The following is a 57,671-nucleotide window of genomic DNA, read 5'->3' on the forward strand; positions in this document are numbered from 1 at the left end:
CGCGCCGCCGCGGAGCGCGCCGGTGAACCCGTCGCCATGCTGCATTTCGACGCCCACCTGGACACCTGGGACACCTACTTCGGCGCCGAATACACCCACGGCACCCCGTTCCGACGCGCGGTCGAGGAAGGCATCCTGGACACCGAGGCAATCAGCCACGTCGGCACCCGCGGCCCCCTGTACGGCAAGAAGGACCTCGACGACGACCACCGCTTCGGCTTCGGCATTGTCACCTCCGCCGACGTCTACTATCAGGGCGTCCTGGAAACCGTGGAGAAGATCCGCGACCGCATCGGCAACCGCCCGCTCTACATCTCCGTCGACATCGACGTGCTGGACCCCGCCCACGCCCCGGGCACCGGCACCCCGGAAGCCGGCGGGATCACCAGCCGCGAACTGCTGGAAATCATCCGCGGCTTCCGCGGCATGAACCTCGTGGGCGCCGATGTCGTGGAAGTTTCCCCGGCCTACGACCACGCCGAAATCACCGGCGTCGCCGCGAGCCACGTGGCCTACGAACTCGTCACCCTCCTGGCTGACAACGCCGTCGAAGGCAACCGCCACGGTGCCGCAACCGGCTACGCGCAGCAGGCGCTCGGCCAGACGGTCCGCCGCCCGGCCGGCTTCGCAGCCGCCGTCAAGGAGTAGCAGGAAATGATCGATTTCGATCCCGGAACCGCGGCCCCTACCAAGGGCACTGACCAGCGCAACGGCGGGGACCTCGTCGTCGAGACCCTTGAGGCGCTCGGCGCGAAGACGGTCTTCGGCATCCCTGGCCAGCACGCACTGGGCCTGTTCGACGCCATGGGCCGCGGCAACCTGCAGTTCGTCTCCTCCCGCGTGGAGAACAACTCGGCCTTCGCGGCGGACGGCTACTCCCGCGCCACCGGAGAAGTGGGCGTGCTGTTCCTGTCCACCGGCCCCGGCGCCTTGACCTCCCTGGCCGGCCTGCAGGAGGCCTACGCTACGGGCGTGCCGATGGTGGTCGTGGCCAGCCAGATCCCGCTGGAAGGCCTCGGCGCCCGGCGCAAGGGGATGCTGCACCAGCTCGATGACCAGAAGGCCTCCGCGGCCAACGTCACCAAGAGCCAGCGCCTCATCCAGCACGCCTCCGGGATTCCGTCGGCCATCCAGGACGCCTGGACCGAGGCCATTTCCTCGCCCCAGGGCCCGGTGTGGATCGAGATCCCGCAGAACGTGCTGCTGGACCCGATCATGGTGCCGCCGGTGGAGGACGCCCTCGCCGAGGCGGCGGACAACCCGCCCCGCGTTGAGCTGGTCCGGGAAGCCGTGAAATGGCTCTCGACGGCGGAACGCCCCGCGATCATCGCGGGTGGCGGCACCCGGCGCGGCCGGGCGGAGAAGTCCCTGCTCTCGATCGCCGAACAGTTGCGTGCCCCGGTGATCTGCACCCCGGGCGGCAACGGCGCGTTCCCGTGGAACCACGAGCTGTCGCTGCAGTCCTGGATCGAGGACCGGTACATGACGGACCTGCTTGAGGACGCCGATGTGCTGGTCGTCATCGGTTCTTCGCTGGGTGAGGTCACGTCCAACTACTTCACCTTCGAACCGCGCGGCAGGATCATCCAGATCGACGCCGAGCCACGGGTGCTCGAATCCAACCGTCCCGGCCTGGGCATCCGGGCCGACGCCGGCCAGGCCCTCGCCGCCCTGGATGAAGCCCTGTCTGAGGCCGGTGCTGCCGGGGCGACCGTCCGTTCCTGGCACGGCGCCAGCCCTGAAGAAACCGTCAAGGAAGCCCTGGCGAAGGTCAAGGCCCGGCTCGAATCGCAGGACCTGGCCAAGGAACTGAAGTTCATGGCCGACATCCGCGAAGCCGTTCCGGACGGCATGCAGACCTTCTGGGACATGACCATCTCGGCCTACTGGGGCTGGAGCTGTTGGGATTCCCGGCAAGGCCAGTTCCACTCGGCCCAGGGCGCCGGCGGCCTCGGCTACGGCTTCCCGGCCGCGATCGGCGGTGCCGTGGGCCTGGAAACCACCGGCAAGCCGGCCCGCGTGCTGGCAGTCTCCGGCGACGGCTCCTCCATGTACTCCATCTCCGAGCTCGCCACGGCCAAGCAGCACAACATCCCGGTCACCTGGCTGATCGTGGACGACGGCGGCTACGGCATCCTGCGCGAATACATGGTGGGCGCCTTCGGCAAGGCCACGGCCACCGAGCTGGCGCGTCCGGACTTCGTCAAGCTCGCCGAGTCCTTCGGCGTCCCGGCCCGCCGGGTCTCCCCGGACGAAGTGGGGGAGGCGCTCAAGGAGGGCTTCGCCGCGGACGGCCCGAACGTCGTCGTGGTTGAAACGCTGCTGAAGATGTTCGCCCCCACCCACCTGGACTAAAGAACCTCCCGTTCCCACAGCGCGAACGTACACTTGGGGCCCCATTTCTGCCGGATTTGGGGCCCCAAGTGTACGTTCGCGCTTGGCGTTTAAGTGACCCTGCTCGCAGTTAGTTTCCCAAAGCAACCTTTTAGGTTTATGGTTGCTTTAGGCAAATAATTGAGGTGATTCCACATGTCCGTCGCTTCCGGCACCGCCACAGAGCTCGTCCACCGGATCTTCGACCTCCAACGCGTGCTGCGGTGCATTGTCAGCACCAGCGTGGCGCGCGATGCCAGGGTCGGTTTCGCCCTCCAGGGCGTGCTGCGCTTCATCGGGGAAGGGGAATCCCGGGCCACGCACCTTGCGTCCCGGATCGGCGTCAGCCCGCCGGTCCTCAGCCGGCACATCGCCGAACTCGAGGAACTCGGCCTGGTGGTCCGGCGTCCGGATCCCGCGGACGGCCGTGCGCAGCTGGTGGCCCTCTCCGGCGACGGCATCGCCCAGCTCCGTGAACTCGAAGAAGAACGCAGTGCCAGGCTCCGCGATTATCTCGCCGAATGGAGCGAGGACGACGCGCTCGAGGCGGGCCGCGTCATCGAAAAGCTGACGGACTCACTCACCCGGTCCATCCGGGACCAACATTCCCTCCGGGCAAAGGCGGCCGGTTCTCCCATACTGATCGACACCACAGAGGAGGCAACGAGCCTTGGCAAAGCAAACGCTTGAACGCCCGACGCCGGCCCGCACCGCCGGGGGCACGGCACCGGCGAACGCGGCACCTTCACATACCGCACCGATGACCCACCGCCAGATCATGGAGGCTCTGACCGGCCTGCTGGCCGCATTCTTCACGGCCATCCTGAGCAGCACCATCGTGGCAAATGCCCTGCCCACCATCATGTCCGAACTGCACGGCACGCAGACGGACTTCGCCTGGGTGATCACCGCGGCCCTCCTGGCCAACGCCGCCACCACGCCCATCTGGGGCAAGCTCGCCGACCTCTTCGACAAGAAGCTCCTGGTCCAGCTGAGCATCATCATCTTCGTGGCCGGCTCCGTGTTGGCCGGGTTCTCCGACACCATCGGGCTGCTGCTGGCCGCCCGCGTGGTCCAGGGTGTGGCGCTGGGCGGGCTGACCGCCCTGGCGCAGGCCATCATCGGCACCATGATCCCGCCGCGGGACCGCGGCAAGTACTCCGGCTACATGGGCGCCGTCATGGCGGTCGGTACCGCGGGCGGCCCGCTGCTCGGCGGATTCATCGTGGACAGCCCGCTGGGCTGGCGCTGGACGTTCTTCGTCTGCGTGCCGCTCGCCGTCGTCGCGCTCACCCTGCTTCAGGCGACCCTCAAGATCGAGCACATCAAGCGCCCGGCGAAGATCGACTGGCTCGGTTCCATCCTGCTGACCGCCGGTGTCAGCCTGCTGCTGATCTGGGTTTCCTTCGCCGGCAACCCGGACTACTACGACTGGATTTCCTGGCAGTCTGCGGCCATGGTGGGCGGCGGGGTGCTGCTCCTGGCCCTGCTGGTGGTCGTGGAATCCAAGGTGGAGCAGCCGATCATCCCGCTGAAGATCATCCGCGAACGCACCACCGCGTTGGCCATCCTCGCCTCGGTGGCCGTGGGTGTGGCCATGTTCAGCTCTTCCACGTTCCTTGGCCAGTACTTCCAAGTGGCCCGGGGCGCCACGCCCACCGAGGCCGGCCTCCTGACCCTGCCGATGATCGCCGGAAACCTGGCGGGCTCCGTGGTGTCCGGGCAGCTGATCAGCCGCTTCGGCAAGTGGAAGGGCTTCCTGCTGGGCGGCTCCGTGCTGCTGATCGGCGGCCTGGCCCTTGCCGGCACCATCGACCACACCACCGAATTCTGGGTCATGTCCATTTACACCGCAGTGTTCGGCCTGGGCCTTGGCCTGATGATGCAGAACCTGGTGCTCGCGGTCCAGAACACGGTCCGCGCCAGGGACATCGGCTCGGCCAGCGCATCCGTGGCGTTCTTCCGGTCCGTGGGCGGTGCGATCGGTGTGTCGGTTCTCGGCGCCGTCATGAGCAACCACGTGAAGGATCTCGCCGCCGAAGGCCTCGCGGCCGCCCACATCCCGGTATCCGGCGGATCGGACGGTGCCAGCATGGACCTGGTGGACCTGCCCGGGCCCATCCGGGAAATCATGCGCGCAGCCTATGGCGACGCCACCGCCCTGATTTTCCTGATTGCCGCGGGAATTTCGGTGCTCGCTTTCCTTGCCGTGCTGTTTATCAAGGAAGTCCCGCTGCGCCGGACAGTTGACGCGGCACCGGAAAAGGAATTGTTGGCCAACGCCAGCGCCGAAGCGCGAACGCCACGAGAAACCGCTGAATTGGGAACCCCGGAAACGGAAATCTCTGACCTGGAAACCGCTGGGGTGCCGGGTGACGGCCGGGCGGGAACGCCCGACGGCGGACGTCCGGTGCGGGGGACAGTCCAGTCCGAGGACTTGGACCTTGAGTTCGCCCGGATCCTCACGGCGGAACGGCCGGAGCACGGTTTCCGGGAAGAAGGCGAACTGCAGGTGCAGGAGCAATTGGCCCGCACGCAGCAGCTGCTCGCCGAACAGCTGGCGGACTTCAGCCAGGCGCAGCGCGAGCTGCAGAAGGGCTTGGCCGAGCAACGGGCCACTGCGGCGGAACAGGCCAGGACGGCCGCCGATCTGGCGGCGCTGCGCAAGGAACTGAAGCGGGAACGCCGCCGCCTGGAAGGCGCCGCACTGCTCCTGGTCTCAGGCGACGGCGCGGCTCCCGCCCGCTCAGCCAGAGACCGTTCCGTCAAAGAACACGGGCGGCACGCGGGCTGATTCTGCCCGGGCATTTCCGCCCGGGGCCGCCCGGGGCGGCCCGAAAATTGAACCCTGAGGAGCATCCCTGCGGCGTCCGGTACGCCGCAGGGATGATCTTTGCCCGGAGTTGTTTCGCCAAGGCAACGGATTTCGTAGAGTTGGAAGGCTAATACCGTCAGCCCCTGCTGCTACTAATCTCCTTACTCATTCGCGCACCTCTATTTAAGGACCCGTGGGCATGCTTCTCACCCTGATACGGCGCTACTCCAAGCCGTATTTGCCGCAAATCCTCGCCGTCATTGTCTTCCAGCTGGCATCAACCATCGCCACCCTGTACCTCCCCAGCCTCAACGCCAAAATCATTGACGAGGGAGTTTCCGTCGGAGACACCGACTACATCTGGCGCACCGGTGCCCTGATGCTCGCCGTCGCGTTCGGCCAAGTCATCACGGCGGTCGCCGGCGTGTACTTCGGATCGCGCGTGGCCATGTCCATGGGGCGGGACCTGCGCCGCGACGTGTTCCGCAAGGTCAGCAGCTTCTCCGCCAAGGACGTCAACTCCTTCGGTGCGCCCACCCTGATCACCCGCGGCACCAACGACGTCCAGCAGGTCCAGATGCTCATGCTCATGGGCCTGAACTTCATGGTCTCCACGCCCATCATGTGCGTGGGCGGCATCATCATGGCCCTGCAGGAAGACCTCAGCCTGTCCTGGCTGGTCTGGGTGTCCGTGCCGGTCCTGGTTGCCGTGGTGGGTTACCTCGTGGTGCGCCTGATGCCGCTCTTCCGCTCCATGCAGAAGAAGATCGACGCCATCAACGGCGTGCTGCGCGAACAGATCATCGGCATCCGCGTGGTCCGGGCCTTCGTCCGCGAACCTTACGAAGTGAAGCGCTTCGGCGCCGCCAACAAGGAACTCACCGACGTCTCGGTGAAGATCGGCAACCTCTTCGTCCTGATGTTCCCGGCCATCGGCATGATCCTGCACCTGTCCACGGCCGCCGTGCTGTGGTTCGGCGGGGAGCGGGTGGACTCCGGCGACATGGAGGTCGGGGCGCTCACGGCCTTCCTGCAGTACCTGCTGCAGATCCTGATCGCCGTCATGATGGGCACCTTCATGGCCATGATGATCCCGCGCGCTTCCGTGTGCGCGGACCGCATCGGCGAGGTCCTCGACGTCGAACCGTCCATCCACGACCCCCAGGCTCCGGTGACCCCGGTGGAGAAGAAGGGCCGCGTGGAATTCCGCGACGTCACCTTCAAGTACCCAGGCGCTGAGGAACCCGTGCTGAGCAACATCTCCTTCTCGGCCGAACCCGGACAGACCCTGGCGATCATCGGCTCCACGGGCTCGGGCAAGACCACCCTGGTGTCGCTGCTGCCGCGGCTTTACGATGTCGCCTCCGGTGATGTCCTGCTCGACGGCGTGCCCGTCACGGAACTGGACCGCGACGAAATCACCAGCCGCGTGGCCACCGTCCCGCAGAAGCCCTACCTGTTCTCCGGCACCATCGAGCACAACCTGCGGTTCGGCAAGACCCACGCCACCGACGAAGAACTCTGGGACGCACTGGAAACCGCGCAGGCCAGGGACTTCGTGGAGGAGAAGAGCGCCGGGCTCGACCGGCGGATCGCCCAGGGCGGCACCAACGTCTCCGGCGGGCAGCGGCAGCGCCTCTGCATTGCCCGGGCCCTGGTTTCCCAGCCCAAGGTGTACCTCTTCGACGACTCCTTCTCCGCCCTTGATGTGGCAACCGACGCCCGGCTCAGGCGCGCACTGAAGGACAAGACCAAGGATGCCACGGTGATCATCGTCGCCCAGCGCGTCTCCACGATCGCCGACGCGGACCAGATCCTGGTCCTGGACAACGGCCGGATCGTTGACCGCGGCACCCACGAGGAACTTCTGGAAACATCACCCACCTACCAGGAAATCGTCGAATCCCAGCTGAGCGCGGAGGAAGTGGCATGAGCGGGCAGGACAAGCAAAAGCGCGGCTGGGCCGCGAAAGCGGAAGCCGCCAAGGCCGCCCGGGCGGCGGCCGAAGCAGAGAACGAATCCGCAGCCGCCACCGCCGTGGACGACGACTTCGTGGAAGAGGAGTACACGCCCGGCGAGGCCGACGGCGGCATGTTCGGCAACCTGCCCGCCAAGAAAGCCAAGGCCTTCTGGCCCTCGGCAAAGCGCCTCATGGGCCTGCTCAAGCCGGAAGCCGCCGGCGTGATCTTCGTGATCGGCCTCGTGGTGGTCTCCGTGGTGCTCAACGTCATCGCCCCGAAGGTCCTCGGCGGCGCCATGGACGTCATCTTCGGCGGCTACATGGGCAAACGCCTGCCCGAGGGCGTGAGCCAGGAACAATTCACCGACATGCTCCGCCAGCAGGGTGAAGACAACTACGCAGACATGCTGTCCAAGCTCCAGCTGACGGACGGCATCGACTTCTCCCGGCTGACGTTCCTGATTTCGATCGTCCTCCTGATGTACTTCGTGGCCAACATCTTCCTGTGGGCCCAGGGCTACGTCCTGAACAAGATCGTCATGAAGGTCATCAACCGCCTCCGCGACGACGTCCAGGCCAAGCTCAACCGCCTGCCGCTGAACTACTTCGACACCCGGCAGCGCGGCGACATCCTCTCCCGCGTGACCAACGACGTCGACAACGTCCAGCAAGGCCTGCAACAGGCCTTCGCGCAGCTGGTCAGCTCGGTGCTGACGGTGCTCGGCATCGTGGTCATGATGTTCATCGTCTCCTGGGAGCTGGCGCTGATCGCGCTCATCGCGCTGCCGCTTTCGGGCATCCTGGCCGGCGTGATCGGTTCCCGCAGCCAGAAGCTTTTCGCCGCGCAGTGGAAGAACACCGGCGCGCTGAACGGCCAGATCGAGGAGTCATTCTCCGGCCACGAACTGGTGAAGGTCTTCGGCCGCGACGCGGACATGCTGGTGCGCTTCGATGAGCGGAATGAAGCCCTCTACAAGGCGTCCTTCGGTGCGCAGTTCGTGTCCGGCATCATCTTCCCGGCCATGAACTTCGTCTCCTACCTCGCCTACGTGGGCATCGCCGTCGTGGGCGGCCTGCGGGTGGCCTCCGGTTCCATGAGCCTGGGCGACGCGACGGCGTTCATCCAGTACTCGCGCGAATTCACCCAGCCGCTGGGCCAGATCGCCGGCATGGCCAACATGCTGCAGTCGGGTGTGGCCTCGGCCGAGCGCGTGTTCGAGTTCCTGGACGCGGACGAGCAGGTTCCGGAGGACGCCGCCAAGCACCTGCCGGCGCGCACGGACGGCCACGTCGAGTTCGAGAACGTGTCCTTCAGCTACGTGGCGGACAAGCCGCTCATCGAGGACCTGTCCTTCAGCGCCGAGCCGGGCCATACCGTGGCGATCGTCGGTCCCACGGGTGCGGGCAAAACCACGCTGGTGAACCTGGTGATGCGCTTCTACGAGCTCGACGGCGGCCGGATCACCCTGGACGGGGTGGACATCAAGGAGCTGAGCCGCTCCGAGCTGCGCTCCAAGGTGGGCATGGTGCTGCAGGACGCCTGGCTGTTCGGCGGGACCATCTACGACAACATCAAGTACGGAAAGCTGGACGCCACCGAAGAACAGGTCATGGAGGCGGCCAAGGCCACCTACGTGGACCGTTTCGTGCGGGCCCTGCCGGACGGCTACCAAACCATCATCGACGAGGAAGGCACCAACGTCAGCGCCGGCGAGAAGCAGCTCATCACCATCGCGCGGGCATTCGTGTCCGACCCGTCGCTGCTGATCCTGGACGAGGCCACCAGCTCCGTGGACACCCGCACCGAGCTGTTGCTGCAAAAGGCCATGGCCGCCCTGCGCACAGACCGCACCAGCTTCGTGATCGCGCACCGGCTCTCCACCATCCGCGACGCGGACACCATCCTGGTGGTGGAGAACGGCAGCATCGTGGAACAGGGACGGCACAGCGAACTGCTCGCGCTGCAGGGCGCCTACTACCGCCTGTACATGTCGCAGTTCGCCGGTGAGGACGCCGGTGAAGTTCCGGCCGATGACACGACGGCGGTGCACAGCTGAGTACCGCAGTCACCCCGCAGGCAGCCTCCACGGGTGGAGATTCCGCACAGCCCCGGCGCATTTCGGTCACCGTGCCAATGCGTTGGGGCGACATGGACGCCTACGGGCACATCAACAACGTACAGATCGTCCGCATGCTCGAAGAAGCCCGTATCGCCGCGTTCGGTCCGCCGCGCGGCGCCGGGCTGCCCGGCGTCGAACCGCCCGTGGCGATCTTCAACGACGTCGAGGACGGCATCATGACCCTCGTGGTGGAGCACAAGGTCCGCTACGTCCGCACCCTCGATTACCGAAATATCCCCGCGGATGTCGAGATCTGGGTGGGCGCCGTCAAGGGGGCCAGCTTCGACCTGCACTACCTCATCAAAGACCCGGTGACGGGGGAGGAGTGCGTGAAGGCCAGCACCCACCTGGCGTTCGTCGACGAAGCAACGGGCCGGGTCCGGCGACTGACGCCGGAGCAGAAGGAACGCCTGGAGCCCTACCGGGCGTAGGGTGCCCCAAGGTAGGCCCCAGCCTCCGCCCGCCTCCGGCAGCGCCCTGTCCGCCCGCCTGGTCGTAGAGTTTTCACCATGAAGCTTGAGATCGCCGCGGTAGGTGTACAGGGCGCTGTTGTCGCTGCCGAAGAAGGCGCCGACCGGATTGAGCTGTGCAGCGCCCTCGAGCTCGGTGGCCTGACTCCCAGCCAGGGCCTGATGGAATCCTGCCTCGAGGCCACGAAGCAGGGCCTGGACATCCATCCGCTGATCCGTTGCCGGCCCGGCGACTTCCGGTACCACGAGGATGAGCTGGCCACGATGGTCAAGGAGATCCGTGCCCTGTTGGCGCAGGGCGCCCGCGGTGTGGTGCTTGGCGCGCTGGACTCCAGGAACGAGGTGGACGTGGACGCCGTCCGCCGCCTCGCGGACGCAGCCCGGGACGTGAATCCCGACGCCGAACTTGTGTTCCACCGGGCCGTGGACGAAACGCCGGACCCGGCCGCCGCCGTCGGGCAGCTCGTGGAACTCGGTTTCACGCGCGTCCTCAGCTCCGGGGGCGCGCCGACCGCGGGCGAGGGCCTGCCGGTGCTGTCCCGCATGGTGCAAAGCGCGGAGGGGCGGCTGCAGGTGATGGCCGGCGGCGGTTTGGCCATCACGGATATCCCGGAGATGCGGCGGGCCGGCCTCGACGCCGTCCACCTCTCGGCGAAGCGGATCGTGTCCCCCAACAGCACGGGCAGCGCAGGGGGCGGACCGTCGTCGTACCTGGTCACCGACCGGGAGACCGTCCGGGCGGCCCGGCGCGCACTCGACGCCGGGTAGCAGCGGCGTCCGGAGCCCCGCGCGCAACGCCGGCCGGCGGGTAGCGCCGCTTACGGGACGCGGGCTGGCGCCAGCTCCAGGCTCATGAACACGCTGTTGGGGTCCGGGACGTAGTCCGCGAACGGCGCGCACTCCGTGAAGCCGTGGCGCAGGTAGAGACGGCGCGCGGCCGCGAAGTAGTCCTCGGTGCCGGTTTCCAGGCAGAGCCGGGACAGGCCCCGGCGGCGCGCCTCGTCCACGATTGCAGCCAGCAGCAGGCCCGCCACGCCGCGGCCCCGCGCGGCGGCGGTGGTGCGCATCGACTTGAGCTCGCCCTCCGTAGCGCCGTCCGCCGCGGCGGGAAGGTCCTTCAATGCGCCGCAGGCCAGCAGCTGATCGGCCTCGCGCGCGGTCCAAAAAGTGATCTCCGGCCGCGAGAGGGCTGAGTGGTCCAGGGCGTGCACGCTCTCGGCGGGGGAGGTGGCGTACATATCCGCCAGGTGCTCGTCCAGCAGTAGCCGGACGTCCGCCCGCGCGGGATCGTCGAAGGCGATGTCGATCATGGCGGACAATCTACCCGGCGCGTGTGTCCGGCACGTAAACGGGCACGGCCTGAAGACAGGGGCACACGGCGGGAATCCCCCCGAGTACGGACGCAAATCCTGCTTTACAGGGCCCCCGGTGACGTCAAGGATTGAAGGATTCACCACGGTCGGTGATGCCCGGGCCGCGGACTCCTGCCCACGATCGGAGACAGCCATGACTGAGAACGCACCCGCCGGCAATATCACCGCCGGGACCATCACCCTGGAGGTGGCCGCCTTCGGCCCGGATAGTCCGCTGCCGCCCGTGGCGGCCGGAATCCAGGCACCCTACCGCGTAGGCATGGGGGTCCCGGACGAACTCGCCGCCAGGGCCGCCTACGGGTACCCGCCGAACATCTACCCCTACACGATCCAGGACGGCTACTCGCGGCAGCGGCAGGATCGCGAGCTGCCCGCCGTCGTGCTCGAAAACCGGCACCTGAGGGCGACAGTGCTGCCCGGCTTGGGCGGCCGGATCTGGGAACTGTTCGACAAGGCCAGCGGCAAGCAGCTACTGCACAGCCCCCGCACCATCCAGTTCGCCAACTTCGCACTGCGCAACGCCTGGTTCGCGGGCGGGCTTGAGTGGAACATCGGCACCCGCGGCCACACCCCCACCTCCTGCATTCCCTGGCACACCGCCGTGCTGACCGTCCCGGGCGGGGACCAGGTCCTGCGGATGTGGGAGTTCGAGCGGCTCCGCGGCGTGGTGGTCCAGGTGGACCTCTGGCTCCCGGCGGACTCCCGCGTGCTGTTCTCCGCTGTCAGGCTCCGCAACCCGGCTCCGGACGAGGTCCCCATGTACTGGTGGAGCAATGCCGCCGTCCCGGAAACGGAGGACACCCGGGTGATCGCACCAGCTACGACGGCTTTTGGCAGCGACTACGAGACCGACATCCAGCGAGTCACGCCCACGGAGCACGAAGGCCGGGACGCCACCTGGCCCGTCCGGAACGATCACGCCGCGGACTACTTCTTCGACATCCCCGAAGGCCGCCGCCATTGGATCACGGCCGTGGACGCCGACGGCGACGGGCTGGCGATGCTGTCCACCTCCCGGCTGCGCGGCAAGAAGCTGTTCGTCTGGGGCCAGGGCGACGGCGGCCGCAACTGGCAGGAATGGCTCAGCCCAGGAGGCGGACGGTATGCGGAGATCCAGGCCGGCCTGGCGCAGACCCAGTTCGAACACCTGCCCATGCCCGGCCGGGCCGAATGGAGCTGGGTGGAGGCCTACGGGAACGCGCGCCTTGATCCCGCAACCGCCCACGGCGCCTGGGACGCCGCCGTGGAGCACGCCCAGTCCCGGCTCGCCGCGCTCGCGGACCAGCAGGCACTGGAGGAGGCGCTCGCTTTTGCCGGGTCCATCGCGGACACGGCCCCGCAGGACAGGCTGCTCGTCGGCACCGGCTGGGGCGCCCTCGAAGAAGAACTCCGCCGCGTTACCGGGATGCAGCCGCTGGACACCGGCGGTACGCCCTTCCCCGCGGATACCCTCACCGGGGAACAGGCACCGTGGGTGGAACTGCTCCGGCACGGGTTGCCCGACGGCGGCAGCCCCCTGACGTTCCCTGGTTCCGGAAGCTTCGTGGCGGGCCCGGCGTGGGAACGGCTGCTGGAAGGGGCAGCAGGTGCCGAGGCCCGCTTCCACGGAGCCACCCTGAAGCATGCCCGCCAGGACCTCGCCCCGGCCGAACAGCTCTACGCCCAGGCACTGGAGCTGGACCCCGGCCACGCGCTGGCCCACCGCGGCCTGGGACTGCTCCTGCTGGCCACCGGTCGCGTGGCCCAGGGCCTTGCCGAATTGCGGGCAGCCTGCGCCGCGGACCCGGCCGGCGGGAAACTCCTGGCCGAAGCCATGACCCTCCACCTGGCCCACGCGGAACCCCGGGCCGCCCTCCTGCTGGCTGAACAAGCGCCCCCGGGAACGGTCGCCGCCGGACGGAACCGCTTCCTCACCGCCTGCGCCCTGGCCGGCAGCGGCAGGACGGAGGAAGCCGCCGCGATCCTGCGCGAGGGCGTAGAAATCCCGGACCTGCTTGAAGGCGACAACGCGATCTCCGAGCTCTGGCAGCAGCTATGCCCGGGGGAGGAGGTTCCCCGGAAATACCGCTTCAGCATGCATTAGGAGGTCCGCCGGAACCGTGCCGCCGCCGCGCCGCAGCCGCGCGAACGTACACTTGGGGCCCCGAAAACGGCGGAAACAGGGCCCCAAGTGTACGTTCGCGCTGGTGGGAGGCGGGTGGCAGGCGGGGCCATGAAATGCCGGGCCAAACCATGTAAGTTGGCTAGGTGACTCCCGCCAGCAAGCCTGTTTCCCGTGCGCCCGGAATCTCCAAGGAAATCGAAGACGCCGCGTGGTTCGTGCTGGGACCTGCCCTCCAGGGCAAGCCTTCCGCGCTCGACGGACGCACCCACAGCTGGACCACCGAGGCCGCCACCGAACTGCTCCAGCGCCTGGAACGCGGCGTCGAGGACAGCAAGGCGCCCATGATGACCAACCTGCGCCGCAACCTGGAGGGGGCCAGCCGCGAAGCCCGGCTCCTCGCCGTCGAACTCTTGTTCCTGCAGTCGCTGCCGCTGGCCCACGAGGTCAAGTCCCTGAAGGTCAAGCGCGCCCGCGTGGCCGAGGCCGCGTCCTGGCTGGAACCGCCGCTGCAACTGCCGGAGGAACTGTACCGGGACCTGACCGACCACGGCGTCATCCGGGACCGCACCGCCGAATTCAACTGGACCATCTGGGACCAGCTCGGCTGGCTGTGCCGCTTCGTTGCCCACGTGGACAAGCAACCGACGCCGGTCATCACCGAGGCGCTCAAGGACGCCCTGAAGTTCCACGAACTTGCCGCCGGGACTCCGGATGACCAGCCAGCCATCCGCCGCAGCATCGAGTACCTGGCCTGGCCGGGCTATTTCGAGCCCGTGGTGGCCGACGTGGAGCGCCGGGAGATCCGGGACGCCTTCGCCTCCCTGGTGGGCGGGGCCAAGGGTGACAGCGAAGAGGACATCACCGCGGACATCCACCGCATCCGTCTGCACCTGGACGAACAGGCCGGGCAACGCATCGACTGGTACTCCCGCCAGCTTGTGGGCCAGTGGCGCAAGGTGGGCGACCCCGGCCGCAGGGCCTGGCTGCTGCGCACCCACCATGATTCCGCCGAACTCCTCGCCGCCTGGCAGGACGAGGAGAAGGCAACGCTCGACGTCGAACACTTGCGCGAGCTGGAGCCGGGCGTCACCGCGGGGCTGGTGCAGCGCGCCGTGGACGAGGACTGCAAGCACCTGGGCTACGTGGAACGCGAGGACACCAAGACCGCGGTCTTCGCCTTCCTGACCGTCATGAAGCCCGGCGACCTGGCTTTGTTCCAGCGTGCCGGCAAGGTACGGATCGGCGTGGTCCTGGGCGAGGCCGAACACAGCGAGGACAAGCCGCGGCTGCGGCGCAAGGTGCGCTGGTTCGAGGAGGATCACGCCATCGCCGAGGCGCCCCGGCACGTCCAGCGCCAGCTTTCCACCCCCGGGATCGTCGTGGACGTCACCAAGGTGGTGAGCCTGCTGCAGGCGCTGCTGCCCGCGGAAGCGGAGTCCGACGGCGAGGACACCGCCGCCCCCGAGTCCGCCGTCGAGCCCGTCCCCGAAGGCTTCCGCCCGCTCAGCGAGGAATTCGCCGCCTCCCTGCACATGGAGCTGGAGCCGCTGCAGGAAATCGCCGGGCTCCTCGAGGAAAACCGGCAACTGGTCCTCTACGGCCCGCCCGGCACCGGCAAGACCTACCTCGCCAAGCACTTGGCCGCCGAGCTCGCCGGGGACAGCACGGACGAGCGCGTGAAGCTCGTGCAGTTCCACCCTTCGTACGCCTATGAGGACTTCTTCGAGGGCTACCGGCCGGACAAGACCGACGACGGCCATGTGTCCTTCAAGCTCGTAGCGGGGCCGCTGCGCCGCTTGGCCGAGGAAGCGGCCAAACCGGAGAACGCCGCCAAGCCCTACTTCCTGATCATCGACGAAATGAACCGGGCCAACCTGGCCAAGGTGTTCGGCGAGCTGTACTTCCTGCTGGAGTACCGGGACGACCGGATCTACCTGCAGTACAGCCCCAACGAGCCTTTCAGCCTGCCGGACAACCTGTACATCATCGGCACCATGAACACGGCTGACCGTTCCATCGCCATGATGGACGCCGCGATCCGCCGCCGCTTCGCCTTCGTGGAACTGCACCCGAAGGTGGAGCCGATCCGCGGCACCCTGCGCCGCTTCCTCGAGGCCCGCGGCCTGGACCCGCTGAACGCCGATCTGCTCGATGCCCTCAACGAAGCGATCGACGACTGGGACCGTGACCTCATGATCGGCCCGTCCTACTTCATGAAGGGCGCCGCGCAGACCCCCGCCGGCCTGCGCCGGATCTGGAAGTACGAGCTGATGCCGCTGCTCGAGGAGCACTACCACGGCCAGCTGAACCGGGCACAGGTGGAGGAGCGCTTCGGCCTGGAGCAACTGCTGGGACGCCTTGCTCCCCGCTGACGCCGGCCCCGCTGACGCAGCCCCCGCCGGCACGCTCCGCGGCGTGGCGATTCCGCCCCGGCCGCGGCACGCGCCCGGCGTCCGGCACATCGTGCTGGACGAACTGTCCCGCGGTGTCGTGGAGCGGCTGGACGCCGCGACGGCGGCCTTCCTCAACGCGAGCGGGCTGGCGACGGCCGCGCCGATGGGCATGGGCCTCTACCGGATCGAACCGGCGGGCAAGGTGGGCTCGGTGCGGACCCCCGCCGTGCAGTTCGAGGTGCGGCCCAAGGGCCGGCTGGGTCTCCACCGGTTGCTGTTCCTGCTTAGCTACGCCGGGGAACAGGGCTTCCGCGACGACTCCGTGGCCGCCGTCGAACACCAGGACCTCTGGAGCGCCCTGGCCGAATCCCTCGCCCAACTGGCCGAACGCGCGCTCAGCCGCGGCCCGCTGCAGGGGTACGTGACGGTGGATGAGTCACTGCGGACCGTCAAGGGACGCATCCGGATTTCCGACCAGATCTCCCGCAGGCCCGGCCTGCTGGTGCCCCTCGAGGTGTCCTACGACGAGTTCAGCGAGAACATCGCCGAGAACCGCATCCTGCGGGCCGCGCTGGCCCGGATGGGCCAGGTCCCCGGGGTCCGGCCCGAGGTACTCAGCCGCCTCCGCCGCCTGGGCGGAAAGCTCGACGCCGTGACCCCCTTGCTGCCCGGTGCGCCTCTTCCGAAATGGCAGGCCAGCCGGATGAACCTGCGTTTCCACGCGGCCTTGCGTTTGGCCGAGGTGATCCTGCGCAACTGCTCGGCCGAAGCCGGGGAAGGCAAGCAGCGCAGCGCCGCCTTCGTGGTGGACATGTCCACCGTGTTCAAGGAATTCGTGGGCGTCGCCCTGCGCGACGCCATGCGCGCCCACCCCGGCGAGACCCGGCTGCAGTACGGTGCCCTGCTCAACGAAGCGGTGCGCGACTCGGACCGGATCACCGTCCGCCCGGACGCCGTACATTTCCTTGGCGGGCGACCCGTGGTGGTCTACGGGGCCAACTATGCGGCCGGTCCGGACACCGGTGCTTCCCCGAACACGGACCACTACCGCATGCTCGCGTACTGCACCGCCCTGCGGGTCCCCACGGCCTGGCTGGTCTATGCGGGATCCGGGGAGATGAAGCTGCGGCGCATCCTCAACACGGATATCGACGTGGTGGAGTACCCGCTGGACCTGTCCAAGCCGCCCGCGGAAATCCTGGCCGCCGTGACGGACCTTGCCGAGCAGTCCTGGGGCGAGATGGTCCGCCAGGCGCGGGGGTAACGGAGCTGTTCCGCGCGGCAGCCAACAGGGCTAGCCTGAGAACAGACCGCGGCGGACGGAGGCAACCATGGGCGGCATGAAGAGGAAGAAAAAGTCCTGGAAGGACATGACCCCGGGGCAGCGCCGCGTCACCATTGTGGCCGGCGTGCTGGAGTTCGCCTTGATGCTGGCGGCCCAGCGCAGCATCTCCAAGACCCCGGCGGAGCAGATCCGCGGAAGCAAGGTCCTGTGGCGGGCCGCGAGTTTCATCAACTTCTTCGGCCCGGTGGGGTACTTCCTGTTCGGCCGGCGGCGCACCCCCGAACGGCGCGCGTAGGCAGCACCGCCTGGCGGCGGGGGTCAGGCGGGTTCGCCCCTAGGCGGGCATCCGCACGGTGAACGCCGTGCCCCGGCCGGGCGCGCTTTGCAGCGTGATGGTGCCGCCGTGCGCCTCGACGATTGCCTTCGTGATGGGCAGGCCCAGGCCGATGCCCGGGATGGTGCTGTTCCGGACACCGCGCGCGCGGAAGAATTTGGCGAAGACCTCCTCCTGTTCTTCGTCAGTCATGCCCATGCCGGTGTCACTGACACGGCACACCACCTCGCCGTTCTCCCGCCAGGCGGCCACTTCGACCTCACCGCCGTTGGGGGAGTACTTGATGGCGTTGGAGATCAGGTTGTCCAGCACCTGGGACATCCGCGAAGAGTCCGCGTGGGCCCGGAGGGTTTCCGGGACGTCCACCGAAAAACGGACTCCGGCCTGCGCCGCACGGGGAGTGGCTGAATCGATGCTTCCGCGGACCAGTACGGCGAGGTCCAGCGCCTCAGGCTGGACCACCAAGTGGCCGGCGCGGACGGCGAGCAGGTCCGAGACCAAGGTCAGTAGCCGCTCGGCGTTGCGCCGCACCACGTGGAGCTGCCCCCGGGACATGGGATCCAGCTCCTCCGCGTTATCCAGGATCAGGTCCAGGTATCCCAGGATGGAAGTGAGCGGCGTGCGGAATTCGTGGGAGACGCTGGACACGAAATCGTCCTTCGCTGCCAAGGCGTTGATCAGGTCGGTGACATCGCTGAAGACGATCACCGAGCCCGCGAAGCTCTCCTCGTCGTCGCGCATCGGCCGGGCGCTGGTACTGAAGGCGCGTTGGCCGGGTCCCGTGCCGATCCAGATCAGCTGGTCCGTGAACTCCTCGCCCAGGACGGCCCGTCGCACGGGACGCTGGCCGCCGGGTACCGGCGTCGTCCTGTCTTCCTCGAAGACCAGGAGCTGGGACTCAGCGGGGTCGGCCACGCCGGGCGGTGTGGCCAGGCGGTGGGTGCGGCGCTGGCGGGGGTTCATGAGGATGTGGTTGCCGTCGCCGTCGACGGCAACCACACCCAATGGGAGAGCCTCCAGGACGGTGTTCAGGAGCCGCTCATGGTGGCTGCTCGCTTCGAAGGCGGCATTGAGCGCTTCGTCCTTTTCTTCGAGGGACTTTTGCTGGCGCACCATGCTCATGGTCACGACGCTGACCGAGACCCCGATGCCGAGCATGAGGATCGGGTAGAGCAGAGGACGACTGAGGTCTTGCGGCGTGGTGGCTCCCCGGATGAACAACGGCCCCCAGACGACCCCGAGTGGCCCCAGGAAGCACAGCGCGATCGCCAACCGGGGGTACAGGCCGGATGCACAAAGCCAGATCACGGGAAGGACCACCAGCACGCTCAAGCCTGTGAGAGCCTCCTGCCCGCCCTCGCGCCCGAAGGTAATGGACACCATGTCCAGGACGGGAATCACCAGGAAACTCGGGAACGGCAGCCGATGCCAGGGAACCGCGAAGCAGACGGCCAGGAGCACGGCCTGGCTGATGAGGAAGATCCGGAACAGCGGGTTGTCCAGCGTGTCCGGAAAGAACAGCAGCACCAGGAGGGCTGCGATGGCCGCTGTAACCGACAAAGGAATCTGCGTGAGGACCACCCGCATCCGCAAGGTGTGTTCGTGGAAGGCACGCTTGAAGAATGGCGGTTTTTCGGCGGCTTCGATGTTCGGACTTGTCACCGGGCCCCCTGCGAACGGCGATGCTGTCGGGTCATGGGCCAAGCCTAACCAGCGGGGGCTATACTTCTGGGGAAATCGAGACGGCTGGGGGCTGCGGTGATTAACGCGCGTGTGGGGTTGGTTATCGAGGATGACCAGGACATTTGCGAGCTCGTCGAAGCGGTATTGACCCAAGCCGGTTTCGAGGTCCACGTTGCCGCCACCGGGTCCGCCGGGCTGGGCGCCGCGCGGGACCTGGAGCCCGATGTCATCACCCTGGACCTCGGATTGCCGGATATTGACGGCTTCGAGGTGGCCCGCCGCATCCGGGAGACCTCGGACGCCTACATCATTATGCTGACCGCCCGCACGGAGGAGATCGACACCCTCCTGGGGCTGAAGTCCGGGGCTGACGACTACCTGACCAAGCCCTTCCGGCCGCGCGAACTGCGCGCCCGGGTGGAGGCCATGATGCGGCGCCCCCGTACGTCGTCGGAGTCCAGGAACGGAAAGCAGCCCGACGGCGCGGTGCTGCGCCACAACGGGCTGGCCGTGTCGCCGGCCTCCCGGCTGGCCGTCCTGGACGGCACCGAGTTGCGGCTCACCCGGACCGAGTTCGAGCTGCTGCTGGCGCTGATGGAGACCGGCCGGATCGTGCGGTCCAAGGCGGACCTGGCACGGCGCCTCCGTCAGGACGAGTACGACGCCGGCGGTTACGTCAGCGGCGCGGACGAACGTGCCGTTGAAGTCCACATGGGCAACCTGCGCAAGAAGCTGGGGGACAGCAACCAGGAACCACGCTGGCTGGAAACCGTGCGGGGCGTGGGTTACCGGCTGGCTCCCTAGGCTCAGTTAGTGAAGCACTCCGCCTTAGCGAAGCGGGGATTCGAGTTCCCGGATGGTGCCGAAGGCGTGGTGTTCGATCTCGCTGAGCTGGGGGTCGAGTTCCGTGAGATGGTGTCCGTTCGGCATCAGTTTCATGCTGGTTTCCAGTTCAGCGGCCAGGCGTCGCAGGCAGACGGCGCCCACCATGTCGCTGGAGGTCTTCAGGCTCAGCACCGCGTCAAGGGCGCCTGCCATGTCCCCGGTGTCCAGGGCGTGATGGAGCCGGGCGAGCCTCGACGGCAGCATGGCTACGTAACTGCGGACGAACGCGTCGATGACCGACGCGTCGCCGAGTTCGGCTTGGAGCCCGCGCAGGACGGCAGGATCCACCAGTGCGCCGGAGCATCCTTCGCACGCAGTCATGGCCTTCCTCCCGTCCCCACGCAGAGATAACAGGACTCAACAGTAAGGCGCCCCGCAACCGTGCAGCAGGGCGTCCGTGAAAGATTGAGCAAGTCTTGAGCGGAAGCCGCGGCCCTTGAGGGGCGCGGCCAAGGCGCCGCCTTTCGTGCCCGGTTCCGCGTCCTTAGGCGCCCGGACCGCCGTCGAGGAAGCCGGTGAGCCGGGCCTCCAAGGCGCTGCGGTCTTTCAGGCCGCATTCCCACACAGTGAGGACTTCCCAGCCGGCGGCCGCGAGCCGTTCGCGCTGCTCGGCGTCGCGCTCGCGGGTGCGGCGGCGCTTGGCGTCCCAGAACTCGGCGTTGGCCGCGGGGGCGTGCATTCCGGCCGGGCAATCGTGGAAGTGCCAGAAGCAGCCGTTCACGAAGATCACCTTGTGCCGGCCCGCGAAGACCAGGTCCGGGTTCCCGGGCAGTTTCCCGCCGGCGGCCATGCCGTGCAGTCGGTACCGGTACCCTTTGGCGTGCAGGATCCGGCGGACCAGGAGCTCGGGTTTGGTGTTCTTGCCGCGGATCCTGGACATGTTCCGGCTGCGCTGCTCCGGTGTCAGCAGGTCCCGGCTTTCGCCCATGTTCAGAGTCTAGCCACCGTCACCGTGCGCGGCGCCTGGAAAGACAGCAGCCGGATCCACTCCGGTTCCGGCCCGTGCAGCCCGACGCCCGGCAGCGCCGCCGCTGTTTCCTGGACGACGACGGCGGCTTCCAGTTCCGCGAGTTTCGCGCCGAGGCAGCGGTGGATGCCGGAGCCGAATGCCAGTCCGTAGGGCAGCGGCCCCTTGGTGCCCGGCGCCCGCGGACCGTGGTTGCCTGTCAGTTCGAGCAGGATCTCCTCGCCGGCCCGGACTTCCTCGCCGTTCAGCTCGGTGTCCCGGCTGGCGACGCGGCGCCACGTGGGCACGGAAGACTCCTCGGCGAGGACGCTCCGCACCAGTTCGGTGGCTTTGTCTTCGGCTGCGGCCTCGTCCCAGGCGATGCCCATGGACCCTTCGGCCAGGCGGAACAGGGCAGTACTGATGAGCTGGGTGGTGGTTTCCTGCCCGGCGATCAGCAGGAAGTATCCCAGGGAGCAGACTTCCGGGGTGCTGAGCCCGTGTGCGTCCAGGGATTTGAAGAGGTTGCGGGCCGGGGAAGCCACGGATTCCAGTACCAGCTCGCGAAGCCAACGATAGAAATCGGCGGCGCTGCGGGCGAGCTCCAGTTGCCGTTCGGGGCCGGGCCAGCCCCAGAACAATTCCAGGGAATCCAGGCTCCAAGCCTTCAACTCGGGCAGGTCCCGCACCGGCAGGCCCAGCATCTCCAACATCACCACGGCCGGGGGAAGGGCGGCCACGGCCTGGACCAGCTCCACGCGGCCTTTCGCGTCCAGTTGAGCGGCGGCCTCGTATGCGGCCTCCTTGGCCAGCTGGCGGATTCGCGGCTCCATGGCGTCCACGGTGGCCGGGGTGAAGAATCCGGCCACGACCCTGCGGACGCCGGGGTGGGACGGGGTGTCGTTGCTGGCCAGCACGGGTGGAAGCGCGAAGCGGGCGCGCTGCAGGATGCGCAGGGCCTGCCCGGACAGCGGCGTCACGGCCAGCAGGGCGTTCGCCGGGCCGAAGTCGTCCGGGCGGTGCAGGACCTCGCGGACCTCGGCCGGTTCCCGGACCACCCGATAGGGGCATTGGGGGGCGGTCATGCGATCCCCTCCAACCACAGCGGCGCCTGCTCCCGGAACGCGCGCACCGGCAGGGCCGCCGCCGCGTCCGGGAGGGTGCCAAGCAGCGTGACCGGCCCACTCGAGAAGGCCGCCCGGTTGCCGAGCTCCGCCAGCCCGGGATGCTCGGGCCAGCTGCCCAAAATCACCCCTTCCACGGCGAGGCCCCTGCGTTCCAGGGCCTCCAGGGTCAGCCCGGTGTGGTTCAAGGTCCCCAGCGACGGCCGGGCAACCACGGCAAAGCCGGCCGCGTCCCCCAGCAGCGCGCCGAGATCGGCCAGCGTGCCGCCGTCGGGATCCAGCTCCACGAGCAGCCCGCCCGCGCCCTCCACCAGCACGTGGTCGTGCCCGGCGGCGAGCCGCCGGACCCGCTCGGCGTGTGCCGCCAGCGACGGCAGCTCCACGCCGTCCACAGCGGCGGCCTGCACCGGGGCCAGCGGTTCTTCGAGCACGACGCCGGCCTCCGCCGTCAGGGGCGCGGCCAGCCTGGCGATTTCGGAGCAGTCCGAGTCGCCGTCCTTGTTGCCGCTCTGGCACGGCTTGTAGGCGGCCACCGAGCGGCCACGGGACTGCAGGGCGGCTGCCAGCGCGGCCGTGGCGACGGTCTTTCCGACGCCCGTGTCCGTGCCGGTGACCAGGATGATGGGTGGAAGGCTCTGGCGGTCGCGTTTCACGGGGTTTCCTCCAGGATGCCGCGCAGCGTTGCGCAGGCGTAGTCGATCTCGTCGGGGGTGAGGGTGGCGCGGGCGGTGAGGCGAAGGCGGGACACGCCGTCCGGGACCGACGGCGGCCGGAAGCAGCCCACCCGGATTCCGGCTGCGCGGGCTGCCCGGCTTGCCTTTACCGCGGTTTCGGCGTCGGGCATGGGGGCTGACTGGACAGCACCTGCGGCCGGGGTTGTTGCGATCCGCAGACCGGCGGCCAGCCGGGCTGCGTTGGCGCGGACGGCGGCGGGACGCCACGGCTCCGCGTCGATGATCCGGACGGCCGCGAGGGCGGCCGCGACGGAGGCCGGGGCCAAGGCGGTGTCGAAGATGAAGCTCCGTGCGCGGTTGAGCAGGTGCTCGCGCAGCAGGGCCGAACCCAGCACCGCGCCGCCCTGGCTGCCCAGTGACTTGGACAATGTCGCCGTGAGCACTACGTTCGGATGCCCGGCGAGGGCGGTCCCGGCTGCGGCACCGTGGCCTTCATGCCTGTCCCCGCCGGAGACACCCAGGCTGTGGGCCTCGTCGATCAACAGCATGGCGTCGTGCTCGACGGCCAACTCCAGCAGGGACGCCAGGGGAGCGGCGTCGCCCCACACGCTGTAGATGGATTCGACGGCGATCAGCGCCCGCGGCTCGCTCTTCCCACACAGAGCGCGGTCCGAAAGCAGCCGAGCGGCGTCGTCGACGTCGTTGTGTCTGAAGCCTTCCACCCTTGAGCGGGCCAGACGGAAGCCGTCGATGAGGGAGGCGTGGCAGTGCTCGTCGGCCACGATCAGCGTGCGCGGGCCGCCCAACGCCGTCACCAGGCCCACATTGGCCAGGTACCCCGAGGAGAACACCAAGCCCGCTTCCATACCGGTGAACCGGGCCAGCTCCTCCTCAAGCTCAAGGTGCAGCCCGGTGGTGCCGGCCACGAGCCGCGACGACGTGGCGCCCGCGCCCCAGCGGCGGACCGCCTCGCACGCCGCCTCGGCCAGGCGCGGATCGGACGCCAGCCCCAGGTAGTCATTGCTGGACAGGTCCAGCACAGCATCACCACCCGAACTGCTTTCCGGTGAACGGACTTCCGGGGAACGGCGCAGCCCGCGGCGTTCACGGACGGCGGCCTGCTGCTCCAGCCACCGGGTCATCGAGACGCTCACCGGGCACCGACCCTTTCGTGGGATACGGCCGCCACCGCCGCCACCATCCCGGCGGCCATTGCTTCCGTCTCGGCGGCCGAGCTGATGTACGGCGGCATGGCGTAGACCAGGTTCCGGAACGGCCGCACCCATACGCCGTTGCGGATGGCTGCCTGGGTCACGGCGGGGACGTCCACGGCGTCCTCCAGCTCGATGACGCCCACCGCGCCGATCGTGCGGACGTCCGCGACGCCGTCGAGCTCGCGTGCGGGGGCGAGCCCGGAGGCCAACGCCGCACCGACCCTGGCCACGTCGGAGCGCCACGCGCCGGTGGTGATGATGCCCAGGCTGGCGTTCGCCACGGCGCAGGCCAGGGGATTGCCCATGAAAGTTGGCCCGTGCAGGAGCGCCCCGGCCGCGCCGGCGGAGACGGCCCGCGCCACCTCACCGGTGCAGATCATGGCCGCGAGACTGAGGTACCCGCCGGTGAGGGCCTTGCCCACGCAGAGGATGTCCGGCACCACCCCGGCGTGATCGGCGGCGAAGAGTTCCCCGGTTCGCCCGAAGCCGGTGGCGATCTCGTCGAGGATGAGCAGCAAGCCGTGGCGGTCGGCGATCTCCCGGAGGATCCGCACGCATTCCGCCGGGTAGGCGAACATACCGCCCGCGCCCTGCAACACGGGCTCGGCGATGATGGCGGCCAGTTCATCGGAGTGCCGCGCCGCCAGTTCCTCCAGCCCGGCCCGCCAGTGCTCAATGTCCTCCGCGGTGGCCGTCGCCACGGCCGGCGGGCGGGGCGCGAACACGTTCGCCGCCAGCAGGCCGGGGAACGCCGAATGCATCCCGTCCACCGGATCGCAGACGCCCATCGCCGCGAAGGTGTCCCCGTGGTAGCCGCCGCGCAGGCTTAGGAAACGCTGCCGCTTAGGCCGCCCCGCCGCCGTCTGGAACTGCACGGCCAGCTTCAGCGCGACCTCCACGGACACGGAGCCCGAGTCGGCCAGGAAGACGCGCTCCAAGGCGGGCCGGTCCGGTGCGGACGGCACCATTGCCAGGAGCCGTTCGGCCAGTTCGACGGCGGGGCCGTGCGTGAGCCCGCCGAACATCACGTGGCTGAAATCCGCCAGCTGGCGTTTAGCCGCGGCGTCCAGCAGGGGATTCCGGTAGCCGTGGATCACCGACCACCACGAGGACATGGCGTCCAGCACCTCGAAGCGTTCGCCGTGTTCGTCGCGCAGCCGCAGCCGCACTCCGTGGGCGCCTTCCACCTCCCACAGCGGAAGGGTGCCCGACGCCGGAGCATAGGGGTGCCACAGGCTGGCCCTGTCGCGCTCGATCAAGCTGCCGCGCTCGATCAGGCTTCCGGTCCGGTTCATCCCGCCAGGCTCCCGTGCCGGGAGCATTCGGCGCTCCAACCCAGCGGCGTGACCTGGACCTTCATCCTGCGGCGGCACTGCGCGCAGTAGCGCGGCGGTTCCATGGCCAGCAGTGCCAGGCAGCTGAGGTGCGTTTGGCGCCCGGGGTGAGCGTCCGACGTCGGGCCCTCACCGCCGGCGGACAACGCAGCGCCGCAGTGCCCGCAGTACAGTTCCGTGCTCACAGCGTCTTCTGGAGTTCCTTGATGGGCATGTTCAGCTCCACCAGCAGCTGCAGGTCGGCGTCGGCGGGGCGGCCCAGGGTGGTCAGGTAGTTGCCAACGATCACGGCGTTGATACCGCCGAGCAGGCCTTCGCGGGTGCCGAGGTCGCCCAGGGTCAGTTCGCGGCCGCCGGCATAGCGCAGCACGGTGCGGGGCATGGCCAGGCGGAAAGCGGCGATGGCGCGGAGGGCGTCCTTGCCGTCCATGATGCCCTGGTTTTCCAGCGGCGTGCCGGGGCGCGGGTTGAGGAAGTTCAGCGGGACCTCGTGCGGGTCCAGGGCGGCGAGCTGGGCGGCGAGTTCCGCGCGCTGCTCCAGGGATTCGCCCATGCCGATCAGGGCGCCGCAGCACAGCTCCATGCCTGCTTCCTTGACCATGGCGCAGGTTTCCAGGCGTTCTTCGTAGGTGTGGGTGGTGACCACCTGCGGGAAGTAGCTGCGCGCGGTCTCGAGGTTGTGGTTGTAGCGGTGCACGCCCCATGCGGCGAGCTGGTCCACCTGCCGCTGGGTCAGCATGCCCAGGGAACAGGCGATGTTGATGTCCACTTCCTCGTTGATGCGGTCGATCGCGAACTTGATCTGATTCATCAGCTTGATGTCCGGCCCCCGCACGGCAGCCACGATGCAGAATTCGGTGGCGCCCGTCGCGGCGGTTTCCTTGGCCGCCTTGACCAGCTCGGGGATGTCCAGCCAGACGCCCCTTACCGGACTGTCAAAGAGCCCGGACTGGCTGCAGAAGTGGCAGTCCTCGGGGCAGCCGCCGGTCTTGATGGAGATGATGCCCTCCACCTCCACGTCCTCTCCGCAGTGTTCCACGCGGACCTCGTGGGCCAGTTGCAGGGCCGCCGGGATGTCGGCATCCGGGAGCTGCAGGATCTCCAACAGTTGGGCCTCGTTCAGTCCGACGCCGCGTTCAAGGACCTGTTCACGGGCGGTTTCCAAAATGGTCATGCTGCTCCTCGCTTCGTCGCTGGATTGCTTCGGTGAATGCCTCCTTACTGACGCTAGCCAGCTTGCGGGGAGCCGATTTTGTTGGACGTCCACAAAGCCCGGCCGTCGTTCTTGGCTCCGCGCGGGCTGGAGCAAGCTCGTGCCCGAGCACAAGTAACAGCCCCGAAACACCGCGGTGACGCCGCCGTCGAATCCCGCCGATAGCGTCAGGCGGAGTCAGAAACGACCCAAGAACAGCTGAGGAAAGTGACGTGGGGATGACTGAAGAACAGCGGACAACACAGATCCTGGAACGTTCGACGGCGGCCGGTTCCGCCGTCGTCGACGGTTCCGGAAAGACGACGACGGCGGCCGGTTCCACCGGGGCCGGTTCTGCCGGGCGCGACGCGCTGAGCGCCGCGAAGGAAAGCCTGGAGGATTACACGCTGCGCTTCGCGCCGCGTTCCTACCGGAAGTGGAGCGCCGGGGTGGTGGCCACCAGCGCGCTGGGCGGCATCGCGTACCTGGCGGACTTCTCGATTGGGGCGAACATCGGGATTTCCTACGGCACCGGCAACGCGATCCTGGGCATCCTGGTGGCCGCGGTGGTCATCTTCGCCACCGGGTTCCCGCTGGCCTACTACGCGGCGCGGTACAACATCGACCTGGACCTGATCACCCGCGGTTCGGGCTTCGGCTACTACGGTTCGGTGGTCACCAACGTCATCTTTGCCACCTTCACTTTTATCTTCTTCGCGCTTGAGGGGTCCATCATGGCGCAGGGCCTGGAGCTGGGCCTCGGCATCCCGCAGTGGATCGGCTACGCGGCGTCCACGGTGATCATCATTCCGCTGGTGATCTATGGAATGAACACCCTGGCCAAACTGCAGGTGTGGACCACGCCGCTCTGGCTGCTCCTCATGGTGGTGCCGGTGGGTTACCTGGTGGTGTCGCACCCCGAAAGCATCGACTCCTTCTTCGCGTACACCGGCAAGTCCGGGGAATCCGGCACCAACCTGGCTTCGGTGATGCTGGCCGCGGGCGTCTGCCTGTCGCTGATGGCGCAGATCGCAGAACAGATCGACTATCTGCGCTTCATGCCGCCCCGCACCGCCGCGAACAGGGGCGCCTGGTGGCGGGCCGTGATCCTGGCCGGTCCCGGCTGGGTGGTTTTCGGCGCCATCAAGCAGATCGTGGGCATGTTCATCGCCGTCTACCTCATCGCCACCTTGGACCCCGCGGCCTCCGTCCACGCGAACGAGCCCGTGCACCAGTTCCTGGGCGTCTACCGGGAGATGATGCCCGCCTGGCTGGCCATGGCCCTGGCCGTGGTGCTCGTGGTCATCTCGCAGATCAAGATCAACGTCACCAACGCCTACTCCGGCTCGCTTGCCTGGACCAACAGCTTCACCCGCATTACCAAGACCTATCCCGGCCGCATGGTGTTCGTGGTCCTGAACCTTGTAGTGGCCCTGGTGCTCATGGAAGCGAACATGTTTGAGTTCCTCAACACCATCCTGGGCTTCTACGCCAACTGCGCCATCGCCTGGGTGGTCACCGTGGCCGCGGACATCGCCGTCAACAAGTACCTGCTGAAGATCTCGCCCAAGGTCCCCGAGTTCCGCCGCGGCATGCTCTACGCCGTGAACCCCGTGGGCTTCGTGTCCATGCTGGCCTCGGCCGGGGTGTCCATCGCGGTGTTTTTCGGTGCCTTCGGGTCCGGCGTGCAGCCGTACTCGCCGATCTTCGCGGTCGGCCTGGCGCTGCTCCTGCCCCCGATGCTCGCAGTCCTGACCCGCGGGAAGTACTACCTGCGCCGCACGGACGACGGGATCGACCTGGCCATGTTCGACTCCGAGGGCAACCCCAGCCAGGCCAAGCTGCTCTGCCACGTGACCGGGATCGAGTTCGAACGTCCGGACATGCTCCGTTCGGCCCAGGACGGACCCGACGGCGAACCCCAGTACATCTCCTCGCTCGCCCTCTCCACGGACAAGACCGGGGAACTGGTGCTGCCCGCGGAGAAGTAGCGGCAGTTTGGGGCGGCGCCAGGCTGGCGCCGCCCGCTGGCGCACTGAGACCGAGCCTCGTTGCGCAGGCGTCACGCCTGCGCAACGAGGCCTCCCGTCATTGCGCGGGTGTGCGGCGAGTGGTGCGCAACAGTGATCCGCCCCACACCAGGAATAGTTGCACGCGCGCCATAGTTGCCACAGACGGAAACGATTCCCTGTGTGAAAGGTTCTGCGCATGCTGTTCTCACCCCTGACCGTCGGCGAGCTGGAAATCCCCAACCGCCTGGTGATGGCGCCTCTCACCCGCGTCCGTGCGGGCCAGCAAGGCATTCCCGGTCCGCTGCTCGTGGAGCACTACCGCCAACGGGCTTCGCTCGGCCTGATCATCAGCGAAGGTACCTACCCGACGCCGGCCGGCCAGTCCTACCCCGGCCAGCCCGGACTCGTCACTGACGAGCAGATCGCTGGCTGGAAGAAGGTCACGGACGCCGTCCACGCCGAGGGCGGCCGGATCTTCGCCCAGATCATGCACGGCGGACGCGTCTCCCACCCGGACATCACCGGCGGCCGCGAGATCGTGGCGCCGAGCGCCGTGGGCATCGACGGCGAGGTCCGCACCCCGAACGGCAAGCGGCCCTACCCGGTGCCCCGCGAACTGCGCACCGACGAGCTGCCCCTGGTGATCCAGGAACTCGTCGCGGCCTCGCGGAATGCCATCGAGGCAGGGTTTGACGGCGTCGAGCTGCACTCGGCCAACGGCTACCTGCTGCACGAGTTCCTTGCGCCCAACACGAACGTCCGCACCGACAGCTACGGCGGTTCCCCGGAAAACCGGGCCCGCTTCGTGATCGAGGCGGTCCAGGCCGTGGTTGAGGCACTGGGAGCGAGCCGCGTGGGCATTCGGATCTCCCCGGAGCACCAGGTCCAGCAGATCGCCGAGACCGACCCGGCCGACGTCCGCGCCACCTACGAGGTCCTCGTGGACACCATCGCCCCGCTCAACCTCGCCTACCTGAGCATCCTGCACGACGATCCCAAGGGCGCCCTGGTGCAGGACCTGCGCGAACGATTCAAAGGAACCTTCCTGGTGAATACCGGGTTCAGCAGCGTCACCGTCCGCGAGGAAGCCGTGGACCTGGTGGCCGGTGGCCACGCCGACGCCGTGGTGGTGGGCCGCCCCGCCATCGCCAACCCGGACCTCGCGCGCCGCTGGCGAGACGGCCTGCCGCTGAACGAAGCGGACCCGTCCACGTTCTACGGCGAAGGGGCCACGGGCTACACGGACTACCCGTTCTACGAGGAATCGCAGAACTAAGCCCCACCGCCTGCCACACCAACCCAACGGCGGCACGTGCTTGCGATCCACGCAGCCATGTGCCGCCGTTAGGCGTTAAACGGTGCGTGCAGCCCGCTGCCCGACTCCTCGCTGGCAGAGGCCGATGAACCCGCCCAGCTGTTCCAGGCCTTCCGGCCGGGCGGGCAGGTAGTTGCTCAGCTCCGGCGAGCGGACGACGACGGCGCGCCACTGCCCGCGTGACACCGCCACATTGATCCGGTTCCGCGAGAGCAGGAACTCCATGCCGCGCGGCAACTCGCCCGCGGCGGAAGCAGCCATCGACACAATGACCACCGGCGCCTCCTGGCCCTGGAATTTGTCCACGGTGCCCACCCGGACGTTCCCCAGTCCGGCCGCGCGCAGCTCAAAACGGATCAGCTGTACCTGGGCGTTGTAGGCCGCGACCACCAGGACGTCCTGCTCACCAAGTGGCCGGCTCCCCGGGACGTCTCCGGGATCATCCCAGCGCAGCCCGAGATGGGCCCGGACCTGCCGCACCACCTCTGCCGCTTCCTCGGGTGACGACGTCGAGTTCCCGCGATGCGGCACATACACACAGTCGATCCCGGGTGGGAAGCCCTCAAGGTGCCGTGCCGACGCCGGCGGGGCGGCGTGCAGCCGCCCGTCGTAGGACAGCTCGGACACGGCGGCACACAACGCCGGATGCATCCGCCACGAGGTGGCCAGGAAGTACCCCAGCTCCGGCGGCAGGGTGTGGTGGCCATCCGAGAGCCAGCCGAGCGCCGATTCGTCCACCGGCTCCGGATGCTTCCCCTGCGTCACCTGCGGAAGCTGCTGCGGGTCGCCCAGCAGCAGGAGCCGCTGGGCTGCCCTGCTGACGGCCATGGTGTTGGCCAGCGAGAACTGCCCGGCTTCATCGATGACCAGCAGGTCCAGCGATCCCGGCGGCACCCCGTTGCCGGTCATGGTCCACGCCGTTCCGCCGATCAGGGCGCCGCCGGGAGCGGCGATGAGGCGTTCGACGTCGGCCTTGCCGCGCTGCTGCCACGGCAGCTGATCGTCGTGCTTCACTTCCTTGGCCACCCGCCGCGGATCGACGCCCGCCTTCTCCACGGCAGCGCACAGCATGTGCTCCACCACGGCATGCGATTGGGCCACCACGCCGACCTTCCACCCCTGCGCCACCAGCCTCGCCACCACATGGGAGCCGACGTGGGTCTTCCCTGTCCCCGGCGGACCCTGCACGGCGAGGCAGGACCGGTCGAGCTCGGCGACGGTCGCGGTGATCGCGTCGATGTAGCCGTCCGGGCCGGGCGCCACCGCGGGCAGCGTGTCAAGCGTTCGCAGTTTCGGCGGGCGGCGGCGCAGCAGGTCCAGGGCAGGATCCCGGGGCCATTCGGGAAGGGCTTCCCGCAAGCTGCTGGCCAGGTGGGCGAGGGCGGCCTTCTGCCCGTCAGTGGGGATCGGCCGGTCCGGCGCCAGCGCGAAGGGAAGCTCCGGGAACTCGGCGGCGCCGCGCGGCAGCCGCTCGGCGATGACTACGGTGTCGAGGCCGTCCGCTCCGCCGCTTTCGATCACTTCGGTGCCCGCCCAGCCGGAGCGGCCGAGCGCGGACTGGCGGCCCGAGGCGCCATCCTTTTCCTGCAGGCACCCAGGCAGGGGAGGGGCGTACATCCGGAAGAACGTCCTGCCCGGTCCAAAATCCGAACCTTCCGCGGCCCGGCCGGTCAGGCGAATGGTGCGGACCGGGTTCTTGCGCGGCCCGGGTTTCGCCCAGTCCTGGAGCACCTCGACGCTCTCGGCAACGAACACGTCCCGGGTGTCCTCCCATTCGGACACGGGCTTCTCCAGGAGGTCGAAGTGGCCCCACCAATACTGTTTGTCCTCGCGGCGGTGGTAGCCGACGGCGGCGGCAACCAGGGCGATGGCGCGGGCGTCGTTGGACTGGAGTTCGTCCTCCGGCAGCGAGCCGAGGTACTCCAGCAATGCCGCTTCCTCCGGTGCGGCCTCATAGCCGGCGGTATCCGGCGCGGCCTCGATCGGTGGCTCCGGGACGGCCGTGCCGACGCCGATGGAACGTTCGGCGGCCAGGCCCAGCAGCCAGTTGCGCAGTTCCAAGGTGGAGAGGCAGTCGTATTCGTTGTAGTCCGAGATGCTGGCCAGGATGGCCGCGGCGGCCTCGCTCTGCCCGTTGTCCCGGGCCGTGCAGTAGTTGGCGTACGCCACCACGGAGGCGCCGGCGTCGGTGACGTCCCCCGAGCGCAGGTGTTTGCCCATGTACAGGGGTTCGAGCTTCTTGATGCTGTAGGAGTTCTCGGAGATCCGAAGACTGTGGCGCACGGTGTCGTAAAGGTCCACCAGGACGCCTTCGCGGAGGAGATCGTCCACGGCCGCTTCACCCGTCACGTGGCTCAGCGACAGCTTCCGCAACGCCGTCTTCTCGTACGCGGCGTAGTGGTAGATGTGCATCCCCGGGTAGCTGGCCCGGCGTTTGGCCACGTAGTCCAGGAAGTCCCGGAAGGCCTTGCCTTCCCCGGCCCGGGAGTGCGCCCAGAACGGCCGGAACACGGGCGTCCCGCCGTCCACGGGGTTCTCGACCACCCCGAACAGGTACTCCAGGCCCCACACCCCGGCGGAATCCTGCCACAGGGGGTCGCCCTCGAAGTCGAAGAAGATGTCTCCGGGGTCCGGGGCCGGCAGCCGTCCCAAGGTGTTTTCCGGCAGGACGGTGTAGCTCACGGATTTGGCGTCGCCCGATTTGTCCGTGTAGTTGACCGTGCCGTCCGGGGTTCCCGTCCCGGTCTGCAGACGGGCCTGCTCCCGCAGCCGCAGGAAGGTGGCATCACCGGCTGCCGGCGCCGCGGCCAGGTGGTCGATGGTGGTGATCCCGGATTCGATCAGCTTCTTGCGCCGGCCCGCCCGCATTCCCGCCACCATGAGCAGGTCCCGGTGCAGCAGGACCTGTTCGGCGCAGTAGTCGCAACGCCCGCACGCGGTGTAGCGGGGATCGCCCCATCCGACCAGTCCGGTGTCGGCGAGGTGGCTGGCGGCCATGGCGAGGAAGCGTTCGCGGCGCTCCCTGAAGACCGGGAGGATGTCCGCCAGTACATGGTCGCTGTGGGCACCGGTGCCCAGCACGAGCGTGACCGTGGGGTCGGGGGTGATGCCGGCCTTGAGGAGTTGATCTGCGTAGGCGGCCAGCTGCAGCAGTGCGGTGACCTTGGCGTGCCGGGCCAGCTTGGTGTCGAAGACTGCATAGCCGTCCCCGCGCTTCACCAGGAAGTCCGAGCGCCCGTGGAAGGTGCCGTCGAAGAACGCCGCCTGGAACACGATGTCCGCCCCGGACCGCAGGGCACCCATCGACTCCTCGTGCTTGGCCCGCAGGGTGGCGCGGTCCATCGCCTGGGCGGGAACGACGTCGTACACGCCCCGTCCCGTATCCGGATCCCACGTGCCGAATTCCGTGATGAACGCATCCAGGACCTTGTGTTCGTGGATGTCCCCGAGTGCCGCGGCGCGCTCCAGCATGGGGTCCTTCGCGAAACCCGCCGGCGCGCTGCGGCCGAGCTTCTCGTCGAGCGTCCGCAGCACCTGGTATTCGCAGGTAGCCGCTGCCACGAGGTCGCTGGCCGAAAAGACCAGGTCCTGAGGCTGGCCGGCGGTCTCCGGATCGAGAAAGAACATTGCGCCCCCAGGCCGTCAAGCTGAGTCGGTTGAACTAATGAGGCCAAGCTATCAGCGGGGGCTGACATTTCCGCGCGGGGCCCTCGGGGCGACGCTTACGACGGCGGCACCGCACCTTCCGGGAAGAAGGTGGGTGCCGCCGTCGCGGGCTGTGCCATGCCGCCCAGGCAGGGACGCTCTACTTGGTGCCCTTCCGCGGGGCCCTGCGGGACTTGGGAGCCGCTTTCTCCTCCGCCACCGGCACCATCAGGTCCCGGACCTCCGCCACCACGCTCGGGTTCGCGCCGCGCTCGCCGAGGTCCTTCGCCAGGGTTTCCACCTCGGCGTTCGCGGCCTCAGCGTTGTCCGCGGCCAGGTGCAGCCCGGCACGGAACTGGACAAGGTCCCGGTACGCGAGGTTTGCAGACGGCGTTCCGGCCGCCTGGTAGCGCTCCAGCCCGGGATCCGTGAGGGCCAGAGCCCGCTCCGGGTCCGCGCTGTGGCTCTTGACCATGGTGCGGTGTTCGCGCCTGTAGAAGTCGTCGCCCACGGACTGCGCGACGGCGGTGGCGGCCTTGACGCCCAAGGGCTCGCCGGTGAAGCGCTCGGCTGCCTCCGTGAGGGCATCCAGCCCCTTGCTCAGGTACGGCGACATGGATCCTTCGAAGGCGAGGGTGAGCCCCACCTCCCGGTTGAAGAACTCCGGCGCGAAACGGTCCTCTTCCTTCGTTACCGGGAATCCGACCCGCAGCGGGAAGGTGTTGGACGCCTGCAGCACGCCCTCGCTGCTGTAGACCACCCGCACCAGGTATTGGCCGGGCTCGTCGAACACGAAGCCGCCGGTGCTGTAGGCCAGCTGGACAAGTTCGCTGAAGCGATCCTCGCCTTCGGTGCCGCCGGCGTCCGCCGCCGGGCCCAGCGTGACGGGCTCGGGAATGCCGTAGTAGCAGACCACCGATTCATGCAGCACGGTGGTGCCGTTGGGCTTCTGCACGTACACGGTGGTGTTGCCGTAGCGCGGGTCCAGGCGCCGGTCCAGCACTAGGGGCGCGTCGCCGGTGTTCCGCAGCCGGAACTCCAGTGCCACTGGTTCCATGAAATCGAAGTGGCTCTTGCCGGTCACGGTCAGTTCCACATCGCTGCCGGGGCCGGAGACCGTCATGGCCCCGGCCGGGGATTCCAGGTGCCCGCCCGACGCCCACGGGTCCCCGCCCATGATCACCGAGGCGCGGTCGCCATGGCGCATGTGCAGGAGTTCATCGTCGTCGAACCGGAAGCGGAAGTTCGCCCAGAACTGGTCCGCGCCGTTGCGTTGGTCATAGCGCCAGTCGTAGTTCATCCAGGACAGCGAATCCGGGCGGGCCTTGTCCCACGAATGCAGGAAATTGAAGGCGTGCCCGGCCTCGTGCACCCACGTGTAGAGGTAGTGGCGCTGGGCCCAGGCCTGGTCCTGGGTGGCGGGGGTTCCCGCCACCAGGTTCGTGAACCAGGAATGGTTGCGGAACACGGCGAAGCCCTGGCGGTCGGGTCCGCGGCCGGCCCCGCCAAAGCCGGCGGCGGCGTCGAACATGATGCCTCCCACGCCCGCGCTGTCGAACAAGCCGGCCTGCATTCCCCAGAGGTTCCAGGCCGGCCAGCCCGACGTGAAGCGGCTGAAGGAGGTCTCCATGGCGTCGTGGAGTTCGCCGACGTTCCAGGACACAAAGGCAGGGGCGCTGTCGTCGATCACCGTGTGCACGGCGTCGACCCGCAGGTCGATGCCGGTGTCCCGATAAGTGGTGCCGAGGTCCAGGGTGCGCGCGGCAAGGTCCGCGGGGCGGTTGTTGTGGCTGTGGGTGTTGTAGGACGGGGCCTTGGGGTCCACGTCCACGGAGCTGCAGAAGTCCATTTCCAGGTTTACGTCCCGGAAGCAGTCAGACTTGTACGCGCAGCTGTACGCGGCCTCCGGGGTGCCGCCCACTGTGAAGACCACGTTGGCGGGGTTGATGGCGCCGAAGAACCAGCCCACGGAAATGTCCACAGTGGTGGGCGGGTGGACGCCCTGCCAAAAGCGGACGGTGCCGCTGATTCGCACCCGGCAACGGGACCAGGTGACTACGGGTTTGTCCACGATCCAGGATTCCAGGTACGTGGTGACCAGCTGGAAGCGGCCCCCGATCCGCACGAAACGCTTCGTATAGATATCCCCGCTGATCCTGTTCAGTACCGGGGATTCGGCATTGTTCCGCCGGTCGATGTCCAGGCGCAGGTCCAGGGACTTGCCGATCAGCGCGCTGCCGGCCTGGTTTCCTTCATAGCGTCCGCTGATGGCCGCGTTCCGCCAGCACCGCCACCAGTCATGGTCCGGCGGCAGCGGCATGGGGCCGGGCTGCGGGAAGGGGATGGGACCGGGCAGCGGCACGGGTCCGGGAAGCGGGATTGGGCCCGGAAGGGGCGACGGCGGCAAAGGTACCGGAAGGGGGTTGTCGGGATTGGGCGTGTAGGACGGATCGGGCATGTTGGGGGTGTCCATCGGGGGGTCTTTCTCGCGTGAATGCAGTGGAACGGAATCGTTCGCCGGGCGGCTTTGGCGGCGCGGCGGGCAACGGGAGCCCGGTGGGCGGGGCCAGGAAGGGGCCGGCGGAAAGACGGTCCAGAGCGAGGCGGTGCGAGTCGGTCGGTGTCCCCAGAAACAGTCAGAAGGTGGCCCGCGCCCCGAATCCGTGAGTACCAAGGGGAACAATACTCCAACGAATGGACTATTGAAATGGTGGGCTAGACCACGATACTTCGCACCCTGTGCAGGCGTACGCTGAAAACATCGGCGTTGGGGCCGGGGGTCCGCGTCGATACCCATCGATCAAGGAGGACTCATGAGTGTTGTACGCGAATTCATGACCACCGATGCCCAATGCGTTAAGGAAGATCAGTCGCTGCAGGATGCGGCCGTGATGATGCGCGATTTGGACTGTGGTTCCCTGCCGATCTGCGGTAATGACGGAAAGCTCAAGGGCTTCATTACGGACCGCGACATTGTGCTCAAGTGCGTCGCCGAAGGCTGGAACGCCAGCGAGAAGCGGGCCGCCGACCTTGCACAGGGAAAGCCCATCTGGATTGACGCCGATGCCAGCATCGACGCCGCGATCGACCTGATGGAAAAGCACCAGGTGCGGCGCCTGCCGGTCATCACCGACCACAAGTTGGTAGGCATCATCAGCCAGGGCGACATCGCCAGAAACTACTCCGAGCAGCGCGTCGGTGAGATGGTGGAGCACATTTCCGCCAAGACCCCCATGACACCCATGGGCTGACGAAACACCGGTTCGGGCACCGTGGCGGACGCGCCGCGGTGCCTTTTAGTGCCCGGTCTTTTCCAGGGCCCGGCCGGCGTCTGAGGAAGGGCGTCTGAGGAAGGGCGTCCGAGGAAGCTAGAGGAACGCCTCGCGTCCCGTGCCCTCGCGCAGCACCAGTTCGCCGTCCTCAACCGAAGCCAACAGGCTCTTCGGCCGGCCGTGAACGGTGATCGCAGCGGACATTTCCCTCGAGGGAATCTCGACGCCGACCGTCGCCCCCTTGGCGGGCAGTTCCACGGAGATTTCGGCAGCCATCCCCAGCAGCATCTTTGTGGACGCGCCGGGTTCGTGGTGGGCTTCCTTGCCGTTGACGGTGATGGTGACGTCGTCGCCGTCGAACCCGTCCTGGAGGATTACGAGCAATTCCTGCATGGTGCGCCCCTTCCTCGCGGTGCCTTCCCACTACAGCACGCGGCGGTGCTTTTGGGTAGGGCAGCTGCCTTCGGTAGGGCAAACTGTCTTGGTGACTCACATTCCTTCCGGTACCGCAAACGCCGCATCGCCCGAGGCCGCCATCCACACACTCATCGCCGAGGAACTCGGCGTGAAAGCCTGGCAGGTCAAGGCCGCCGTCGAACTGCTCGACGCCGGCTCCACCGTGCCGTTCATCGCCCGTTACCGCAAGGAAGTCACGGGAACCCTGGACGACACCCAGCTACGCCAGCTGGAAGAGCGGCTGCGGTACCTGCGGGAACTGGAGGAGCGCAAGCGCACCGTCCTCGAGGCGATTGCCGCGCAGGGCAAGCTGACCGCCGGACTGGAGGCCGCCGTCGTCGCCGCGGACACCAAGGCCCGGCTCGAAGACATCTACCTGCCCTACAAGTCCAAGCGCCGCACCAAGGCGCAGATCGCCCGCGAAGCGGGCCTCGAACCGCTCGCCGACGCGCTGCTGGCCGATCCCGCACTCAGCCCCGAGGCCGAGGCCGCCAAGTACCTCAACGGCGAGCACGCGATCGACGACGCCACCGCCGCGCTCGCCGGGGCCCGGTCCATCCTGGTGGAGCGCGTCTCCCAGGACGCCGACCTCGCCGAAACCCTCCGCGAACGGCTGTGGACCCAGGGCAGCATGGTGTCCCGGGTGAAGAAGGGCATGGAGGCGCAGGGCCAGACTTCAAGGACTACTTCGAGTTCTCCCAGCTGCCCGCCAAGATGCCCGGCCACCGGGTACTCGCGCTGCTGCGCGGCGAGAAGGAAGACGTGCTGGAGCTGCAGCTCGCCGAGGCCGAACCGGCCGACGACGACGCCCTGGCCGCCGCGCGCACCCGCTACGAGAACGCCGTGGCCGCCTGCCTCGGGGTCGCCGAGCGCGGCCGCCCCGCCGACAGCTGGCTGATGCAGACCGCCCAGATCGCGTGGCGCTCGAGAATCCTGGACCGGCTCGCGAACGACCTGCGCGGGCGGCTCTTCGCCCAGGCGGAGGACGAGGCCGTGCGCGTCTTCGCCGCCAACCTCCGCGACGTGCTGTTGGCCGCGCCCGCGGGCAACCGCGCCACGCTGGGCCTGGACCCGGGGCTGCGTACCGGGGTCAAGGTGGCCGTCGTCGATGGCACCGGCAAGGTGGTGGCCACGGACACCGTCTACCCGCACGCCCCCGCGAAGAAGTGGGATGAGGCCCTGGCGACCCTTTCGCGGCTGGTGGCGCAGCACGGCGTCGAGCTCGTCGCGATCGGCAACGGCACCGCCTCGCGTGAAACGGACAAGCTGGCCGGGGAACTCATCAAGTCCCTCAAGGCGTCGGGCGGACCGGCGCTGCAGAAGCTGGTGGTCTCCGAAGCCGGGGCGTCCGTGTACTCGGCGTCCGCGCTCGCCGCCGCCGAACTGCCCGGCATGGACGTCTCCCTGCGCGGGGCCGTGTCCATCGCGCGGCGCCTGCAGGACCCGCTGGCGGAACTGGTGAAGATCGAGCCGAAGTCGATCGGCGTGGGGCAGTACCAGCACGACGTCACCGCAGCGAAACTGGACCGCTCCCTGGACGCCGTGGTGGAGGACTGCGTGAACGCCGTCGGAGTGGACCTGAACACGGCCTCGCCCGCGCTGCTGAGCCGGGTGGCCGGCGTCGGTCCTCTGCTGAGCGAGAACATTGTGGCCTACCGGAACGAGAACGGGCCGTTCAGCAAGCGTGCCGAGTTGAAGAAGGTGCCACGGCTGGGCGCCAAGGCCTTCGAACAGTGCGCCGGCTTCCTGCGGATCAGCGGGGGAGCCGAGCCGCTGGACGCCTCCAGTGTGCATCCCGAGGCGTACTCCGTGGCCCGGAAGATCCTGACCGCCGCCGCTTCTTCGGCCTCACCCGTGTCCGCGCTGGATCCGCAGGCCTTCGTGGAGGGCAGTTTCGGTGTGCCGACCGTGCGGGACATCATGGCCGAACTCGAGAAACCCGGCCGCGACCCGCGCCCTGCGTTCGTGGCTGCGAGCTTCTCCGAGGGGGTCGAGAAGATCTCGGACCTGTTGCCGGGAATGGTCCTGGAAGGCACCGTCACCAACGTGGCCGCGTTCGGCGCGTTCGTGGACGTCGGGGTGCACCAGGACGGGCTGGTCCACGTCTCGGCAATGTCCAACAAGTTCGTCTCCGACCCGCGCGAAGTGGTGAAGTCCGGCCAGGTGGTGCGGGTAAAGGTGCTTGAGGCCGACCCGGAGCGGAAGCGGATCTCGCTGACGCTACGGCTCGACGACGAACCCGGGGTTGGCGGGGCTGGTCGTGCTGGTGGGGGTCGTCAGGGTGGAGGTGCCCGTCCGGGCGGCGCTGGTGGGCAGCGTAGTGGCGGCCAGGAGCGCGGCGGACAGGACCGAGGGGGCCAGGACCGCCAAGGACAGCGTGGCGGCCAGCGGGGTCGCAAGCAGCAGGGCGGTAACCAGCAGGGCCGGCCGGCGCTGGCGGCCGATACGGCGTTGGCGGAAGCCCTTCGTCGGGCCGGACTGGCCAAGTAGACCCACTGAATAGCCCAAATCGAGCAGCACCCAAGTGGGGGAGGAACGTCGGCACGACGCTCCTCCCCACTTGCTTTTCCAAGCACTGCCCCGACCTCGGCGAGTCGGCCGGACACGCCGGGGATTTCCGCGGCCCGAGCAGAGCAAGCGGGATGGAACGCGCCTAAAGTGTGCCAATGAGCTTCACGAGACCCGTCGCTTTCACCACCCGGCCAACACTGCGGGGCACGTTCGGCATGGCGGCGTCCACGCACTGGCTGGCTACGGCCACCGCCCAGGCCGTCCTGGAACGCGGCGGCAATGCTTTCGATGCCGCAGTAGCCTCCGCCTTCGTGCTGCATGTCGTGGAGCCGCACCTCAACGGCCCGGGCGGCGACCTGACCGCGGTCTTCAGCACCGCCGTCGAACCCGGAAAACCGGTGGTCCTCATGGGGCAGGGCCCTGCACCGCAAGGGGCCACGGTGGAGCATTACCGGGCTGAAGGTCTCAGCCTTGTCCCCGGAACGGGGGCCCTCGCCGCGGCCGTTCCGGGCGCCGTCGACGCCTGGCTCCTGCTGCTGCGGGACCACGGCAGCTGGGAACTGGCCGAGGTGCTGGACTTCGCCATCCGCTACGCGCGCGACGGTCATCCCGTGCTGGCGAGGGTCGGGGCCACAATCGCCTCCGTGGCGGGGCTGTTCCGGGACTACTGGCCGAGCTCCGCGGAGCTGTGGATGCCGGGCGGCCGGATTCCGGAGGAAGGCGAACTGATCGGCAACGCCGCCTATGCCCGGACCCTGCAGAGGCTGGTCCAGGCCGGTGCCGGGCTCGGCGAGACGGACGGCACTGCGGCCCACACCCGCGAGGCGAGGATCGACGCCGCCCGCCGGGAATGGCGCGAAGGCTTCGTGGCCCGCGCCATGGTGGAATCCGTCCAGACGCCGCACCGCCATTCGAGCGGCACGGATCACCGCGGCGTTCTGGCCCTGACAGACCTGGCTGGATTCAGTGCAGGCTATGAGGCGCCGGCTACCTTGGAGTTCCGGGGCCACACGATTGCCAAGACCGGTCCATGGGGCCAGGGCCCGGCGCTGCTGCAGACCCTGGCCATCCTGGACGGTTTCGACGACGCGCACCTGGACCCGTCCACCGAACTCGGCGCCCACACGATCCTGGAGGCGATGAAGCTCGCGCTCGCCGACCGGGAAGCCTACTACGGCGACGGCGACGTGCCCCTGGCGGAACTCCTCTCGCCGGAATACGCGGTGTCCCGGCGGGCGCTGATCAGCGAAACTGCATCCCTTGAGTTCCGGCCGGGCCACCTCACGGGACACGAGCCCTACATTCCCGCACTCCGCACCGAAGGCGCCACAGAGGCCGGGACCGGGGAGCCCACCGTGTCTCCCTCGGGTGAGACCCGCGGCGACACCTGCCATCTGGACGTCGTGGACCGCTGGGGCAACATGGTGTCGGCCACTCCTTCCGGAGGCTGGCTGCAGTCCTCGCCGGCCATCGCGGAGCTGGGGTTTTGCCTGGGGACGCGCCTGCAGACGACCTGGCTGGAGCCCGGCACGCCGTCCACCCTGACGCCCGGCAAGCGGCCGCGCACCACGCTCACCCCGACCCTCGTGCTGCGTGACGGTGCCGCCGTGTCGGCGCTTGGCTCACCCGGCGGAGACCAGCAGGACCAATGGCAGCTGCTGTACCTGCTGCGGACCATCGTGGGCGGGTACTCGCCACAACAGGCGATCGACGCGCCCGCGTTCCACACCACGTCCATGCCCGGATCGTTCTGGCCGCGGACCTGGGAGCCGGGCGGCGCCGTCGTCGAGGACCGGCTGGGCGGGGAGGTGATCGCGGGACTCGAACGCCGCGGCCACCGGATCACCCGTGCGGGGGACTGGGCGCTGGGACGGCTGTCCGCCGTCGTGCGCGATCCCCGAACCGGGGTGCTGCAGGCGGCCGCGAACCCGCGCGGCGCGCAGGGGTATGCGGCCGGGCGGTAGCGGTTTACTCGTTGAGAGTGCCGGGTCCTAGAGTGCCGGGTCCTAGAGTGCCGGGTCCGGGACCGGGAAGAACACCCGGGGGTCCTGGAGCAGGGCAGGGTTGGATAGGTCCGAACGGTCCAGAGCCCGGTCGAGTTCGAAGTTGCGGCCGAAGCTGCCGTCCTCGAGGGTGATCGGCCGGCCCACGAGCTTGCCAAGGGCGAGCGTGTGCCCGTCCTCCAGCGGGATCAGCACGGGGGTCTTGCCCGGGAGGGTGCGGAAAATCTCCTCCTGGCGCTGGCGCCTCGCGGTGGGCTTCTTCACCAGGCGCTTCGGTTCCTTGCGGGCCGGCTTAGCTGGGATGTCCGCGTCCTCTGCTCCAGGGGTCCCGACTTCTTCGGGGCTCCCGACGGCGGCCGCCTCGCTGCGCGCCGCAGCCTTGCCGACGGCGGGGAGGCCCACCGTGCGGACCTTCTCGGGGTTGTTGCCGGTCCCGGCGGAGCGGACCACCCAAAGGAAGTCCTCTTCGGGGTCTTCCGGGATGAGGTCCAGGGAGGGTTCGGGCCAGACGAATTCCAGTCCGGCCGGCGTTCCCGCGAAGGCGTCGCCATAGAAGCGGGCGTCTTTCTGGATCAGCTTCGAGCGGTGGCTCAGGTGGAGGTCGGGCTCGCCGAGCCACTGCGGCATTGGAATCTTGGCGGCGTAGTCCGGGTGGGCTGCCTGCGGGGCGAACTCGGTGATGTCGGCGCGGAGCTTGTCCGGGTTGCCGCGGGACTCCCATTCATCGATCATCGCCAGGCCGTACAGGGTGAGGGCGGGGACGTGGCCCATCCACATCCGGATGGCGGGGTGGCCCAGGCGGCCGAATTCGGGGATGACCAGGGTGCGCAGGATCTGCAGGACCTCGGCGCGCTGCTTGCCCAGCCTGTCGGTGTCCAGGGCGGCGGCGCTTTGCTTGAAATCAGGGAACGGGAGGTAGGTCTGCATCCCTTTAGTTTGAGGGTGGGGTTGGCTTGGAACCAAGTCGGGCGCAGCGGCCGTCCGGGATGAAGTCGCGGCCGGGGCTTGGCTGGTGCGTTGGCTGGCGCTGGGGGCGGTCTCGGCTAGGGGAGTCCCTAGGTGGGTGGCTCCGGGATTCCCTGGGCGGGTGGCCGCAAGTGCGTGGCGCGGACTGTCTACGGCGGTGTTCGCCCGTATCGGTGCGTCGTGCGGTCCGTCCAGGGCGGTGTTCGCCCACAACCGTCCGCCGCTCAGCAGCGGAAGTAGTGGTTCCGGACCGGTTGTTGGCGGGGGTCGATGTGGGGTGGCGGGATGAACCAGGGGATGCCGGTGCTGGTCTGGATGGTCCAGTGTTCTTTGTGGATGAGGTGGTGGTGATGGCTGCAGAGGAGGGTGCCGTTGTCGGCGCTGGTGGGTCCGCCTTGTGACCAGTAGGTGATGTGGTGGGTTTCGCACCAGGGAGCGGGGATGGTGCAGCCGGGGAAGGCGCAGCCTTGGTCGCGGGTGGTGATGGCTTTGCGGAGGTGGGGCGGGAAGAAGCGGTTGGCGCGTCCGATGTCCAGGATTTGTCCCTGGCCGCCGAGGACGGCGGGGATGATGTCGGCGTCGCAGGCCAGGGTGCGCAGGACGGCGGCGGGGACGGGGCCGGTGAAGGTGAAGGACCCGGTGCCGGGGGCCGTATTCCCGGGGTCCGCGGTTTTCTCCTTCAGTGCGCCCCGAGCCGTGAGTGCGCCGAGGAGGTGTTGGTAGTCGATGGTGGCCGTGATTTGGGGTCGGTGGCCGCCGGCGGTGGGGAGGTTGCCGCTGGTGAGGGCGGCTTTGCAGGCGCTGATGAGGCCGTCGAGGAGTTTCTGGGGGCGGGAGCGACGGTCGAGGATCCCGGCGCCGGTCCCGGATTCTGCTCGACTGCCCGTGCCGGGTTCGGTGCCAGGGCCCGTGGCGCCCGCGGTACCCGCGCCCGCGGCGCCCGGACCGGGTGTGGTGCGGGGGTTGGTGGCGGCGTTCATGACGGTGAGGAGGTGTTCGTATTGGGTTTGGGTGGCGAAGATTTCGAGGTGGTTGAGGCCGTGTTTGGGTTTGCGGAGGAAGGCGCCTTGGGCGTGGCGGAGTTCTTCTTCGGTGGGTTCGGCGCCGTCCGGGTCCAGGGCATCGGTCCAGCGACGGGCGAGACGGGTGAGGAAGTCGGGGTCGTACTGTTCCGCGACCTGAGTGAGGTTCTTCTCGAGGGTGGTGAGGGCTTCGCCGGGTGTGGTGTGGGGTGCTTTGTCCAGGGTGAGGGCGATGATGGTCGCGGCGCGGGAGCTGATGGTGCCGGTGGCGAGGGATTCGTCGAGGTGTTCGTGGGCGGGGCCGATCGTTTGGCCGGTGATTCCGGTCCGTGGCAGGAGCGAGGCGGCGAGGGCGAGGCGTCTGCGGGCTTCGCCGGCGCCGATGCGCAGCAGCACGCGCAGGTATTCGGTGCTGCTTCGGAATTCAGCGGCGAGCCCGGCACGGGCGGTTTCCGCGGTGGCCGTCCGGGGGCTGTTGCTGTTTTCCGCGCCGCTGGTGCTGTCGTCGCCGGAAAGTGGGGTGATGTCGCGCCAGCCGGTGGTCCATTCGGTCGGTGCCGGGGTGGGTTTGTCCGGCCGGGTCCTGAGCCGGTCCAGCTGTCCGGCCGCGATGATCTGGAGGTAGTCGACCGTCCGGGAGATTTCCTCGACGCGCGCCGCGAACAGGGCCGAGGCGTCCAGGTCGAGGTTCCGCACGCCGTCGGGTGCGTCCTCCGCGCATGAGCGCAGGGAATCAAGCAGGGCGTCCAAGCCGAGCGGATCCGAGCCGGCGGCAACCCGGGCAGCGGCCGGCACCGGGACCGATACCCGGTCCCTCCACCGCTCCAGCTGCGCGACTGCCTCCATAACCCGACTCTTCCACGACCCACTGACAAAATAGCGCCCCGGCTTTTGCCCCGCACGGACCCGCCGTCGAGGGTCAGTTAGCGACGAGCCTGCTCCCAGCCGGCGCGAACTCGGCGCGAACTCGGCCCCGCAAGCTCGGCCTGAGCGCCAAGCTAGTCTTGTCGGGTGGAAACATATGGAGCGAACTCAGTACTTCCGGTGGCCGAACTGCACCTGCACATCGAAGGGACACTCCAACCGGAGCTGATTTTCGCCCTCGCGGAGCGCAACGGCATCGAGCTTCCTTATGCGGACTTGGATGAGCTTCGCTCCCGCTACGAATTCACTGACCTGCAGTCCTTCCTGGACCTCTACTACGCCAACATGGCGGTGCTGCGGACCGAGCAGGACTTCGCCGACATGACCCGCGACTACCTCGCCCGGGCCTCGGCAGGCGGTGTGCGGCACGTCGAGGTCATGATGGACCCGCAGGCCCACGTCTCCCGCGGGGTGCCGCTCGAGACCTGCGTCAACGGCGTTGCGTCGGCGCTCGCGACGTCGGAGGAAGAGTTCGGCGTCTCGACGCTCCTGATTGCCGCTTTCCTGAGGGATCTGCCCGAGGACGACGCGCTGGAGGTGCTCGAACAACTCCTGGCCATGAACGCACCGATCGCCGGCATCGGCCTGGATTCGGCCGAGGTGGGCAACCCGCCGTCGAAGTTCGTCCGCCTATACCAGCGCGCGGCGGAGGCCGGGTTGCACCGGATCGCGCACGCGGGCGAAGAGGGACCGGCGTCGTACATCACCGACTCACTGGACCTGCTGGGCGTGGAGCGGATCGATCACGGCATCCGCTGCATGGAGGACGCCGCGCTGGTTGAGCGGCTGGCAAATGAGCAGGTCCCGCTGACGGTCTGCCCGCTGTCCAACGTCCGGCTGCGGGCCGTGGACACGCTTGCCGACCACCCCCTGCCCGCGATGCTGTCCGCGGGCCTGAACGTCAGCGTGAATTCGGACGACCCCGCCTATTTCGGCGGCTATGTGGACGACAACTTTGTCCAGCTCAGGGCTGTCCTCGGCCTTACGGCGGCGGAGCAGTCGAGGCTCGCGGCCAACTCCATCCGTTCCTCCTTCGCCTCCGACGCCCGCAAGGCGGAACTCCTTGGGGAAGTCCGGGCGTGGGAAGCGGCCGCCGCGGAGGCCTGAGTCGCACCTAAGCAATCCACCCCCTACCTGAGACTCCGCACTCACTTGGGCGGCCCATGCCGTAACAGTCGGTCACGACACACGCTGTTTACCGGATATGGTGGCCGGAATTTACAGAAGCTTGGCAGACTGCAAGCAAATACCCGCCGCTTAAGGAGCCACATGGCCAAGACTGCCGCCGACAACAGCATTGCCCGCCTCAAGAGCGTCCTCGATGTACTGGCCGAGGGAACCTGGTCCGACACTACGTTGAACGCCGGCGAAGTCCTGGCAGAAGCAGCCTCCCGCGTCCCCTTCAGCGATCACGAATCCGAGCTCCTGAGCGGCGGCATCCCGCGCGGCCACAAGGGCCTCACCACGGCCACCGCCAAGCTGGTCAAGGCCGGCTGGCTGGTCAAGGGCCGCTCCGGCTGGACCATCACCGAGGATGGGCTGCGCGCCACGGTCGCGTTTGCGAAGCCGGATCAGTTCGCCGCCGCCCTCGCCGAGGGCACCCCGGTTCCCGAAGGCACCCCGCTGCCCGAGGCGCCCAAGAAGCCAGCCGCCAAGAAGGCTGCTGCGCGCAAGCCCGCCGTGAAGCGCACTGCAAGCACCGCAGCCGCGGGCACGGCCGCCTTGAGCACGGAGGCCATCGGGACGGAAAGCACGACGGCGGCGGAAGCCTCCGCGAAGAAGGCCCCTGCCGTGAGGGCGCCGAAGCTCGAGCAGCCGTCCGCCGTTGCCGTCGCCGGTGACTTCAGCACCATCCTTGGCGCGCCGGAAGACTGGGCTCCCCAGCACGACGAAGTCCAGATGAAGTACAACGCACGCAAGAAGGTCTGGTCGCTCACCGCCGATCTGCCGGCCGGCTTCTACACCTACAAGATCGCCCTCGACCGTTCGTGGGATGAAAACTACGGCGCGTTCGGCGTCCGCGACGGCGCCAACCACGAGCTCCACCACGGCGGCGGCAAGGTCACCTTCACCTACAACCACGCCACCCGCGACATCGTCCTGAGCTAGTTGCCCGGGCTGCCGCCGGCGATGCCGAGGCTGAGCCGGTCCAGGGTCGGGGGCTTGCCGCCGGGGGTGGGCGGTGCCTTACGCCTCCGCCACGCTGGCCTTCGGCCGCAGCCTGCCGTCCCCGCCGAGCTCCAGCACGGTGTCGATCCCGAGCCGTTCCAGGAACGCGAAGTCGTGGCTGACGATGAGCACGGCGCCGCGGTAGCTGCCCAGCGCCTCGGCCAGCTGCTCTGTGCTGGAGATGTCCAGGTTGTTGGTGGGCTCGTCCAGGACCAGCAGCTGCGCCGGCGGATCGGCCAGGAGCAGCTTCGCGAGGCTCACCCGGAAGCGTTCGCCGCCCGAGAGCGTGCCGACCGGCCGGTCCGCCGCGGCGCCGCGCAACAGCAGCCGGGCGAGCTGGTTGCGGATGGTTCCCGGCGGCGTCGCTGGTGCCACGGACCGCACGTTCTCCAGGGCGCTCGCGCCGTCGTCGAGCCCGTCCAGCCGCTGCGGCAAGTACCCCACGCGGTCGGTCAACAGCACCCCGTGAGGTCCTCCCGGAGCAGCCCGGCCGACGGCGGTATCCCCGGCGGCGTCCCGCCCCCCGGGGTTTCCGGGCGCCGCGTTGCCGGCCAGCAGCCGGGCCAGCAGGGTCGACTTGCCGGACCCGTTCGGACCGACCAGCGCCACACGCTCAGGACCTTGGATAACAAAGGTGCGGCCGCCGTCGTGGATTTCCGCGATCCGTTTGCCGCGCGGCACCTGCGGGTCGGGCAGTTCGAGTTTGATGTGCTGCTCGTCCCGGACCCTGGCATCGGAGGCGTCGACGGCGGCCTGCGCCGCTGCGATCTTGTCCTCCGTGGTGCCGCGCAGCTTCCCTGCGGAGACCTGGGCGTTGCTCGCTCGCTTTCCTGCCAGGATTTTCGGGATTCCGCCGTCTTTCTGGGTTTTCTGCGCAGTCCTTTCGCGGCGGGCCAGCTTGGTTTCGGCCTCGGCGCGCTGCCGCTTCTCGACTTTGAGGGTTTGTTGGGCGGTGTGCGCAGCCTGCATGGCCGCGGCCTGTTCCTGCTCCCGGTACGTCTTCCAGTCGCTGTAGGGGCCACCGAAGGTTTCCAGCTCGCCGGCATGCAGCTCGCTGGTGTTCTCCATGTGTTCCAGGAGTTCCAGGTCGTGGCTGACCACCACCAGGGTGCCGGGCCATTCGTCCACCATGCGCGTCAATCGGGCGCGGGTGGAACGGTCTAGGTTGTTGGTGGGTTCGTCCAGCAGCGTGATGGGCGTCCTGCGGATCCGCAGGCCAGTTACGGCGATGAGCATCGCCTCGCCGCCGGAAACCTCGGCGACGCGGCGTTCGAGGTCGGCCGCGCTGAAGCCGATCCGCTGCAACTCTTCGTCCGCCCGGGATTCGATGTCCCAGTCGTCACCGATGGTGTCGAAGTGCTCGTCGCCGACGTCCCCGGATTCGATGGCGTTCATGGCGGCGAGGATGTGCTCGATGCCCAGCAGCCCGGCAATGGTGATGTCGCTGCGGAGGGTGAGGTTTTGCGGCAGATAGCCCACCTCGCCGCTGCATTCCAGCCGGCCGCTGCTGGGTTCCAGCTGGCCTGCCATGAGCCTCAGCAGGGTGGATTTGCCGGTGCCGTTGCGCCCCACCAGTCCGGTCCGTCCGGGAGTGAACGAGCCGGTGAGCCCGGACAGGGCAGGGGTTCCGTCCGGCCAGTGGAAGGTGAGGTTGTGGAGGGAGATCGCTGATTTCATGGGGTGGTCTTTCGTCCGGAGCGCCGCGTCCTCGCGCAGTCCCCTGAAGGGGCAGGCGGCATGGCGGCGTGGTTCGCGTGATGGCTGGGAATCAGAGGCGCGGTAGGTTCCGGTTCCCCGGGAGCGTCAAAGAAAGGACGCGGCGGGGATACAAAGGGAGCGGCGCATGCCGGATGAGCTGAAGGATTTCCAGGTGTTGGAACAGGACCCGGCGTTCAGACGCGGCGGGTGCTCAAGACGGGCGATGGCCACCGGAACTCCGGCGGCTAGATTCTGTCGACCTCAATCTCCATGCGGTCGAGGCTACCACAGGCCTCGCCGCGGGGCCGGTGAGGGTGCTTCCGCGGTGAGGGTGCTTCCGCGGGGCCGGACGGGCTGCCCGGCCCCGCGGGCGGCCTACTGGTCGCCTTCGACGCGACGGTTCCAGCGGCGCTTGCGGCCGAGCTGGCGGTTGACCGCCCACGGAGAGCGGCGGGATTTGCCCTGGCCTTTCCACTGGTGGGGCCTGCAGAGTGCGCAGCCTTTATGGCGGCGGTGGGGTGAATGTGCCATGACAGCTTCCTTTCCGGAACAACTCCCGCCCGGATAGGCGGGATAGTTCAGGAAGCTTGAGAGTCATGAGGGCAGCTTAGTGGGGAGGTGCGACAGGAACCAGAGCTCATTCCTCCGTGCCGCGGAGCTTGCCTTGGAGGTACGTCCGGACCCGTGTGTCGGGGCTCAGCTCGATGGCTGTGCGCAAGCAGTCCGCAGCCCCCGCGGCGTCCCCGGCCGAAGCCAGGAGATCCGCCCGGGCGGCGAAGTAGGGCTGGAAACGTTCGCAGTTTTCCGGATGCGCGGTGGCAATGCCGTCCAGGCGGCCCAGCCCCGCCAGCGGCCCATCGAGGCGGCCGATCACGGCGGCCTCGGCCACGAGCGATCCCAGCGTGGGCGCCACCCTGTTCAGCGCCGCGTACAGCGTGCCCAAGGCGGCCCAGTCCGTCCGGCCCGTCCGGTAGCGCTCGGCATGCACGGCCTGGATGGCCGCCTCCAGCTGGAAGCGCCCCGGCCCGCGCGGGCCCGTGACCAGCGATGACGCCCGCCGGAGATACTCCTCTCCGCGGCCGATCAGCACGGCATTCCAGCCGCGCGGATCCTGTTCTTCCAAGGGCACGTAGCTTCCGCCGGTCGGCCGGGAGAGCAGGAAGGCGGCTAACGCCGCAAGCGCCCACGCCTCCGGTTCCGTCTCCAGGCTGCCGGCCACGAGCTCGGCCAGGAACAGCCCCTCGGTGAGCGAGGGGCGGGAGCCCGCGCCGCCGTCGTCGGACACCGCCGGGCCGGAACCCGAAGCGGAAACGGCCGGAATCGCCAGGCACCCGTACACCGCCTCGAGCACGGGCGGCAGCCGTTCCGGCAGGACCCCGGGGCCGGGGAGCTCGAACGGGATCCGCGCATCCCGGATTCGCCGCTTCGCCCGGACCAGGCGCTGGGCCATGGTGGCCGCCGGGACGGCAAACGCCGCGGCGATCTGCGCGGCGTCGAAGCCAAGGACGGTCTGCAGCATCAGGGGAGCGCGGATGTCCTCCGCGATGGCGGGGTGCGCGCAGACCAGCATCAAGGGCAGGCGGCGGTCGGGAAAGTCCGGCGCGGCGGAAGGCGAAGAGTCGTTCATGGCAGGCTCCGGAAGGGAATCCAGGGGAGTGGAGAGCCGGTGCCGGGCGGACTTCCATTCGTCGCGCTGCCGGTTCCGGGCGACGGTGAGCAGCCAGGCCTCGGGACGTTCCGGCACGCCGTCGGCGGGCCAGTGCCGCAAGGCTTGTTCGAAAGCGTCCGCGAGGGCGTCCTCGGCGAGGAGCACGTCTCCGGTGCCGCTCGCGAGGATGGCGAGCAGGCGGCCGTACGACGCGCGGGCGGCCAGTTCCGCGGCCGCCCGCGCCCCGCCGTCGTCGTCTGGAGTCCCGGTCACCGATAAGTCAGCCGTTCGGCACCCATGCGCCGTCCACGGTGTGCGTGGCGCCCGGGCGGATCTCCACGCTGCCCCACATGGCGGCGGGTGCCTGCCCGGCCCACTGGATGGCGGCGTCGAGGTCCGGGACGTCGATCAGGAAGTAGCCACCCAGCTGTTCCTTGGTGTCGGCGAACGGCCCGTCCTGGATCCGCAGCTTCCCGTCGTCCGTGGTGACCGTGGTGGTGGCGTGCGAGGGCTGCAGGACTTCGGCGCCCACGAGCACCCCGGCCTGCTGCAGGGTGGCGGCGTAGCTGTTCATGGCCCCCTCGCCCTGTGCCAGCATTTCCGGGCCGAGTTCCTCGGGGGTCATTTCCTGGTAGTGCATCAGCAGTGTGTAGCGCATGATTCCTCCTTCATCCGATGGTGGCCCGTGCCGGGCTCACTCTCAAGACGAACGAGCCGACTGCCGATCGACACGGGGAGGAAAAAAAGATCAGGACGCCGCGATGTGCCGTTCGATGATGGCCGCGATCTCCGTGTGCCCGTGCTTGCGCGCGAGTTCCAGGGGAGTGACGCCGCGCTCGTCCGTCATGCCCGGTTTGGCGCCGTGCCGCAGCAGCAGGGTGACGATTTCCTGGGCTACCGGGCCGCCGTCGTTGAGGATGATTGCCTCAATGAGCGCGGTCCAGCCGAGGGTGTTGGTCAGGTTCACGTTGATGCGGGTGTTCTCCAGCAGGTACCTCACCACCTCCACATGGCCCTTTTCGGCCGCCGGGGTCAGGCCGTTGCCGCCGAAGCGGGTGAGGCGCTTGAGGTCGCAGCCGGCGTCCACCATGGTCTTCACGAGCTCGAGATCGTTGTGGATGCAGCCGTGGATGAAGGGGTTGAAGCAGGTCTGGTCCTGGGCGTCGATGTCCACGCCCGCCGCGATGAGCGCGCGGACCACGTCCAGGTGGCCGCCGCGGGCGGCGCGGAGGATCGCCGTCGCCTCTTCGCGGTCGACGGCGTCCTTGTCGGCTCCGTCGGCGAGGGCGGCTTTGACCGCGTCCAGTTCGCCCGCTGCCGCGGCTTCGAGGTAGCGCTCGTCAACGGTCAGGGTAGTGGTTTCCATGCGTTCCTCCAGGTGACGCGGTCCTGGGGTGGCAGGACGATCTTGGCATACGTGTCAGCGGTCCTCGGGGTCACGCACGGGGCGTCCGTGCGAACGGGAGGACCTTCTGTTCAAAATGGTATACCAAACGGGTATTCTGGCGGAATGACACCTTCTGCAGCCCCGCCCGGCCTCACTCCCGACGAGCTCGCCCACCTCCGCCGCTGCGTGGAGCTGGCACGCGAGGGGCTCGACGCCGGGGACGAACCGTTCGGCTCGCTCCTCGTGGACTCGTCCGGCACGGTCCGTTTCGAAGACCGGAACCGGGTGGCCGGCGGCGACGCCACCCGCCACCCGGAATTCGAGATCGCCCGCTGGGCCGCCGAACACCTCAGCGAAGCCGAGCGCCGCAGCAGCGTGGTGTACACCTCGGGCGAACACTGCCCCATGTGCAGTGCTGCCCACGCCTGGGTGGGGCTCGGCCGGATCGTCTATGCCAGCAGCTCCGAACAGCTCACCGCGTGGCGCGCTGGATGGGGCCTGGCCGCCGGTCCCGTGGCGGCCCTCCCCATCCAGGCTGTTGCTCCCGGCATCCCCGTGGCCGGCCCCGCGCCGGAATTGGAAGAGGAGATCCGGGAGCTGCACCGCGCCCTCACGGAGCGCCGCCAGGCCGGCTGAGCGCCGCGCGGCAGGCTAGGCGCCTACGCCCCCACCTCGAAGCGCGCCACCGCGAGGTCATCGAGCACGTCCGGATCCACGTCAACGCCGAGCCCGGGCTTGTCCGATACCAGCACCTCCGGAATCCGGAACTCCAGGTTGCCCGGTTCACGTGAGAACTTCACCGGCCCCGAGAGCTCGGTGGACACGATGGCCGGGTGCGCCAGGGCCAGGTGGTAGCCGGCGGCGGACGCGATGCTGGTCTCCAACATGGAGCCGATCTGCACGGAGAACCCGGCCAGCTCGGCCTGGGTGGCCAGGCGGTGGCAGGCCCGGATGCCGCCGCTCTTCTGCAGTTTCAGGTTCACCATGTCCACGCTGCGGGCCTTCACGAACCGGGCCAGGTCGCCCTGCGTCACAACGGCCTCATCCGCCATGAGCCGCACGCTTACCTGGGCGCGGATCAGCTCGAAACCGTCCACGTCGTCGGCCCGGATGGGCTGCTCCACCCAGTCGATCCCGAACGGTTCCAGCTCCCGGATCATGGCGATCGCCGTCGCCGGATCCCCCCAGCCCTGGTTCGCGTCCACCCGGATCGCAAGGTCGTGCCCGATTGCCGCGCGTACCGCCCGGACGCGTTCGACGTCGAGCCCGTCCTTCCCGCCCAGCTTCATCTTCAGGTGCCGGAAGCCTTCCTCCCGCGCCCGGACGGCCTGCTCCGCGAGGACCTCGGGAGCGAGGATGCTCATGACCCGCGCGATGGTGGGGTTCTCCGGCTTCCGCCCGCCCAGCAGGCTGTACACCGGCCGTCCGGCGGCCTTGCCCGCCAGGTCCCAGCACGCGATGTCCACGGCCGCCTTCGCCGAGCCGTTGTTCTTCATCGCGGAGTCCATGCGCTGGTGGATCGCGGTGATGTCGAAGGGATCGAGCCCGACGACGGCGGGCAGCAGTTCGGTGCGGAGCGCCTCGACCGCTCCTCCCGGAGTTTCCCCGGTGACGTGCGCGTCCGGGACGCTTTCGCCGTAGCCAACCAGGCCGTCGTCGGTCTCGAGGGCGAGCACGATGCTCGGCATGGTGGCGTAGGTGTCGTATGCCACCACGAACGGTTCCTTGAGCGGGACGTCGATGCGGGTGATGGTCGCTTTAGTGATCTTCATTCGGTGCCTTTCAAGGAGCGGGCTTGCGGGTAGCGGGCGTTCACATCACGGAGTTCAGGAATGCGACGGTGCGCGGGTTCTGCGGGTTGTCGAGCACTTCGGCGGGGGAGCCTGCCTCGACCACGACGCCGCCGTCCATGAACACCACGGTGTCCGCCACGCTGCGGGCGAAGCCGATTTCATGGGTCACCACGATCATGGTCATGCCGTCGGCGGCGAGTTGGCGCATCACGTCCAGCACATCGCCCACGAGTTCGGGGTCCAGGGCGGAGGTGGGCTCGTCGAAGAGCAGGAGTTCGGGATCCATGGCCAGGGCCCGGGCGATCGCCACGCGCTGCTGCTGCCCACCGGAGAGCTGGGCGGGGTAGTGGCCGGCCACATGGGACAGTCCCACCCGCTCCAGCAGCTCGTAGGCGCGGGCCTTCGCGGCGCTGCGCTCCACCTTCTTCACACCCACCGGTGCCGCCATGATGTTCTCCAGGGCGGTCATATGCGGGAAGAGGTTGAAGCGCTGGAACACCATGCCGATGCCGCGGCGCTGCCGGGAGACTTCCCGCGGGTTCATCTCGAAGATCTTCCCGTGCCGGCGGGCGTAGCCCACGAGGTCCCCGCCCACTTCGATCCGGCCGCCGTTGATCCGTTCCAGGTGGTTGATGCAGCGCAGGAACGTGGACTTCCCGGAGCCCGAAGGACCCAGCAGGCACATCACCTCGCCTGGTTTGACAGTGAGCGAGACGCCCTTGAGGACCTCCACGTGCCCGTAGCTTTTGCGGACGTTGCTGGCCCGCACCAGGGTTTCGGTCATCGCTTGCTCCTTTGAATGCGGTTTTGCATGATGCGGCTGAGCAGGGTGGGAGCCTGCGCTGCGGTGCCGCGGCCGTAGTGGCGCTCCAAGTAGTACTGCGGCACGGACAGCACCGAGGTGAGGAAGAGGTACCAGGCGCTGACCACCAGCAGCAGTTCCACCTGGCGCAGGTTCTGCGAGGAGATCTGCGTGGCCACCGTGTACAGCTCCAGCACCGCGATCACGGACAGCAGCGAGGTCTGCTTCAGCATGGAGATGGTCTCGTTGCCCATTGGCGGGATGATGACCCGCATCGCCTGCGGCAGCACCACCTTGAACAAGGTGTACGCCGGCGACATCCCCAGTGACGCCGCCGCCTCATGCTGGCCGGGGTCCACCGAGAGCATGCCGCTGCGGATGATTTCCGCCGAGTACGCGGCCTGGTTCAGCGTCAGGGCGAGCAGGCCGGCGACGAACGCGGGCACCAGGGTGTTGGTGTCCACGGAGAAGATGGTGAAATCCGTGAAGGGGACGCCGAGGCTGATCTGCGAGTACAGCAGGCCCAGGTAGCCCCAGAAGACGATCTGGATCAGCAGCGGCGTGCCGCGGAACACCCACACGTACAGCCAGGCGAAGGCGTTCATCACAGGGTTCCTGGACAGCCGCATCACGGCCAGCAGCACGCCCAGCACGGTGGAAACCAGCATCGCGATGACGGTGACCAGCAGGCTCAGCCCCACGCCGTTGATGATCTTCGGGTTGAACAGGTACGTGGCGATCGTGGAGTGCTCGATGTTCGGGTTCGTCCACAGCGAGGCGAACAGCCCCGCCAGGGCGAGCACCAGGACGCCAGCCACCACCCAGCGCCACGGGTGGCGCAAGGGGATCGCGACGACGTCGTCCTCCACTTCCGGGGCGACGGCGGCACCCGGCCCGGCCGCCTTCGCCGTGGCCGCCTTAGTGGTCGGGACCGCACTGCTCACATGACCGTTGCTCACTTGACGTCCTTGCCGAGGTTCATGCCGGCCGTCTTGACGGAGTAGTCGGAGAGCTCGTACTTCTTCAGGATCTCCTCGTACGTGCCGTCCTTGATGATCGCCTCCATGGCCAGCAGGAGCGCCTTGCTGAGCCCGGCGTCCTTCTTCAGCACGCCGATGCCCGTGTACACGGGGTTGTAGCCGGCCGGGTTGGCTGGGTCGCGCACGATGTCGAACACCTTGCCGTCGCCCGCGGTCTTCGCCGCGTAGGCCGCCGGGGCGGAATCGACGACGTCGGCGCTCGCCTTTCCGGCGCGGACCGCCGTCTGCACGTCGGTCTCCAGCGGGAGTTCGGTGACGTTGATCGGGTCCGAGCCCTTGTCCTTGCACTGCTGCTCGTAGCTGCGCAGGATGTCGCCCTGCACGGTGGCCTTCTGGACGGCGACGGTCTTGCCGCACAGATCCAGCGCCGTGGTGATGTTCTCCGGGTTGCCCTCGCGGACCAGGATGGAGAAACCGGCGTGCAGGTAGTCCACGAAGTCCAGGGTCTTCTGGCGTTCCGGGGTGTCGTTCATGCCGGACATGATGATGTCGTTCTTGCCCGACTGCAGGGACGGGATGATGCTGTCGAAGGCCTGCTTCTGCAGCTCCAGCTTTACCCCGAGCTTGGCGCCCAGGGCTGCGGCGAGGTCCACGTCCAGGCCGGTGAGGTTCTGGTTCTCGTCGAACATTTCCAGCGGTGGGTATGGGATGTCCGAGGCCACCTTGATGACGCCGGCGCTCTTGAAGCGCTCCGGGAGGGCGGCCGCGGCGGCGGGATCGGCGTCGGCGGTTGAGACGGGCTTGGCCGTTTCGGCGGGGGTGGCTGCACCGCCGCAGGCGCTCAGGCCGAGCACCAGCGGGAGGGCGGCGGCGCAGAGCAGGTGGCGCAGGGAAAGTTTGCTGGTGGAGGCGTTCATGGGGGGACTCCTAGGTGGGCGGTTCGGGGTGGCTGGCGGCTGAGCTGGTTACTTGCTGAGCCGGTACCAACCGGTGCGGGTGACGCCGTCGGCCTGGTATCCGGCAGCGAAGGCGGTTTCGAAGGATTCGCGCATGGTGATGCGCCAGAGCGCGGCCTGTTCGGGGTCGGAGGCACGCAGGGCCACGATGTCCCGGGGCGCGCGGCACCAGAGGGTGTCGTCGGCTGTGCTGTCATTCGAACGGAGGAGCTGCGGCTCGCCGTCGGGCCCGTGCTTCAGGATGGTTGTGGCACCCAACTCCGGGAGTTCGACGTCGCGGGGTGTGCCTTCGCCGCAGGCGATGCTCGTTTCGGAGGAGAGCGGCCAGACGGCCACGAGGCGGTCGCTTTCGTCGTTGGCGTTGATCTCGTCCTCCATCAGGCCGTAGAAGTTCCGCTCGTACTGGCGGACGTGGGCGCCGAGCTTGCTGAGGTTGAAGCGGGCGTTGCGGCTGACGAGCGGATCGAAGGTCCAGGTCATGGTTTCGATGCCGCGGTCCAGGGACCAGGCGCGCTGGTGTTGCTTGAGGGCGAAGCCGACGCCTTTGTCCGCGATGCCGGGGGCCACGCCCGCGATGAACGAGTAGGTGGCCGTGTCGCCAGGTGTGACGATCGCGACGGCGGCCCCGCAGAGAGTGCCGTCCGGCAGGTAGGCGGCGGAGATGTTGCAGCCGGCGTGCGAGATCGCGCGCAGGATGTCGAAGGGGACGGGGGCGCCGTGCGGGGACGTGCCCCAGATGCTGACGAGCAGGCCTTCGATGTCCCGGAGCTTTTCACGGTCCGTCTCTTCGATGACCGTGACGCCGGCCCGTTCGGCGGCCGCGGTGGCCGCTTCCCTGGCGTGGCGTGCTGCGGGATGTGCTTCAAGGGTGAGTGACATTCCTCCACTATGACGAGGCTCCAGCACCGATGGCTTTAGCGTGCAGCACCAAGCTGCACCGATGAACTTGTTGTTTCCCACAAGGGCGGCTAGTTTGCTGGGCATGGCTTCGTACCCCTCCGCGTCCTCCCGGCCCGCCGGCCAGTCCCGCCAGATCCCTCTGCAGGAACTGCTGAAGGTGCTGGACGGCTCGGGCCTGCGCATCCGCACGCACGGCCCGACGCCGGAACTCGCCCTACTGAGTCCCGGCCTGTACGACCCCACCGCCGAGCTCGAATCCCTTCCGGGCGGCATCCTCCTCGGCATCGGCCTGGACCCCGCGGGACCGCGCACCGCCGTCGTGGTGGAAGAAGCGGCGGCCGCCGGTTTCGCGGCGCTCGTGGTGAAGGGCGCGTCGGACGATGGCCTCGCTCCGGACGGCCTCGCTCCGGATGGCCTCAAGGAGCTGGCCGCCGCGGCGGACCGGGCCGGCGTCGCGCTGCTGGTGGTGGAAGACGGGGTGTCCTGGCGGCAACTGGACGGACTGCTCGAATCCGCCGTCGGGACGCTTGCGGAGGCGAACAGCTCGCTGGTGCCGCTCGGCGTCGGGGACCTGTTCGCGCTGGCCAACGCCATCGCCGCGATGGTGGGCGGCGCCACCACCATCGAGAACCTGCAGGAACAGATCCTGGCCTACTCCACCCTGCCGGGCCAGCCCATCGACGAGGACCGCCGCAGCGGCATCCTGGGCCGGCAGGTTCCCTACCTCCCGGAGAACGCCGGCCAGTACGCGGCGGTGTTCCGGGCAGAGGGCGCCGTGCACATCGAGGGCGTGGGCGAAGCCGCCATGGACCGCCTGGCCATCGCCGTCCGCGCCGGGAGCCAGCCGCTCGGGTCCATCTGGGTGGTGGATGCGGAAGGCGCCTTCGACGCCGAGGCCAAACGCGCCCTGGAGAGCGCCGCCGACATTGCCGC

The 57,671-nt window shown here is 68.5% G+C and carries 46 protein-coding genes and 1 pseudogene (2 of these 47 only partly in view); 22 read left to right on the plus strand and 25 right to left on the minus strand.

The genetic code is table 11. The features are described 5' to 3' along the window. The 8 genes from speB to BLP88_RS00795 all read left to right on the plus strand — a co-directional run. Positions 1 to 648, plus strand: the 3' portion of a protein-coding gene (speB, locus tag BLP88_RS00760) for an agmatinase (protein ID WP_074586137.1). The gene continues 417 nt to the left of window position 1, outside the view; the window shows 648 of its 1,065 coding nt (coding positions 418-1,065); its start codon lies beyond the left edge, outside the window; the stop codon is at positions 646 to 648. A 6-nt stretch (positions 649 to 654) separates the two neighbouring features. After that, entirely contained in the window at positions 655 to 2,355 is a 1,701-nt protein-coding gene (locus tag BLP88_RS00765; RefSeq protein ID WP_074586139.1) for a thiamine pyrophosphate-binding protein, read from the plus strand. A 174-nt stretch (positions 2,356 to 2,529) separates the two neighbouring features. Next, the gene (locus BLP88_RS00770) at positions 2,530 to 3,063 is read left to right on the plus strand and encodes a MarR family winged helix-turn-helix transcriptional regulator (protein ID WP_074586140.1); all 534 of its coding nucleotides are present in this window, start codon (positions 2,530 to 2,532) and stop codon (positions 3,061 to 3,063) included. Positions 3,064 to 3,133: 70 nt separating this feature from the next. Further along, positions 3,134 to 5,167, plus strand: coding sequence for an MDR family MFS transporter (locus tag BLP88_RS00775; protein ID WP_084110664.1), 2,034 nt, complete (start codon positions 3,134 to 3,136; stop codon positions 5,165 to 5,167). A gap of 220 nt (positions 5,168 to 5,387) precedes the next feature. Then, on the plus strand, positions 5,388 to 7,121 hold the full coding sequence (locus BLP88_RS00780) for an ABC transporter ATP-binding protein (protein ID WP_074586144.1): 1,734 nt from the start codon (positions 5,388 to 5,390) through the stop codon (positions 7,119 to 7,121). Continuing rightward, on the plus strand, positions 7,118 to 9,205 hold the full coding sequence (locus BLP88_RS00785) for an ABC transporter ATP-binding protein (protein WP_074586145.1): 2,088 nt from the start codon (positions 7,118 to 7,120) through the stop codon (positions 9,203 to 9,205). The genes BLP88_RS00780 and BLP88_RS00785 overlap by 4 nt, the downstream gene beginning before the upstream one ends. 77 nt (positions 9,206 to 9,282) lie before the next feature. Beyond that, a complete protein-coding gene (locus BLP88_RS00790; RefSeq protein ID WP_074586147.1) occupies positions 9,283 to 9,699 on the plus strand; it encodes an acyl-CoA thioesterase in 417 nt (138 codons plus the stop codon). A 78-nt stretch (positions 9,700 to 9,777) separates the two neighbouring features. Further along, positions 9,778 to 10,506 carry a copper homeostasis protein CutC gene (locus BLP88_RS00795; protein WP_074586148.1) on the plus strand — a complete coding sequence of 243 codons (729 nt, stop codon included), beginning with the start codon at positions 9,778 to 9,780 and terminating at the stop codon, positions 10,504 to 10,506. A 50-nt stretch (positions 10,507 to 10,556) separates the two neighbouring features. Here the strand turns inward: BLP88_RS00795 and BLP88_RS00800 are convergent, their stop codons facing one another. Next, the gene (locus tag BLP88_RS00800; RefSeq protein ID WP_074586150.1) at positions 10,557 to 11,048 is read right to left on the minus strand and encodes a GNAT family N-acetyltransferase; all 492 of its coding nucleotides are present in this window, start codon (positions 11,046 to 11,048) and stop codon (positions 10,557 to 10,559) included. A gap of 196 nt (positions 11,049 to 11,244) precedes the next feature. Here BLP88_RS00800 and BLP88_RS00805 point away from each other — a divergent pair, with 196 nt between their 5' ends. The 4 genes from BLP88_RS00805 (at position 11,245) to BLP88_RS00820 (ending at position 17,188) form a co-directional block, all read left to right on the plus strand. Then, on the plus strand, positions 11,245 to 13,194 hold the full coding sequence (locus BLP88_RS00805) for a DUF5107 domain-containing protein (RefSeq protein WP_175453459.1): 1,950 nt from the start codon (positions 11,245 to 11,247) through the stop codon (positions 13,192 to 13,194). Positions 13,195 to 13,358: 164 nt separating this feature from the next. Further along, on the plus strand, positions 13,359 to 15,587 hold the full coding sequence (locus tag BLP88_RS00810; protein ID WP_074586152.1) for an McrB family protein: 2,229 nt from the start codon (positions 13,359 to 13,361) through the stop codon (positions 15,585 to 15,587). 43 nt (positions 15,588 to 15,630) lie between these two features. Continuing rightward, positions 15,631 to 16,872: an McrC family protein gene (locus BLP88_RS00815; RefSeq protein WP_245679722.1), complete on the plus strand. Its 1,242-nt coding sequence runs from the start codon at positions 15,631 to 15,633 to the stop codon at positions 16,870 to 16,872. Between the two features lie 76 nt (positions 16,873 to 16,948). Beyond that, positions 16,949 to 17,188: a PLDc N-terminal domain-containing protein gene (locus BLP88_RS00820; RefSeq protein WP_139163257.1), complete on the plus strand. Its 240-nt coding sequence runs from the start codon at positions 16,949 to 16,951 to the stop codon at positions 17,186 to 17,188. Between the two features lie 39 nt (positions 17,189 to 17,227). On the opposite strand, the gene BLP88_RS00825 is transcribed toward BLP88_RS00820, so the two are convergent. After that, the gene (locus BLP88_RS00825) at positions 17,228 to 18,814 is read right to left on the minus strand and encodes a sensor histidine kinase (RefSeq protein ID WP_084110694.1); all 1,587 of its coding nucleotides are present in this window, start codon (positions 18,812 to 18,814) and stop codon (positions 17,228 to 17,230) included. Positions 18,815 to 18,985: 171 nt separating this feature from the next. Here BLP88_RS00825 and BLP88_RS00830 point away from each other — a divergent pair, with 171 nt between their 5' ends. Continuing rightward, complete coding sequence (locus tag BLP88_RS00830; protein WP_175453460.1) at positions 18,986 to 19,714, plus strand: response regulator transcription factor; 729 nt, start codon at positions 18,986 to 18,988, stop codon at positions 19,712 to 19,714. A 24-nt stretch (positions 19,715 to 19,738) separates the two neighbouring features. On the opposite strand, the gene BLP88_RS00835 is transcribed toward BLP88_RS00830, so the two are convergent. From BLP88_RS00835 to bioB, 8 genes are all read right to left on the minus strand, one after another. Beyond that, positions 19,739 to 20,116 (minus strand): Hpt domain-containing protein, encoded by a 378-nt coding sequence (locus BLP88_RS00835; protein WP_074586159.1) that lies wholly within the window; start codon positions 20,114 to 20,116, stop codon positions 19,739 to 19,741. A 163-nt stretch (positions 20,117 to 20,279) separates the two neighbouring features. After that, a complete protein-coding gene (locus tag BLP88_RS00840) occupies positions 20,280 to 20,723 on the minus strand; it encodes a very short patch repair endonuclease (RefSeq protein WP_074586161.1) in 444 nt (147 codons plus the stop codon). A 2-nt stretch (positions 20,724 to 20,725) separates the two neighbouring features. Beyond that, complete coding sequence (locus tag BLP88_RS00845) at positions 20,726 to 21,826, minus strand: cytochrome P450 family protein (RefSeq protein ID WP_074586163.1); 1,101 nt, start codon at positions 21,824 to 21,826, stop codon at positions 20,726 to 20,728. Beyond that, positions 21,823 to 22,518, minus strand: a complete 696-nt coding sequence (bioD, locus tag BLP88_RS00850; RefSeq protein WP_074586165.1) for a dethiobiotin synthase — start codon at positions 22,516 to 22,518, stop codon at positions 21,823 to 21,825. The genes BLP88_RS00845 and bioD overlap by 4 nt, the downstream gene beginning before the upstream one ends. Further along, complete coding sequence (locus tag BLP88_RS00855; RefSeq protein ID WP_074586166.1) at positions 22,515 to 23,681, minus strand: 8-amino-7-oxononanoate synthase; 1,167 nt, start codon at positions 23,679 to 23,681, stop codon at positions 22,515 to 22,517. Before BLP88_RS00855 ends, bioD begins: the two co-directional genes overlap by 4 nt. A gap of 8 nt (positions 23,682 to 23,689) precedes the next feature. Then, complete coding sequence (locus tag BLP88_RS00860) at positions 23,690 to 25,048, minus strand: adenosylmethionine--8-amino-7-oxononanoate transaminase (protein WP_074586168.1); 1,359 nt, start codon at positions 25,046 to 25,048, stop codon at positions 23,690 to 23,692. After that, positions 25,045 to 25,272, minus strand: a complete 228-nt coding sequence (gene bsaP, locus BLP88_RS00865) for a biotin synthase auxiliary protein BsaP (protein ID WP_074586170.1) — start codon at positions 25,270 to 25,272, stop codon at positions 25,045 to 25,047. The genes BLP88_RS00860 and bsaP overlap by 4 nt, the downstream gene beginning before the upstream one ends. Then, positions 25,269 to 26,261 carry a biotin synthase BioB gene (bioB, locus tag BLP88_RS00870; RefSeq protein WP_217635125.1) on the minus strand — a complete coding sequence of 331 codons (993 nt, stop codon included), beginning with the start codon at positions 26,259 to 26,261 and terminating at the stop codon, positions 25,269 to 25,271. Before bioB ends, bsaP begins: the two co-directional genes overlap by 4 nt. A gap of 257 nt (positions 26,262 to 26,518) precedes the next feature. On the opposite strand from bioB, the gene BLP88_RS00875 reads away from it, so the two are divergent. Both BLP88_RS00875 and BLP88_RS00880 read left to right on the plus strand, forming a co-directional pair. Further along, a complete protein-coding gene (locus BLP88_RS00875; RefSeq protein ID WP_074586174.1) occupies positions 26,519 to 28,270 on the plus strand; it encodes a purine-cytosine permease family protein in 1,752 nt (583 codons plus the stop codon). A gap of 217 nt (positions 28,271 to 28,487) precedes the next feature. After that, a complete protein-coding gene (locus BLP88_RS00880) occupies positions 28,488 to 29,567 on the plus strand; it encodes an alkene reductase (RefSeq protein WP_074586176.1) in 1,080 nt (359 codons plus the stop codon). 75 nt (positions 29,568 to 29,642) lie between these two features. Here the strand turns inward: BLP88_RS00880 and BLP88_RS00885 are convergent, their stop codons facing one another. Both BLP88_RS00885 and BLP88_RS00890 read right to left on the minus strand, forming a co-directional pair. Further along, the gene (locus tag BLP88_RS00885) at positions 29,643 to 33,233 is read right to left on the minus strand and encodes a TM0106 family RecB-like putative nuclease (RefSeq protein WP_074586177.1); all 3,591 of its coding nucleotides are present in this window, start codon (positions 33,231 to 33,233) and stop codon (positions 29,643 to 29,645) included. A 178-nt stretch (positions 33,234 to 33,411) separates the two neighbouring features. After that, complete coding sequence (locus tag BLP88_RS00890) at positions 33,412 to 35,724, minus strand: hypothetical protein (protein ID WP_074586179.1); 2,313 nt, start codon at positions 35,722 to 35,724, stop codon at positions 33,412 to 33,414. Between the two features lie 340 nt (positions 35,725 to 36,064). Here BLP88_RS00890 and BLP88_RS00895 point away from each other — a divergent pair, with 340 nt between their 5' ends. Continuing rightward, positions 36,065 to 36,502: a CBS domain-containing protein gene (locus BLP88_RS00895; RefSeq protein ID WP_074586181.1), complete on the plus strand. Its 438-nt coding sequence runs from the start codon at positions 36,065 to 36,067 to the stop codon at positions 36,500 to 36,502. 117 nt (positions 36,503 to 36,619) lie between these two features. Here the strand turns inward: BLP88_RS00895 and BLP88_RS00900 are convergent, their stop codons facing one another. Beyond that, a complete protein-coding gene (locus BLP88_RS00900) occupies positions 36,620 to 36,916 on the minus strand; it encodes a hypothetical protein (RefSeq protein WP_074586182.1) in 297 nt (98 codons plus the stop codon). Positions 36,917 to 36,961: 45 nt separating this feature from the next. Between BLP88_RS00900 and BLP88_RS00905 the strand changes: the two are divergent. Both BLP88_RS00905 and BLP88_RS00910 read left to right on the plus strand, forming a co-directional pair. Then, positions 36,962 to 39,469 (plus strand): annotated as a pseudogene (locus BLP88_RS00905) (Tex family protein); the annotation flags it as partial. Positions 39,470 to 39,645: 176 nt separating this feature from the next. Beyond that, positions 39,646 to 41,454 (plus strand): gamma-glutamyltransferase family protein, encoded by a 1,809-nt coding sequence (locus BLP88_RS00910; RefSeq protein WP_074586184.1) that lies wholly within the window; start codon positions 39,646 to 39,648, stop codon positions 41,452 to 41,454. Positions 41,455 to 41,496: 42 nt separating this feature from the next. Here the strand turns inward: BLP88_RS00910 and BLP88_RS00915 are convergent, their stop codons facing one another. Further along, positions 41,497 to 42,420 carry an MSMEG_6728 family protein gene (locus tag BLP88_RS00915; protein ID WP_074586186.1) on the minus strand — a complete coding sequence of 308 codons (924 nt, stop codon included), beginning with the start codon at positions 42,418 to 42,420 and terminating at the stop codon, positions 41,497 to 41,499. A gap of 263 nt (positions 42,421 to 42,683) precedes the next feature. Continuing rightward, entirely contained in the window at positions 42,684 to 44,327 is a 1,644-nt protein-coding gene (locus BLP88_RS00920; RefSeq protein WP_074586187.1) for an HNH endonuclease signature motif containing protein, read from the minus strand. Positions 44,328 to 44,492: 165 nt separating this feature from the next. On the opposite strand from BLP88_RS00920, the gene BLP88_RS00925 reads away from it, so the two are divergent. Both BLP88_RS00925 and BLP88_RS00930 read left to right on the plus strand, forming a co-directional pair. Further along, complete coding sequence (locus BLP88_RS00925; protein WP_074586189.1) at positions 44,493 to 45,512, plus strand: adenosine deaminase; 1,020 nt, start codon at positions 44,493 to 44,495, stop codon at positions 45,510 to 45,512. Positions 45,513 to 45,674: 162 nt separating this feature from the next. Then, positions 45,675 to 46,514, plus strand: coding sequence for a pullulanase X25 domain-containing protein (locus BLP88_RS00930; RefSeq protein ID WP_074586191.1), 840 nt, complete (start codon positions 45,675 to 45,677; stop codon positions 46,512 to 46,514). A gap of 78 nt (positions 46,515 to 46,592) precedes the next feature. On the opposite strand, the gene BLP88_RS00935 is transcribed toward BLP88_RS00930, so the two are convergent. The 5 genes from BLP88_RS00935 to BLP88_RS00950 form a co-directional block, all read right to left on the minus strand. Then, positions 46,593 to 48,251, minus strand: coding sequence for an ABC-F family ATP-binding cassette domain-containing protein (locus tag BLP88_RS00935; RefSeq protein ID WP_074586193.1), 1,659 nt, complete (start codon positions 48,249 to 48,251; stop codon positions 46,593 to 46,595). Between the two features lie 396 nt (positions 48,252 to 48,647). After that, a complete protein-coding gene (locus BLP88_RS18875) occupies positions 48,648 to 48,803 on the minus strand; it encodes a hypothetical protein (protein ID WP_175453461.1) in 156 nt (51 codons plus the stop codon). 106 nt (positions 48,804 to 48,909) lie between these two features. Next, positions 48,910 to 50,193, minus strand: a complete 1,284-nt coding sequence (locus tag BLP88_RS00940; protein WP_074586195.1) for an RNA polymerase sigma factor — start codon at positions 50,191 to 50,193, stop codon at positions 48,910 to 48,912. 7 nt (positions 50,194 to 50,200) lie between these two features. Then, positions 50,201 to 50,578, minus strand: coding sequence for a YciI family protein (locus BLP88_RS00945; protein ID WP_074586197.1), 378 nt, complete (start codon positions 50,576 to 50,578; stop codon positions 50,201 to 50,203). 90 nt (positions 50,579 to 50,668) lie between these two features. Then, on the minus strand, positions 50,669 to 51,286 hold the full coding sequence (locus BLP88_RS00950) for an ankyrin repeat domain-containing protein (RefSeq protein ID WP_074586198.1): 618 nt from the start codon (positions 51,284 to 51,286) through the stop codon (positions 50,669 to 50,671). A 144-nt stretch (positions 51,287 to 51,430) separates the two neighbouring features. Between BLP88_RS00950 and BLP88_RS00955 the strand changes: the two genes are divergently transcribed. Beyond that, complete coding sequence (locus BLP88_RS00955; RefSeq protein WP_074586201.1) at positions 51,431 to 51,943, plus strand: nucleoside deaminase; 513 nt, start codon at positions 51,431 to 51,433, stop codon at positions 51,941 to 51,943. Between the two features lie 23 nt (positions 51,944 to 51,966). On the opposite strand, the gene BLP88_RS00960 is transcribed toward BLP88_RS00955, so the two are convergent. From BLP88_RS00960 to BLP88_RS00980, 5 genes are read right to left on the minus strand one after another with little or no spacing between them, the layout of a single operon-like run. After that, complete coding sequence (locus tag BLP88_RS00960) at positions 51,967 to 53,079, minus strand: mandelate racemase/muconate lactonizing enzyme family protein (protein WP_074586203.1); 1,113 nt, start codon at positions 53,077 to 53,079, stop codon at positions 51,967 to 51,969. Between the two features lie 40 nt (positions 53,080 to 53,119). Then, complete coding sequence (locus BLP88_RS00965) at positions 53,120 to 53,884, minus strand: amino acid ABC transporter ATP-binding protein (RefSeq protein WP_175453462.1); 765 nt, start codon at positions 53,882 to 53,884, stop codon at positions 53,120 to 53,122. Beyond that, positions 53,881 to 54,861, minus strand: a complete 981-nt coding sequence (locus BLP88_RS00970) for an amino acid ABC transporter permease (RefSeq protein WP_245679724.1) — start codon at positions 54,859 to 54,861, stop codon at positions 53,881 to 53,883. Before BLP88_RS00970 ends, BLP88_RS00965 begins: the two co-directional genes overlap by 4 nt. Further along, positions 54,858 to 55,799 carry an ABC transporter substrate-binding protein gene (locus tag BLP88_RS00975; RefSeq protein WP_084110666.1) on the minus strand — a complete coding sequence of 314 codons (942 nt, stop codon included), beginning with the start codon at positions 55,797 to 55,799 and terminating at the stop codon, positions 54,858 to 54,860. Before BLP88_RS00975 ends, BLP88_RS00970 begins: the two co-directional genes overlap by 4 nt. A gap of 48 nt (positions 55,800 to 55,847) precedes the next feature. Continuing rightward, complete coding sequence (locus BLP88_RS00980) at positions 55,848 to 56,717, minus strand: hypothetical protein (protein WP_074586204.1); 870 nt, start codon at positions 56,715 to 56,717, stop codon at positions 55,848 to 55,850. A 103-nt stretch (positions 56,718 to 56,820) separates the two neighbouring features. Here BLP88_RS00980 and BLP88_RS00985 point away from each other — a divergent pair, with 103 nt between their 5' ends. After that, a protein-coding gene (locus BLP88_RS00985) for a PucR family transcriptional regulator (protein WP_074586591.1) crosses the window boundary here: on the plus strand, positions 56,821 to 57,671 show its start. The gene runs 895 nt beyond the window's last position; 851 of the gene's 1,746 nt are visible here — the first part of the coding sequence; its start codon is at positions 56,821 to 56,823; its stop codon lies off the right edge, out of view.

Source organism: Arthrobacter cupressi, from assembly GCF_900099975.1.
GTDB lineage: Bacteria > Actinomycetota > Actinomycetes > Actinomycetales > Micrococcaceae > Arthrobacter > Arthrobacter cupressi.

Coding starts and splice junctions, on each gene's coding strand:
- BLP88_RS00765 (WP_074586139.1), top strand. CDS start 655: ATGATCGATTTCGATCCCGGAACCGCGGCCCCTACCAAGGGCACTGAC.
- BLP88_RS00770 (WP_074586140.1), top strand. CDS start 2,530: ATGTCCGTCGCTTCCGGCACCGCCACAGAGCTCGTCCACCGGATCTTC.
- BLP88_RS00775 (WP_084110664.1), top strand. CDS start 3,134: ATGACCCACCGCCAGATCATGGAGGCTCTGACCGGCCTGCTGGCCGCA.
- BLP88_RS00780 (WP_074586144.1), top strand. CDS start 5,388: ATGCTTCTCACCCTGATACGGCGCTACTCCAAGCCGTATTTGCCGCAA.
- BLP88_RS00785 (WP_074586145.1), top strand. CDS start 7,118: ATGAGCGGGCAGGACAAGCAAAAGCGCGGCTGGGCCGCGAAAGCGGAA.
- BLP88_RS00790 (WP_074586147.1), top strand. CDS start 9,283: ATGCGTTGGGGCGACATGGACGCCTACGGGCACATCAACAACGTACAG.
- BLP88_RS00795 (WP_074586148.1), top strand. CDS start 9,778: ATGAAGCTTGAGATCGCCGCGGTAGGTGTACAGGGCGCTGTTGTCGCT.
- BLP88_RS00800 (WP_074586150.1), bottom strand. CDS start 11,048: ATGATCGACATCGCCTTCGACGATCCCGCGCGGGCGGACGTCCGGCTA.
- BLP88_RS00805 (WP_175453459.1), top strand. CDS start 11,245: ATGACTGAGAACGCACCCGCCGGCAATATCACCGCCGGGACCATCACC.
- BLP88_RS00820 (WP_139163257.1), top strand. CDS start 16,949: ATGAAGAGGAAGAAAAAGTCCTGGAAGGACATGACCCCGGGGCAGCGC.
- BLP88_RS00825 (WP_084110694.1), bottom strand. CDS start 18,814: ATGCGGGTGGTCCTCACGCAGATTCCTTTGTCGGTTACAGCGGCCATC.
- BLP88_RS00835 (WP_074586159.1), bottom strand. CDS start 20,116: ATGACTGCGTGCGAAGGATGCTCCGGCGCACTGGTGGATCCTGCCGTC.
- BLP88_RS00840 (WP_074586161.1), bottom strand. CDS start 20,723: ATGGGCGAAAGCCGGGACCTGCTGACACCGGAGCAGCGCAGCCGGAAC.
- BLP88_RS00845 (WP_074586163.1), bottom strand. CDS start 21,826: ATGACCGCCCCCCAATGCCCCTATCGGGTGGTCCGGGAACCGGCCGAG.
- BLP88_RS00855 (WP_074586166.1), bottom strand. CDS start 23,681: ATGACCCGGTGGCTGGAGCAGCAGGCCGCCGTCCGTGAACGCCGCGGG.
- BLP88_RS00860 (WP_074586168.1), bottom strand. CDS start 25,048: ATGAACCGGACCGGAAGCCTGATCGAGCGCGGCAGCTTGATCGAGCGC.
- bioB (WP_217635125.1), bottom strand. CDS start 26,261: ATGACCATTTTGGAAACCGCCCGTGAACAGGTCCTTGAACGCGGCGTC.
- BLP88_RS00875 (WP_074586174.1), top strand. CDS start 26,519: ATGACTGAAGAACAGCGGACAACACAGATCCTGGAACGTTCGACGGCG.
- BLP88_RS00880 (WP_074586176.1), top strand. CDS start 28,488: ATGCTGTTCTCACCCCTGACCGTCGGCGAGCTGGAAATCCCCAACCGC.
- BLP88_RS00885 (WP_074586177.1), bottom strand. CDS start 33,233: ATGTTCTTTCTCGATCCGGAGACCGCCGGCCAGCCTCAGGACCTGGTC.
- BLP88_RS00890 (WP_074586179.1), bottom strand. CDS start 35,724: ATGGACACCCCCAACATGCCCGATCCGTCCTACACGCCCAATCCCGAC.
- BLP88_RS00895 (WP_074586181.1), top strand. CDS start 36,065: ATGAGTGTTGTACGCGAATTCATGACCACCGATGCCCAATGCGTTAAG.
- BLP88_RS00900 (WP_074586182.1), bottom strand. CDS start 36,916: ATGCAGGAATTGCTCGTAATCCTCCAGGACGGGTTCGACGGCGACGAC.
- BLP88_RS00910 (WP_074586184.1), top strand. CDS start 39,646: ATGAGCTTCACGAGACCCGTCGCTTTCACCACCCGGCCAACACTGCGG.
- BLP88_RS00915 (WP_074586186.1), bottom strand. CDS start 42,420: ATGCAGACCTACCTCCCGTTCCCTGATTTCAAGCAAAGCGCCGCCGCC.
- BLP88_RS00920 (WP_074586187.1), bottom strand. CDS start 44,327: ATGGAGGCAGTCGCGCAGCTGGAGCGGTGGAGGGACCGGGTATCGGTC.
- BLP88_RS00930 (WP_074586191.1), top strand. CDS start 45,675: ATGGCCAAGACTGCCGCCGACAACAGCATTGCCCGCCTCAAGAGCGTC.
- BLP88_RS00935 (WP_074586193.1), bottom strand. CDS start 48,251: ATGAAATCAGCGATCTCCCTCCACAACCTCACCTTCCACTGGCCGGAC.
- BLP88_RS18875 (WP_175453461.1), bottom strand. CDS start 48,803: ATGGCACATTCACCCCACCGCCGCCATAAAGGCTGCGCACTCTGCAGG.
- BLP88_RS00945 (WP_074586197.1), bottom strand. CDS start 50,578: ATGCGCTACACACTGCTGATGCACTACCAGGAAATGACCCCCGAGGAA.
- BLP88_RS00950 (WP_074586198.1), bottom strand. CDS start 51,286: ATGGAAACCACTACCCTGACCGTTGACGAGCGCTACCTCGAAGCCGCG.
- BLP88_RS00955 (WP_074586201.1), top strand. CDS start 51,431: ATGACACCTTCTGCAGCCCCGCCCGGCCTCACTCCCGACGAGCTCGCC.
- BLP88_RS00960 (WP_074586203.1), bottom strand. CDS start 53,079: ATGAAGATCACTAAAGCGACCATCACCCGCATCGACGTCCCGCTCAAG.
- BLP88_RS00965 (WP_175453462.1), bottom strand. CDS start 53,884: ATGACCGAAACCCTGGTGCGGGCCAGCAACGTCCGCAAAAGCTACGGG.
- BLP88_RS00975 (WP_084110666.1), bottom strand. CDS start 55,799: ATGAACGCCTCCACCAGCAAACTTTCCCTGCGCCACCTGCTCTGCGCC.
- BLP88_RS00980 (WP_074586204.1), bottom strand. CDS start 56,717: ATGTCACTCACCCTTGAAGCACATCCCGCAGCACGCCACGCCAGGGAA.